Genomic DNA, 57,671 nt, shown 5'->3' with positions numbered 1-57,671 from the left:
GCTGGACGATGCCGATATCGATGAAGCGGTACGTCAGGGCGCGCAAGCTCGCCTCAGCAACTGCGGCCAGGTGTGTACCGCTGCCAAACGCTTTATTCTGCACGAGAAAATTGCCGATACGTTTATGGCCAAATTCAGCGCGGCTCTGCAATCGGCCACGCCGGGCGATCCGCTCGACGAGAAGACCACGCTTGGTCCGCTCTCTTCTAAAGATGCGCGCGATCGTTTAGTGAAGCAGGTTGATGAAGCGGTAAAAAATGGCGCGCGCGTGGAATTTGGTGGACGTGCCATTGATGGCGTCGGCTGCTATTACCAGCCAACGGTGCTTACCGGTCTAACGCCAGATAATCCAGCTTACTATCAGGAGTTCTTCGGCCCGGTGGCGCAGGTGTATGTGGTGGCGGACGATCGTGCCGCTGTGGCGCTGGCGAATGATTCAAATTACGGCTTGGGCGGTTCGGTCTGGACCAAAGACATTGCGCGCGGCCGTAAGATGGCGTCGCAGATTGAAACCGGCATGGTGTTCATCAATTCGCAGAGCGATACCTCAGCAGAGCTGCCGTTTGGTGGCGTCAAACGTTCCGGTTACGGGCGAGAGCTGTCGGATTTGGGTATTAAAGAGTTCGCTAACCAAAAATTGGTTGTGGTTGCCGGTTAAGTTCACAGGCATAAAAAAACCCCGCTTCGGCGGGGTTTTGTTTTTTCAGCAAACTCAGTTGCTGGTCGCCGCTTTGGCCGGCTCTTCTGGCTTGGCTGGCGTGGCATCGGCTTGTGCTTTCTGTGCAGCTGCCGCATCGGCCTTAGCTTTGTCATCCGCTGCTTTCTGGGCAGTGGCTTTCTCGGCTTTGGCTTTCTCGGCTTTGGCTTTCTCGTCAGCCGCTTTCGCGTCTGCAGCCTTCTGTGCTGCGGCTTTATCTGCTGCTGCTTTGTCTGCAGCCGCTTTATCGGCAGCGGCCTGATCGGCTTTCTGCTTGGCATCATCTGCGGCCGGTGCGGCCGCCGCTGGTGCTGGCTGTTCTGCCGGAGCTGGTGCAGCAGCAGGCTGCAGTGGCGTACCTTGCAGAGCGCCATTCAGCGCGCCGGTGAATTGATCCCAGCTGCAGTAGCCGTTGGCATCCGTTTCACAGCCTGCCAGTTGCAGCGTGACGCGCTTCGGCGGATTTTTCAGGCTCAGCACATCGGCATCGCGCAGCTGATCGGCCGTTTGATAGACGTACTCAATTTTCAACAAATCTTTGTTGTTCTTCACATCGTGCCAGCGTTCGAATACCACCTGGCCGCCAATTGGCGTTTTCTCATCGTTGCCCGGCAACTCATAAGGCTTAACCTGCAGTGCGCTGAGTAACGATGCGATGTTGGAATCATGACCGACCATCAACGTCACTTTTGGCGCGTTGGCTTTGTCCTGATCGACTAACTGGCTGCGGATGTAATCCACCAGCGGTGCGGCCACTTCGCGCGCCACTTCAGGAGAGGCGAACAGCGCATCCTGATAACCGTTTTTGATCGACGCCAGCTCTTTCCACTGCTCAGGCGTTTTTATCTGGCCCCAGGCAACCTGATCGGCCGGGAAACCTTCGTAATATTGCAGCGTAAACGCATCCACCAGCGAGTTGCCGATTTTAAGCGGACCGCTTACGTTTGGCTCTTTACCGTTATCCGCGCTGAAGGTGTTATCGCCGCTGCTTAAATCACACTGCTTTTTGCCGTTACAGGCTGGAGCAGATTTGTAATCGACGATTTTTTCCAGATGCTGGAAGGCAGGCTTCAGTGCCAGCTTTTCATTGGCGGCGGTCATAGCAGCCAACGCTTTCTTGTTGAATTCATCGCTGCCGTCGGTGACGACCGGATTGAAGATAGGATCCATAGTGCCCATCGCATCCTGATGCGTTACCGCGATATCACAGCCAGGGAAAGCGCCAGTGATAAAGTACTGCGCGGTCGCCACGGTGCGCTGCAGGCTGTTGGCGTAGACAAAGATGTTGCTGCTGTCCGGGCAAGTACCGTTCTGGACTAAGCCCTGCTGTGCCAGCCACTGACGGGTGTAATTACCCATGTAGACTTCCAGCACGCCACCTTTAGTGGTGAGCTCACCGCCCGCGACATCCCACTGCGGCCAGCTCTTCTTGGTGGATTGTTCCAGTACGCTGCCGTTATTGGCGAGCGGCGCACGCAGGTTATGACGGCTTAACATCAGCACCTGCTGGAGTTGCATATCTCCATCCGCAGCATATGCGGAAATGCCCATCGGGAGCGCAGCGATGACTGACAACGCGCAAAGACTCAGTTTCTTGATCATTGTGCCTATTCCATAATTCATCAGTGAAACACTCTGGCTTTCAAACGATTAGCCCGCCAAAGAGCGAATTACCGCACAGTGTAACTCAGCTTGCATCGGAAAATCGCCAGATGTTTGCAAAAAACCGTGCATGGAATATAGCAGTAAACGCGCGTGGCGTTGGACAATGGCAGCAGATTGAAAAGCAACGCGATGTTTTTCGGAATCTGTGAACGCAGAAAAGCAAAAAGCCCGCATTTCTGCGGGCTTCTTTAATATGGCGGAGGAACAGAGATTCGAACTCTGGGATGGTTTCCCATCGACGGTTTTCAAGACCGTTGCCTTAAGCCACTCGGCCATCCCTCCGGGGATTTTTTGTTGCGTCATCACTCAGCAAGAGTGATGGCGGAGGAGGAGAGATTCGAACTCTCGGATGGTTTCCCATCGACGGTTTTCAAGACCGTTGCCTTAAGCCACTCGGCCACCCCTCCGCAATGAGGCGCACTATAAACATCCCCCATAACGATGTAAAGCCTGCAATGAATCGTTCGGCTGAAAAACAGCCAAATTCTATTTTTTCGGCGTCAATTTCGCCATTCTGCTCAGCGAAACAGCAATTTATCGCGTAAAGATGGGTAAAACGCCTTTTATGTCTTTCAGGCGCTGCGTATCCTCGTGCCATATTTGGTGTTTCTCTCTTTAAGGAGCGCGTGATGGAAAGAGTTTTTAGCTCGTCGCAGCAATCGTTAGTCAGCACCCACAAGGTACTGCGCAATACTTATCTGTTACTTGGCTTTACGCTGGCCTTCTCGGCGGTTACCGCAACACTGAGCACCGTGTTTGCGTTGCCTTCGCCGGGTCTGATTCTAATGCTGGTGGGCTTTTATGGTTTGATGTTCCTGACGCATAAACTGGCTAACAGCCCGGCAGGAATTCTTGCCGCCTTCGCCTTTACCGGTTTCCTCGGTTACTGCCTTGGCCCAATCCTCAGTTCGTTCCTTACTGCGGGCATGGGTGATGTGATCGCCATGGCATTAGGCGGCACCGCATTGGTGTTCTTCGGTTGTTCGGCTTATGTGCTGACCACGCGCCGTGATATGTCATTCCTGAGCGGCATGATGATGGCCGGCTTTGTGGTGCTGCTGGTGGCGGTAGTTGCTAACATCTTCCTGCAACTGCCTGCGCTGCATCTTGCTATTAGCGCCCTGTTCATCCTTTTCTCTGCCGGTGCCATCCTGTGGGAAACCAGCAACATCATTCATGGCGGTGAAACCAACTATATTCGCGCCACCGTGAGTCTGTATGTCTCGCTGTATAACATCTTTGTTAGCCTGTTGAGCCTGCTGGGCTTCGCTAACCGCGATTAAGATGCCGTAACCGTTATCAAACCCCGCTTCGGCGGGGTTTTTGCTTTTTATGGCCGGGCGAATTTACAATGTGCCGATTAACGCAATGAGGAATGACTGTGAATTTTGCCGGTAAAGAGATTGCCACCGATGCGGAAGGCTATTTGAAAAATAGCGCGGACTGGAGCGAACCGCTGGCCGCCGCCATTGCGGAGCAAGAGGCGATCGTGATGAGTGAAGCGCATTGGGAAGTGGTGCACTTTGTACGCGCGTTTTATCAGGAATTTAATACCTCGCCGGCGGTGCGCATGCTGGTGAAAGCCATGGCGCAAAAGTATGGCGAGGAGAAAGGCAACAGCCGCTATCTGTTCCGCCTCTTCCCGGAAGGTCCGGCGAAGCAAGCAACCAAAATTGCCGGATTGCCAAAACCAGCCAAGTGCCTGTAATCAGCCGGTGGTGAATCGCGTAGGCATTTCCCTGGGCTGATGCGGCTCCACCAGCACTTTATCCACGCGCGCGCTACGCGGCCCACCTGCTTTTAGCCAACTGATCAATGCATCGACCTGCTGCGCTTCACCGGATGCCAGCACTTCAACGCTGCCGTCCGCAAGATTGTGCGCATAACCGCTTAGATTCAACTCTCTGGCCTGCGCTTGCGTGTGGTAGCGAAATCCCACGCCCTGCACGATGCCATGCACCCAAATTTTGCAGCATGTGGTTGCCATTGCGTTCTCCCATCACCTTGCGTTGCAATTTGCCGCCATCCGCCGGAAAATGGCGCCTCATTTTTTCAGGTAAGCATAGCAAACTATGACCGTTCGATTGATTCTCGCAAAGGGACGTGAAAAATCCCTGCTCCGCCGCCATCCGTGGGTGTTCTCTGGTGCCGTTGCACGTATGGAAGGTAAAGCCCAGTCTGGTGAAACCATTGATGTCTGTGACAGCAATGGCAAATGGCTGGCTCGCGCCGCGTATTCTCCGCAATCACAAATTCGCGCACGCGTCTGGAGCTGGCAACAGGATGAGTCAATCGACATCACCTTCTTCGTGCGCCGCTTTGAGCAAGCGCAGTTGTGGCGTGACTGGCTGGCTAAACGTGACGGGCTGGACAGCTATCGCCTGATTGCCGGTGAATCCGATGGCATGCCGGGCGTCACCATCGATCGCTTCGGCAACTTCCTGGTGCTGCAGCTGTTATCTGCGGGTGCCGAGTATCAACGTCCAGCCATCGTATCAGCCTTGCAACAGTGCTTCCCGGATTGCGCTATTTACGATCGCTCAGACGTCGCGGTGCGTAAAAAAGAGGGACTGGAGCTGGCACAAGGCCCGGTTTCGGGTGAACTGCCGCCACCGCTGCTGCCGATTACCGAACACGGCATGAAGCTGTTGGTGGATATTCAGGGCGGCCATAAAACCGGTTATTACCTTGATCAGCGTGACAGCCGTTTTGCCACGCGTGGCTACTCAGAGAATGCACGCGTGCTGAACTGCTTCTCTTACACCGGTGGATTTGCGGTTTCGGCCTTGATGGGCGGCTGCCGTGAAGTGATCAGCGTTGATACTTCGCAAGACGCGCTCGACGTGGCGAAACAGAACGTTGAGCTCAATAGTCTGGATGTGTCGCGCGCCCAGTTCGTGCGTGACGATGTGTTCAAACTGCTGCGTCGTTATCGCGACAGCGGCGAGAAGTTCGACCTGATCGTGATGGATCCGCCGAAATTCGTTGAGAACAAGAACCAGTTGATGGGCGCGTGTCGCGGCTATAAAGACATCAACATGCTGGCCATTCAGCTGTTGAATCCCGGCGGCGTGTTACTGACCTTCTCCTGTTCTGGCCTAATGCCGACCGATTTGTTCCAGAAAATCATCGCGGATGCCGCCGTTGATGCCGGTCGTGATGTACAATTTATAGAGCAGTTCCGTCAGGCAGCCGACCATCCAGTGATCGCCAGCTATCCTGAAGGGCTTTATCTGAAAGGTTTTGCCTGCCGCGTGCTGTGACTTGAAAACGCTGTCCCTGCCTCCATATTGGTTACAGGGCAGTCTTTTGGGAGGTCACAATGATTACGACTAAATTTGGAATTGGACAGCAGGTCCGACATCGTCTCTCCGGGGTGCTCGGCGTTATCGTGGATGTCGATCCGGAGTTTTCGCTTGATGAGCCAGAAGTTGATGATGTCGCTGCCAGCGAAACGCTGCGCGCCGCGCCCTGGTATCATGTGGTGATGGAAGATGAAGAAGGCGATCAGGTGCATACCTACGTGGCGGAAGTTCAGCTGGCGGGAGAAACCTCCTTTGAACATCCCGAACAACCTTCAATGGATGAGCTGGCCGCGTCAATTCGGCAGCAGCTGCAGGCACCTAGCCTGCGACATTAATGACAACGGCGACTCAGGTCGCCGTTTTTGTTTAACGCGTGATACCCAGCCGCGGAATTTCAATCTTTGGACAACGATCCATTATCACGGTCATACCCGCATCTTGCGCCAGCACCGCCGCCTGCTCATTAATTACGCCCAACTGTAACCACAATGTATCCGCCCCAATGGCAATCGCTTCCTGTGCTACGCCCCACGCCGCTTCGGCATTGCGAAACACATCCACCATATCCACTTTTCCGGGAACATCCGCCAGCGTGGCATAGGCCGTTTGGCCAAGAAGTTGTTGACCTGCCAGTTTAGGGCTCACTGGAATCACGTCGTATCCCTGATCGAGCAAGTATTTCATCACGCCATAGCTTGGGCGATCGGGACGATCGCTGGCGCCCACTAATGCGATACGTTTGGTTTTAGTCAGCACATCGCGAATCGTTTGATCATTCATCTTTTTTCTCCTGGTTCATTCGCTTAAGTGTAGATGGCATTGCGCATTAGGCTGCAACTGCCAGGCACGAGAACTTTGCGCAGCAGCACGAATAAATATGTAAAAATGTAAATTTACTGCCATAATGTAATACTTTGCTACACATAATCGATTTACCCCCTTCTGCCGGGAGTTGAAATGAAGCTGTCTTTAACTGCTACGGGTTTACTGCTGTTGCTCGTATCAGCCTCATGCCAGGCCATCACTCTCAAGCTCGATCCCGAGATCGAACTGCTGGTGCTGGACGGGCGTAAAATCTCTGGCTCGCTGCTGAAAGGTGCTGGCAGCCTTGAGCTGGAGCGTGGGCAGCATCAGTTTCTGTTTCGTGTGGAAAAACCGGGCGCTGACGCCGCGCACTTTCAATCCGTGCCGATGATTGTCACTTTTAACGCCAACGCCCATTCGGTGGCGATTCGCTTGCCCGCGCTCAATAATCGTCGCGAACGCACTACCTTCGACAAAACGCTCAACTTCCAGCTGATTGATGAACGCGGCATGGAGATCACCAGCCTGCGCGACCATTTGCCGAAGGAAAGTGATAACGATTTCGAAAAGGCGATGGTGAATTATAATCGTGATGCCCACGCCGCTTCGGTTCCGCGTTTTGCCTTACATTCGCTGAGTGCCGGCGAGGCACAGCTGAATATGGATTACGCCTGGCAGGACGTTAGCGATCTCCCCTCTTTGCAAGGCTGGTTCAAGCGTTTTGATGCCGCCACACGTCTGCGTTTTATTAGCTGGATGAAAACCTTACGCACAAGTTGATAGTGATGAAACGCCAGGGGTAAACTCCTGCATTAACACATAATGCATGAGAAGAAACAGGAAGCCCTATGGAGCAGACCGTTCGTACCCTTCAGGTTCAGAAACATATCGCCCTCGTTGCACACGATCACTGCAAAGCCTCGCTGCTTGAATGGGTGCAAATCAACCAAAGCACGCTGCAAAAGCATGTGCTTTACGCTACCGGCACCACCGGCAATCTGATTAATCGTCATACTGGATTAGACGTTAACGCCATGCTGAGCGGCCCGATGGGCGGCGATCAGCAAGTGGGCGCGTTGATTTCGGAAGGCAAAATTGATGTGCTGATTTTCTTCTGGGACCCGCTGAATGCGGTGCCGCACGATCCGGATGTCAAAGCGCTGCTGCGCCTCGCCACAGTATGGAATATCCCGGTGGCCAATAACCGCACCACTGCAGATTTTATTATTCAGTCACCGAAGTTTGCCCAGCAGATTGAAATTCAGATTCCAGACTATCAGCGTTATCTCGCCGAACGTCTGAAACCCTAATCATCAGGCCTTACGGCTTTGCGGCACACCTAACTCGCGCAGGTGTTCGACAAATACCGAAGGCCGATCTTTATCAAACATTAGCCATACCTGCTGGCGCGCGCGCGTCATCGCCACATACGCCAGCCGGCGCTCCTCCGCATCCGGGAAATCTTCCGGCTGCGGCAGCAAACCCTCTTCCATGATGGATTCACGCGCTTCTGCCGGAAAACCGTCGCGTCCCTGATGCAGCCCCAACACAATGACGAAATCCGCCTGTTGGCCTTTGCTGGCATGAATGGTCATGAAATCCAGCTTTAACTTTGGCCAGCGCGTTTTGGCTTTATCGAGGATTGCGGGGCGCAAATGGTGGTAACGCGCCAGCAGCAGCACGCGCTCATCGGGTTTGGCATAGCCGCTCAGTTTATCGAACAGCGCTTCCAGTTGCTCCTGCGGCAGCAAAGTCACCGATTTTTTATTGCCCTTGCTCAAGCTATTTAGCGGCTTGCGCAGCTGATGCGGGTTTTGCTGTACGAAGCGATTGGCAATCTCACCAATGCGATCGTTAAAGCGATAAGTGGTATCCAGCACGCAGCGATCGCCATCACCGAAATAGTGATGGAACGCGGTGGTCAGGCTCATTTCGGCACCGCTGAAGCGATAGATTGCCTGCCAGTCATCGCCCACCGCGTAAAGGCTCGTTCGCTTGTTTTGCTGACGCAGCGCCGTCAGCAGCGCGGCTCGCTGCGGTGAGATATCCTGGAATTCATCGACCAAAATATGCTTCCACGGACTGATAAAGCGTCCTTTCTCCAGAATGGCAATCGCCTGATGAATCAGCCCGGAGAAATCGACCGCGCCTTCCTCTTTCAGCGCGCTTTTCCACGCTTTAAGTAGTGGCGCCATCAGTTTGACGCGTTTGCTGAAGTTATCGCGCTGCGCTTCTGCCACATCCGCGATCATTGCCGCCTGCGCGCCGCCGTGCATGCGCATCAAACCCAGCCAGCGCTCCATGCGCGATGCGATACGCTGCGCCAGTTTGTCATCCTTCCAAAACGGACCTTCGGGGATTTCCCACTCCAACTCATCCTGCAACCACTGACGCCAGCCGCTGGCCTGCGCTTTTTTGCTGTTGCACTGCTCACGCCAGGTCTCAATTAGCAGCTGTCGCCGCGCCTTGCTGTCGCTCTCCAGTTTGCTGATTACCGGTTGTTTGTTACTGCCTTCGCGGATGATATGCAGCGCCAGCGCATGGAAGGTACGCGCCTGAATCGCGCTCTCGCCAAGACGCGTTTGAATGCGGTCATTCATCTCTTCTGCCGCCTGACGACCAAACGCCAGCAGCAGAATTTGATCCGGTTGCGCCAGTTTGCGTTTCAGCAGCCAACCCGCGCGCGCCACCAGCACCGAGGTTTTGCCGCTGCCAGCACCTGCCAGCACCAGCAGCGCATCTTCGCCATTTACTACAGCTTCACATTGCGATGGATTGAGCGGCGTGGTTTCAACCTTGGAGAAGAATTCGTGATAATCGCTGAGGATCTTGCTGGTCCATTCACGATTGCGTTGGCGAATGGCCGTTTCACCCTGATCCAGCCATTGCTGGCAGAATTCCCAGCGTTCACGGCAGTTTTCAAACTCGGCAATACGCGCGAGGGGCAACGGCAAGGCAGAAAACTGGCGCGTAATGCTCTCTTTCACCGCGCTCAGCTCACTGCGTTTCAACCAGCGATCCTGCTGTGTAAAGGCGAGGATTTCCTGCTCCAGCGCGGCGAGCACCTCGGCGCTCACCTCGCTCATCTCCTGGCTCCACTGCTGCCAGGCGTGCTGCAAGTAATGGAAAAAGCGCTGCGTTTCCTGCCATTCGGTGCCATGCAGGCGCACCACTTTCTCATCTGGCAGCAGAAACTCCAGTTCGCCCCACACCATGCCGCGCTTGCAGGCAATGTTGAGCAACTGGTTAAACGGAATCAGATATTCATGGCGATCGCCACTGACTTCCACGCCGGCGGCCAGCAAGCGCACCCGATTATAGGGATGCTGTGCCAGACGTTTACCCATTGATGTTGCTTTCAGTTCCATGTCCGCACCGTCATGTGGAATTCGATATCGCGCAGTTTACCTGTCAGACTCTTGGCGCTCCAGCCTTAAAAAGAGCTAAACTTGGCGCCACATATTGCGGATTGCAAAAGGAAAAACACGTTTATGCGTACCGTACTTAATATTCTTAATTTCATTCTCGGCGGCTTCTTCACCACCCTCAGCTGGCTGTTCGCCACATTGGTGAGCATCGTACTGATTTTCACGTTGCCATTGACGCGCTCCTGCTGGGAAATCACCAAGCTGTCTCTGCTGCCCTTTGGCAACGAAGCGGTGCATGTCGATGTGCTTCGCCCCGACAGCAAAAGCCATGTGATGAATACTGGCGGCACCTTCCTCAACATCTTCTGGCTGATTCTGTTTGGCTGGTGGTTGTGCCTGGCGCATATCTCGGCCGGTATCGTGCAGTGTCTGACTATCATCGGCATTCCAGTTGGCATCGCCAACTTCAAAATCGCCGCAATTGCGCTGTGGCCGGTGGGCCGTCGCGTGGTCTCTGTTGAAGAAGCCCAGGCCGCGCGTGAAGCCAATGCGCGTCGCCGTTACTGAGGCCGTTCAATGATTCATGACGCCTTGCCAGGCTGGCGACGTTATCTGTTTAACAGCAGCCTGCGCTATTTGCTGCGCATCTTCTTTGCCTTAACCGGATGCGCGGCGGTGCCGTGGTGGCTGCACCAAATCGAGTGGACCATTCCGCTGACGCTGGGTGTAGTCGCTGCGGCGCTGGCGGATCTCGACGATCGCTGGATTGGGCGTGTGCGCAATCTGTTGATCACGCTGGTGTGTTTCTGTATTGCTTCGGTGTCGGTGGAACTGTTGTTCCCCCATCCTTGGGCATTCGGTTTGGGCCTGGCGCTTTCCAGCTGGGGCTTTATTTTGCTCGGTGCGTTGGGACAGCGTTATGCCACCATCGCCTTCGGTGCGCTGCTGATTGCGGTTTACACCATGCTGGGCATCGGCTTATTCCCACAATGGTGGATGCAGCCCGCGCTGCTATTGAACGGTGCCCTTTGGTACAACTTACTGACCTTTATCGGTCATTTGATGTTCCCGGTGCGCCCGGTACAGGAGCAGCTGGCAGGCAGTTTTTCCCAGCTGGCGCGTTATCTCGAAGCCAAAGCGAACCTGTTTGATCCCGATGGCGGCGATCAGGATGACGCCACGCTGGTTGCCACAGCGATGGTTAACAGTCAGTTGGTGGCACAGCTGAATCTCACCAAAAGTACGATTCAAAGCCGTTTGCGTGGTGATCGCGGTTCACGCAGCACGCGCCGCAGCCTGCACTACTATTTTGTCGCGCAGGATATCCATGAGCGCGCCAGCTCCTCGCATCTGCAATACCATCTGCTGCGTGATAACTGGCGTTACAACGAAGTGCTGTTCCGTTTCCAGCGCCTGATGAATATGCAAGCGCGTGCCTGTAGGCAGCTGGCGGAGACCATTTTGCTGCGTCAGTCGTGGCATCACGACAGCCATTTTGAACGCACCTTCGAACGTCTGGAAACCGCACTGCAACGTCTTCAGCAGAATGAGCCGCAGGATCCACACATTCACGCGCTGTTTTGGCTGCTGCGTAATCTGCGTGCTATTGATGCGCAACTGGCGTCGATTGAATCAGAACAGATGCTGGCCGAACCGCCCCCACAGAGCGATCACCATCTATCACGGGAAGGACTCAGCGGCTGGGCGGATATCCGTTTGCGCCTCAGTCGCCATCTTAGTCCGCAATCTGCCCTGTTCCGCCATGCGGTGCGTATGTCGCTGGTGCTGTGCGTTGGCTACGCCTTCATTAAAATCACCGGCGTCGATCGCGGTTACTGGATCTTGTTGACCAGCCTGTTTGTCTGCCAGCCCAACTACAACGCCACTCGACGACGCCTCGCATTGCGTATTGGTGGCACCTTAGCCGGCATCGCTATCGGCCTGCCGGTCTTGTGGCTGGTGCCCTCGATTGAAGGTCAGTTGGTGCTGATTGTACTGAGCGGCGTGCTGTTCTTCGCCTTCCGCCAGATTCAGTATGCTCAAGCCACCTTGTTTATCACTTTGCTGGTTCTGCTGTGCTTCAATTTGCTCGGCGAAGGTTTTGAAGTGGCGCTACCGCGCGTGGTGGACACCTTACTGGGCTGCGGTCTGGCGTGGCTGGCCGTGGCCTTTGTCTGGCCAGACTGGCGTTTTCGCAAAATCACTGCCGTTGCCGATCGTACACTGGATGCGAACTGCCGCTATCTGGATGCGATTATGGAGCAATACCATCAAGGCAAGGACAATCGTCTCGCTTATCGTGTGGCACGTCGCGATGCGCATAACGCCGATGCCGAGCTAGCGTCAGTGGTGTCAAACATCAGTGGTGAACTCAAGCTACAACAACCGCTACGTGAGAATGCGTTTCGACTGCTGTGCCTGAACCACTCCTTCCTCAGCTATATCTCCGCATTGGGAGCGCACCGCGAACATCTCGCGGATAGCACCTTGCTTACCTTACTGGATGACGCCGTCTGCTTCATTGAAGATGTGCTGCAGATCGACCGGGTTACGGATGCTCAAGCCACTGAGATGCAGCAGACGCTAATGCAGCGCATGAGCGAGATGAAAAACAGCCCGGATACACGCGCACCACTAGTGATTCAGCAATTGGGCTTGTTAGTCGCGCTGCTGCCTGAAATCGCCCGTCTACGCCGTACCCTCGTCAACGATTAAAGCGGTTGATGCTCCGCCGCGTGCTGGCGGAGCATTTTTAGATACCAGGTATAAAGCTCTTGCCTGATTGCGCTGGGTAACGCTGCTTCATGATGTCCTGATATTGCACCTTCCAGCGCCAACAGCGTTTTTAACCCAATGTGCTTATTCACCGCCCGCAGTTTCAGCCAGCTTTGTCGCGACCCTGTTTCACACAGCAATTGCACCGAACTGATCCCTACCTTATGCAGCATCAACTCTAATCGGAGGCTTAAATTCGGCAGATCTTTCAGACGCAGCGAGACAAGTCTGGTAGCCGCTTCATCCTGTGCGGCACGCAGAGAACATGCTGACAGCTGCAATAACTGTTCAGGGTTTTGCCACAATTGCGTATCCACTTTGAAGTAGCTCAGTGTCACCGGCACGCCACGCTTACGGTACACCAGCGGTTCCAGTGAACGCTGTGCGTTATAGACGTGAAGCGCCTCGCTGGCTCGAAGATAGAGTGCATCCTCATTGATATACGCAAAAATTACCTTCTCAACAGTCAGTGCATAACCACCAAATTGCGTGCGCGATTCAATTTTACCTAATGCTGCCAACTGCGCTTTCGATTGCTCAACTACCGGGTTATATCTCTTCATAACGCCCCCTTCAATGGATTCCATGCGCGGGAAATTTCCTATAAAAGCTCGCAGATTCATCTGGTTAGAAGATAAAAAAAACGATTTAGCTGTTCAATGAATAAAAGCAGGCGGGCGGTATCTTGTGCAGAAATTGCGAGGCGTTTTCAGAAATTGAGGTTGATCTTTATCCAGGAAGCTATTACTGTACATCCATACAGTTCATTACTGAGTGATTAAATTATGCGTACTCATTTCTCTGGCTCTGCTGACCGTTCAAATCGTTTCGCTTCATCCAGCTTAGCGCAACCTTCGCTGGGTGGAATCACTGAACTGCGTTCCAGCGAACAACCTGGAATGATGCAACTTATGCTGTTGCCGGTACTAAAACAGCTTAGTGAGCAATCACGCTGGCAGCTGTGGCTCACTCCAGCGCATAAGCTGAATCGTAACTGGATGCAGCAGTCGGGATTGCCGTTAGAAAAGAGTATGCATATCACCGAATCTGAGCGTTTTAACACCGTGGAAAGTATGGTGAAAGCATTACGTACGGGTAATTACAGCGTCGTTCTTGCCTGGATTCCGTACGAATTGAGTGATGAAGAGCGATTAGAATTGGAACAAGCAGCGGCGGAAGGTGAAGCACTCGGTCTGATTTTGCGTCCGCAGGGACGTCAATATGCCCCTTCCAGACAACCTAACTCAGCAAAAATTCCGTCTGAATTGTTTCATTAAGTAAATTCCAGGAATTTTCTCAGCATTTTTTTTGCATAAGTTGCATCTAAGCTACTGATTCTTTTCCCGCCAGCTATGACAATGGCTTAGACGCTTTTTTGTTTTCTAATACCGAAGATTTAGCCAGGTGATTTGTTAAAATGTGTGTATAAATCGCTGTTTTTTTGCTGCCCGGCGTCACATCATACTTGTAAGTTTCCAATCTCGTTGTAGACTTTAGCTCGCCAGGGTGCTCAATAACCTCCGTTTTTTCGGTAGAGTCAAAAGCGAGCGTTTAGACCCGGCGAAGGATTAACACAAAGAGCAACCTTTTTGCTCATTGCCTATTTGGATGATAACGAGGCGCAAAAATGAAAAAGACAGCTATCGCAATTGCAGTGGCACTGGCTGGCTTCGCTACCGTAGCGCAGGCCGCACCTAAAGATAACACCTGGTACACCGGTGCTAAACTGGGCTGGTCTCAGTATCACGATACTGGTTACTACGGTAACGGTTACGAGAACAACGACGGTCCAACTCACGAATCTCAGCTGGGTGCTGGTGCATTCGCTGGTTACCAAGCTAACCCGTACCTGGGCTTCGAGCTGGGCTACGACTGGTTGGGCCGTATGCCTAACAAAGGCAACGTGACCAATGGCGCGTTCAAAGCACAAGGCGTTCAGCTGGCTGCTAAACTGAGCTACCCAATCACCGAAGACTTCGATGTCTACACCCGTCTGGGTGGCATGGTATGGCGTGCAGACTCTACTCAGAACACCGATGGCGTTCGTCACAGCGACCACGATACCGGCGTTTCTCCGCTGGCTGCTGTTGGTGTTGAATACGCACTGACCAAAAACTGGGCGACGCGCCTGGACTATCAGTGGGTTAACAACATCGGTGACGCAGGTACCGTTGGTGCGCGTCCAGACAACAGCATGCTGAGCGTCGGCGTTTCTTACCGTTTCGGTCAGGAAGAAGATGCAGCGCCAGTTGTAGCTCCGGCTCCAGCTCCAGCGCCAGTTGTTGAAACCAAGCGTTTCACTCTGAAGTCTGACGTTCTGTTCACCTTCAACAAGGCAACTCTGAAGCCTGAAGGTCAGCAGGCTCTGGATCAGCTGTACAGCCAGCTGAGCTCAATGGATCCGAAAGACGGTTCTGTTGTAGTACTGGGCTTCACCGATCGCATCGGTTCAGAGCAGTACAACCAGAAACTGTCTGAGAAACGTGCTCAGTCTGTAGTTGATTACCTGGTATCTAAAGGTATCCCTTCTAACAAGATCTCTGCACGCGGTATGGGCAAATCTAACCCAGTTACTGGCAACACCTGTGACAGCGTGAAAGGCCGTAATGCCCTGATCGACTGCCTGGCGCCAGACCGTCGCGTTGAAATCGACGTGAAAGGTATCAAAGACGTTGTAACTCAGCCACAGGCTTAAGTTATCACGCAGTAAAAAACCCCGCTAAGGCGGGGTTTTTTTATGGCTAAATGTAATGAGAACGAAAAGAATTCTACTCTTTTTCCGAGCCACCATTCCCAAGGATCGCCTGCAGATCTTGCTTCAGCGTAGACATCTGGCTGGCATACTTCTCTTTGCGTTCGGCATCTTCAATCAACTGGACGATGGTTTCTGATAGCGTATTACTGCGACGCTGCGCCAATCCCGCTAGTCGCTGCCACACCAGATATTCCAGATCGATCGATTTCTTACGCGTATGTTGATGCTCGGCATTAAAGTGACGCTTACGGCGCGCACGTATCGTCTGCTTGAGACGATTCTCCAAATCAGGATGAATGTGCTGAGCGATCCACTCGTTAACCTCAACCGGGCTATTTTCCATCGATAGCAGCGTATCAACCGCAGCTTGCGCCGCGCTAAGCTCAAGATGACGGGTGATCAGTTCACCCTCCCGATGCTTTTTCACCAGGTATTTCCACTTCCATCCACTTTCAAGATTTTCGAGTTGCTGGTATTTCATCGGAATCTCATCGTGATCACGTAACAAACTAAGAATAACAGCTTTTTTCCTGGATGCAGCAAGGAAAAACATGTTGCAGCCGTCACAATCCGGGCCGGAACTCCGCCGTGATTAACCGGGTTGATTCCTGTATAATCGCGCTTTTCCTAAATCAGACTAATGCGAATATTTTGACCAGCACTCAAATTACGTGGCAAGCCCTGCAGCCGGATAGCAACCGCTACCAATCCATTTTCTCGAACGTCTCACTGGAAGATTGCGATAGTCTTGCCGCGGTTCAGCCGCGTCTGCTGAATGCGCTGGCGCATTTGCATCATCAAACCCTGGGTTTTCCACTGCTGTTATTGCGCAGTCAGGAAAATAGCGATTACCTGGCCTGCATCGCCGATGCAGCGCAGCGTTTCCAGCCGGATGAGATTGCTCTCTACGGTGGTGACTATCATGTGATGGGCGACAACGTTAGCCTACTCGCGCCCACCGATATCAATCGTCCGTTTACCAGCCAGGGCGGCGTGCATTTCGCCGACTGGATTGAAGCTGAGCAACTGTTCGGTTGCGTACGTCAATATAAAGACCGTGTGCAGCCTGAACCAGGCTTACTGCATCGCGCCAATGGCGGCACGTTAATACTTGCGGTCAATACTTTGCTGGCACAGCCGCTGTTGTGGCTACGTCTGCGTAAGTGCATTGAGCAAGGTCGCTTCGATTGGTATTCACAGGATGAGCGTCAACCGCTGCCCGTCGCCATTCCCTCGCTACCGCTGCAACTGCGTCTGGTACTGTGTGGCGATCGTGATGCACTGGCCGCCTTCCAGGAAATGGACGTCGAAGTTCATGAGATGGCGCTGTATAGCGAATTTGAAGAGAGCTTACAGATTCTCGACGAAGACGACATGACGTCATGGTGCCAATGGACGCTGACCCAAGCTGAACAGGCCGGATTAGCGCAGCCTGAAGCGGATTTCTGGCCATTGTTGATCACCGAAGCGGCACGCATGACCGGTGATCAAGACACCTTACCGCTCTGCCCACGCTGGCTTCGTCGTCAGCTGCAGGAAACGGCGCTGCATGGCGACAGCATCAATGCCGAAGCGCTGAAAGAAGCACTGGAAGCACGCCAGTGGCGTGAAGGCTTCCTCGCCGATCGCATGCGCGATGAAATCCTGCTTAATCAGATCATGATTGAGACTGAAGGCGAAGTGGTCGGCCAAATCAATGGCCTTTCGGTGGTTGAGTTCCCTGGTCATCCGCGTCCGTGGGGCGAACCTTCACGCATTACCTGTGTGGTTCATCCGGGCGATGGCGAGTTCACCGATGTGGAGCGTAAAGCCGAATTGGGTGGCAACATTCATGCGAAAGGCATGATGATTATGCAAGCCTACCTGATTGCCGAGCTGGAACTGGAGCAACAGCTGCCCTTCTCGGCTTCGCTGGTGTTTGAACAATCCTATTCTGAAGTAGATGGCGACAGCGCCTCGCTGGCCGAGCTGTGTGCGTTAATCAGTGCACTGGCTAACCAGCCGGTTAACCAGCAGATTGCGGTGACCGGTTCAGTCGATCAGTTTGGTAACGTGCAGCCCGTCGGCGGCCTGAATGAAAAAATTGAAGGCTTCTTCCACATCTGCAACTCACGTGAACTGACCGGTAAGCAAGGTGTGATTTTCCCTGCCAGTAACGCGCGCCATCTCAGTTTGAATCAGGACGTAGTGGAAGCGGTTAAAGCCGGACAATTCCATCTTTGGGCCATTGAGAGCGTAGATGAAGCGCTGCCGCTGCTAACCGGCGTTGCCTGGCAGAGTGAAAGCGGCGAATCATTGCTTAGCACCATTCAGGAACGCATTACCCAGTTGAATCAGCAGGAAGCTCGCCTGCGTCCATGGCCATTACGTTGGCTCAACTGGTTCAACCACAGTTGATAAGATTGCTCAGCGTACAACTGTTCGCTAATATTCGGGCTTCACTAAAAGAAGGCATATTGAGAACATGGTAGATAAACGCGAATCCTATAGTAAAGAAGACCTGGTTGCCTCGGGTCGCGGCGAACTGTTTGGCGAAAATGGACCGCCGCTTCCATCCAACAACATGTTGATGATGGACCGCGTGGTCAAAATGACCGAAGACGGCGGTAAATTCGATAAAGGTTTCGTAGAAGCCGAACTGGATATCCGCCCTGACCTGTGGTTCTTTGACTGCCACTTCATTGGCGATCCGGTGATGCCGGGTTGTCTCGGCCTTGATGCGATGTGGCAGCTGGTTGGTTTCTACCTCGGCTGGCTAGGCGCAGAAGGTAAAGGCCGCGCATTGGGCGTGGGTGAAGTGAAGTTCACTGGACAAGTCCTGCCTACCGCGAAGAAAGTGACCTACAAAATTCACTTCAAGCGTGTGATCAACCGTAAACTGGTGATGGGCGTGGCAGATGGTGAAGTCTTCGTTGACGGGAACCTGATTTACTCTGCGACTGATTTGAAAGTGGGTCTGTTCAAAGACACTTCCGCTTTCTAGTCCTTCCAAACGAAAACCTCCGCACGCAGCGGAGGTTTCTTCCATAATGATAGACATCCAGCAGTGCTAGGCCACCGCTGACCTGTCCTCCATGGCTTGACGCCAACCTCCCAACCAGTGAGACCGTGCATCGATCAATTGATAAGGGCATATCTCTTTTGAACGCCCTGTAATCCCGGCTTGGTAGCCTCGTGAATGTGCTCGTTCCAGGCGGTCTCTCTTCTGTCTCTTCATGCCTCGTTTCCCTCATTTTTCAGGTCTGGTGGAATCTGGGTGGAAAGAAAGAGTGGCGATATAATGTTCAACCACAGTAATGTTCTAACCCGATGCAGAAGAAAGGTCAATGCGCAAAATTCACGCCAATGTCATGTTTTTGACGTTAAAGTGCCATGTAGAATTGTCAGTGGAATGTCTATCTGGCTGATTAGGCAATAAAAAAAGCCCCTGATTTGACTGCGATCACACTACAGCAAATCAAGGACTTAGCATAAGCATCGAACAAATCTTAATTTAGCGAAACGACACTATTTGCGATTTGTTGCGCCGTTTGCTGCCAGCCGAGAGCCAGAGTACGCACCAACGCATCATAGCCATCTTCAGTTTGCGGCAGCGTCAGATTAAAGCCATGTTTGATTAGGCGCCCTTGATGCTGCAGTAACCATTCGCCACTCACCACCACTTGCCCATCGTAACGTCCCTGGAAACCGGTGACATTGACGGAAAGCGTATCGTGGCTATCGCCCAGCGGAGCACCAGCAACCAAACGACCAGGCAGCGCTTTGCTGAGATTACTGATCAGCGTTTGCTGCAGCTGTTGATCGAGCGGACTGGCCCACAGGTTATTGGCCGCAATCACGTACTTCACATCGCTGGTCTGATACACCAGGCCATTGCCCGCCATATAATCCGGCACTGTCACCTGCTCGACCCAAATCATCGGCTGTCCAGTGCCAGCGGCACTTTCAACGCGCGCCACATTATTGCCTGCCGGCAGCTGATAATAGGTATTTTCAATGGTGCTGCTGCAGCCTGCCAGCAGCAACAGCGCCCCGATAATTAGCCCTTTTTTCACTGTTTCGCCCTCTTTGGCTGTGGATCCTGGCCCGGCTTGGCTTCAAACACCAGCGCGTTACTTTTGCTATTCAGCGTTTTCAGCACCGGCTGCAGTTCACGTAAAACCTGATCAAGCCGCTGCATATCGCCCACCAGCTTGCTGTAAGCCGGCGAACCTGGCTGCAGCCCTTTCATACTACGATTCAGTTCGCGCAGGGTTTGCTGCATATCTGAAGGCAGCGTTTTCATCGCCGGATTCGCCGTGACCTGATTGAGGTTATCCAGCGTCTTCTGTAGTTGCTGCAGCGTGCGCTGACTCTCTTTCAAGGTACCGGTGGCTTCGTTCAGCACAGGATTGAGTGGCAAGCCGTTAATCTTATCCAGCGCCGCCATCAATTTCTGCTGAATCTGCGCCAGGCCGCCGCTGACGGTCGGAATCACTTCCAGGCCTGCCACTTCGTTCGGGCCTTTATACGCCGGTGCGTTGTCGTAGAAATCAAGATCGATAAACAGCGCGCCAGACAGCAGGTTACCGGTCTTCAGCGTCGCACGCAGACCGCGTTTTTTGCCTTCCTGCAGATGCTGCTCAAGATTGAAATCCCCGCCCAGACGATTAACAAAACGGTCCGGCTCAATGCGGATCAGCACTGGCACACGATAGTCAGTATTCAGCGCCTGGTTCACGCCTGGAATCATGTAAGGCACTTGTGAAACCGTACCCAGACGAATGCCACGGAACTCAACCGGTGCGCCAACCTGCAAGCCACGAATCGAATCGGTGAAGAACAGCAGGAAATCGGTGTGAGCGCTGTAGAGCGAATCCTGGATGCTGCGCTGATCGTCGTAAAGATGGTATTCCGCTTTGTTCTCCGCAGCACGGCCCAACTCAGCGCCGTCCGGCACGTCAAAACTGACGCCGCCGCTGAACAGCGTGGTGAGCGATCCCATCTCTACGCGCATGCCGGATGCCGACATATCTACCGCAATGCCGCTGTCTTTCCAGAAGCGCACGTTGGTGGTAATGAGGCGATCATAAGGCGCCGAGATAAACAGCTGGTAAGCCATCATGCGTTTATCGGTATCAAAGGTGCTGGTTTCTACCGAGCCGACACGATAACCACGGAACAGCACCGGATCGCCCGGATTCAACTGCCCTGCTTTCTTACTGTCAAGCGTGACACGAATGCCTTTGGCATCCGGCGGCGCTAACGGCGGCGCATCCAGCAGTTGGTATCTCTCTGGCTTATCGCCCTTCGCGCCCGGCTGCAGTTCAATGTATGCACCCGACAACAAGGTACCTAAACCGGAAATACCTTCGCGGCCAATTTGCGGTTTGACCACCCAGAATGCGCTATCGCCCTGCAGCAGTTTTTCCATGCCGGAGTTGAGACGCGCTTTAATCTCTACGTGATGCAGATCGTCGGTCAGAACCGCGCTTTCCACCACGCCGACGTTAACGCTGCGGCTTTTAATGGTGGTTTTACCGGCTTCAATGCCTTCCGCATTCTCGGTAATCAGCGTGACTTCCGGGCCCTGATGGCTGAAGTGATAAAAAAGAATCCATCCGCCGATTAACAGCGTGACGATGGGTACAATCCAGACCGGTGACCAGCGTTTAATCTGGTCGACCTTAGCAGTCCCGTGATGGTTGTCCGTCAAGACGCGGCTCCTTACGTTCAGTTTCTCGTTGTCGATCCCACAGCAGGCGCGGATCAAAGGTCATGGCGGCGAACATCGTGAGAATCACCACCATGGCAAACAGCAGCGCACCCGGCGCAGGATACACACTCATCAGCCTTCCCATCCGCACCAGCGCAGAGAGAACGGCGATGACAAACACATCAATCATTGACCAGCGGCCAACGAACTCAACCACCTCATAAATCACGTGCATCTTTTCATCATCGCGCCCGCCGCGTCCGCTGCCGTGCCAACACAGCCAGGCGATCGCGAGCATTTTCAGCGAAGGCACCATGATACTGGCGATGAATATCACCAGCGCTACCGGCCACGAACCGTCGCTCCACAGCAAAATCACCCCGGCCATAATGTTCGAAGGATATTGCGAACCGAGCGTTTCGGTCACCATGATCGGCATGATATTGGAGGGAATGTAGAGCATCACCGAGGTGATCAGCAGCGCCAGCGTCCATTGCAGACTGTTCTTGCGGCGCGCATGCGCCTTCACACCACAACGCGGACACGACAGTTGGTCGGCGGGCAGAATAGCAGTACAACAAGGACAACTACGCAAACCCTGTTTTAAGCCGCTAATACCGGCCAGCGGCACTTTCGGCAGCGGCGGTAACGGATCGATACGTTGCCACACCCAGCGGCGATCAACGCATTGAAACGCCCGCAGATGCAGCACGCAGAACAGACACCACGGCCAGAAGCTGCTGCCGAGGCCAATTTCACCGTACGCCATCAGCTTGACGAAACTGACCAGCACGCCAGCCATAAAGATTTCCGCCATGCCCCAACTACGCAGCTGAAACAGCACGCGCGCCAACCCAAGCCGCAGGTTATGCGGCATGCGAACGTTATTGACCAGCAGGATAATGGTGATCATGCAGAAGGCTGGAATGCCCTGCACAAACAGCAGAAACAGCGTTGCCAGGCTGCGGTAATCTTCACGATCCATCACCTGCGGAATTTCGAGCAGCGATATCTGGCTGCTCAATCCCGCGACGTGCATATTGATGAAAGGAAACAGATTGGCCAGCACCAGCATAAACAGCGCCGAAAGGGCGTAGCCGGTCGGACGTCGACGCGGCTCCTGCCAGTTGGCTTGCAGCGTGGTGTGACAACGCGGGCAACGCGCACGGCTGCCGACCGGTACAGCGGGCAGCTTTACTGTTAAATCACACTGTGGACAAAGACTCCACTGATGCGCTTGATCCGCTGCACACATGCTGACTCCTTCCGATTACGCGCCGTTTTTCAGCGCTTCCAGCTCTTCCCAACGTTCAAACGCCACTTCCAGTTCCTGTTCGGTTTGCGCTAACGCATCCAGAACCGGCTGGGTTTTATCGTGTGGCTGGCTGAAGAAGTCCGGATGACTCATTTTAGCCTGCAACTCACCGATACGGGTTTCCAGCTGTTCCAGTTTTTGCGGCAGCTGTTCCAGCTCACGTGCCAGGTTATAGCTTAGCTTGTTGGCCGGACGTTTGGCGGCGTCACTTTTGTCTGCGGTTTTCGCCGGTGCAGCCGATTTGGCTTGAGTGGCTTTGCCCTGCTTATAAGCGGCACGCTGCTGCTGTGCATCGTGATAGCCACCAACAAAGGTACCGATTTCGCCGTTGCCTTCAAAGATCCAGCACTCGGTCACGGTATTGTCGACGAATTGACGATCGTGGCTCACCAGCATCACGGTGCCCTGATAACCATCCACCAGCTCTTCCAACAGCTCCAGCGTTTCAACGTCGAGGTCGTTGGTTGGTTCATCGAGAATCAGCAGGTTGCTTGGCTTGAGGAACAGACGCGCCAGCAGCAGGCGGTTACGCTCACCGCCGGACAAAGCGCGCACCGGCGTCATGGCGCGTTTCGGATGGAACAGGAAGTCCTGCAGGTAACCGAGCACGTGGCGCGGTTTGCCGTTAACCATCACTTCCTGCTTACCTTCGGCGAGGTTATCCATCACGGTACGATCCGGATCCAGCTCGGCGCGGTGCTGATCGAAGTAAGCGATTTCCAGTTTAGTACCGCAGTGCACGCGGCCGCTGTCGGCTTTCAGCTGATCCAGCATCAAACGCAGCAAGGTGGTTTTACCGCAACCGTTCGGGCCGATCAGGGCGATTTTGTCGCCGCGCTGTACCTGAGTAGAGAAGTCTTTCACCAGGGTTTTGCCACCCACGCTGTAATTGACATCTTCCATCTCAAACACGATTTTGCCGGAACGTGCCGCTTCGCCGACCTGCATATTGGCTTTGCCCATCACTTCACGGCGTGCAGAGCGCTCGTTACGCAGCGCTTTCAAGGCACGTACGCGGCCTTCGTTACGCGTGCGGCGCGCTTTGATGCCCTGACGGATCCACACTTCTTCCTGTGCCAGCTTGCGGTCAAACTCGGCGTTCTGCATCTCTTCGACGCGCAACGCTTCTTCTTTACCGGTCAGGAACAGATCGTAGTTGCCCGGCCAGGAAACCAGCTTGCCGCGATCGAGATCGACAATACGCGTTGCCATGTTGCGGATAAATGAACGGTCATGCGAGATGAACACGATGCTGCCGCTAAAGGTCTTGAGGAACGTTTCCAGCCAGTCGATGGTTTCGATATCGAGGTGGTTCGTCGGTTCGTCAAGCATCAGCACACGCGGGTTGCTCACCAGCGCGCGGCCCAATGCCGCTTTACGTAGCCAGCCGCCGGAAAGCGAGGACAACTCGGTGTCCGCATCGAGACCAATCTGCAGCAGCACGTCGTTGATACGGCTATCAAGCTGCCACAGGTTTTGGTGATCAAGAATGGTTTGCAGACGGCCCATCTCGTTGAGGTTTTTCTCGCTTGGATCTTCCATCACCAGATGGGAAATCGCGTGATAAGCCTTGAGATGTTCAGCCTGCTCGGCCACGCCTTCGGCAACGAAGTCGTAAACCGAACCGGTAATGTTGCGTGGCGGGTCCTGTTGCAGACGCGCCACCACCAAATCCTGCTCATAAATGATGCGGCCATCATCCAGCGGCTGTTCGCCGTTGATGATTTTCATCAGCGTCGATTTACCGGCGCCGTTACGGCCAACCAGACAGACGCGTTCGCCCTCTTCGATATGCAGTTCGGTGTTATCCAACAGCGGCGCATCGCTGAACGAGAGGTAAGCGCCATGGATACTGATCAGTGACATAAAACTTATTCCTTACCGGCGTGGCTAACCAGCCAGCAGTTGTGAATTTGACGGTTGCGCGCGAAATCCTGCGACAGCGTTTTTTGGGTAATTTCCTGCGCCTGCAGACCCAGACGTTCTAAGCCGTCGAGATCCATTTTGAAGCCGCGCTTATTGTTGGAGAACATAATGGTGCCACCGCGACGCAGCAGACGTTTCAGGTTCTGCATCAGCATCATGTGATCGCGCTGCACGTCGAAATCGTCTTCCATGCGCTTTGAGTTAGAGAACGTCGGTGGATCAATAAAGATCAAATCGAACTGCTCATCACTCTCGCGCAGCCAGCTCAGGCAATCCGCATGCATCAGGCGGTGCTGACGGCCGGTTAAACCGTTGAGACGCAGGTTGCGCTCGGCCCACTCGAGATAGGTACGCGACATATCTACGGTGGTGGTGGTTTTCGCGCCACCCAAACCGGCGTGCACGCTGGCGGTGCCGGTATAGGCAAACAGGTTGAGGAAATCTTTGCCTGCGCTCATTTTGCCCAGCATCTGGCGCGCGATACGGTGATCGAGGAACAAACCAGTATCCAGATAATCGGTGAGATTCACCAGCAGGCGCGCATCAAATTCCTGCACTTCGAAGAAATCGCCCTTCTCGCCCAGCTTTTGATACTGGCTTTTGCCTTTCTGGCGCTCGCGGGTCTTCATTACCAGACGATTCGCCGGGATCTCCAGCACGCTCAGCGTGGCGCTGATCACATCGAACAGACGCTGACGCGCTTTGTTGGCGTCCACGGTTTTCGGCGGCGCATACTCCTGAATCACCACCCAATCAGCGTAACGATCGACCGCCACGTTGTACTCAGGCAGATCGGCGTCATACAGACGATAGCAGTCGATATTCGACTGACGCGCCCATTTATCCAGCTTCTTCAGATTCTTGCGCAGACGGTTAGCAAAATCTTCCGCGATCTGCGCGCCGCCTTCTGCGCTGGTCGCAGCCAACTGATAGTTTTTCTGCACGCACTCAAGCGGGCCGTTTTTGGCTTTAAACTGGCGATCGGCACGCAGTTGCAAGCAGCTCAGCAGCTCTGGCGAGGCGCTGAACAGCGAAAGATTCCAGCCGCCGAAATTCTGCTTCATGATGCGGCCCAGCTGGCTGTGCAGCGCAATCAGCGCTGGCTCGCTTTCCAGACGTTCACCGTACGGCGGGTTGCTCAATACCGTGCCGGTAATCTCTTTGCCCGCCAGCGGATTCTTCAGCTTGATCACATCCTGCTGCGCGAAGGTGAACAGCTCGAACACGCCGGCACGACGGGCGTTGGCGCGCGCTGATTCCAGCACGCGGCTGTCATTATCGTAGCCATAGAAACGGGCGGTCGCCGCAGCGGTGCCGACGCGTGCGCGCTCTTTCGCGGCAGCATGAACCTCCTGCCACACCGCCTGATTGTGTTTCTTCCAGCGATTGAAGCCCCAATGGGTACGCAACAGGCCAGGCGCGCGATCGCAGGCGATCAACGCCGCTTCCAGCAGCAGCGTACCGGAACCACACATCGGATCGACCAGCGGCGTGCTGCTCTGCCATCCGGAACGCATCACAATCGCCGCCGCTAAGGTTTCTTTTAACGGCGCGGCGCCGGTTTGCTGGCGATAGCCGCGCTGATGCAGTGAATCACCGCTTAGATCCAGCGCGATGCTGACGCGATCTTTGTTCAGCCACGCATTGATGCGGATGCCCGGCTGTTCACGATCAACGTTCGGACGTTCCAGGTTCTGACGGGTAAAGCTGTCCACGATGGCATCTTTGATACGCAGCGCACCGAACTGGCTGTTGCGGATCACCTCGTTGGTGCCGCTAAAATGGATGGCAAAACTGGTGTTGCTGTCGAACATCTCGGTCCATGGAATACTTTGCGCACCCACGTAAAGATCGAGATCGCTCCAGACGCCAAATTCTCCCAGCGGCAGCAAAATGCGCGAAGCCAGACGGCTCCACAGCAGGCTTTGGTACATTACATGGTCGTCGGCCTGAAAGTGGACGCCGCCCTGCACCACCTGCAAATCCTGCGCACCCAGCGCGTCTAGCTCACTTTTCAACAGCTCTTCGAGCCCACGCGCCGTACTGGCAAACAGAGAATTCATATCGTCACTTTTTACTCTTGCTTAAATTGCTGCGCATTATAGCGAATCAGCGTGCTATGTCATAAAGTTAGCTTCTTTTAAACTTATGACCCTATTTCTGGAGTGGTGATGATTACGCTTTCACGCCTTTACATCCATCCCGTTAAATCTATGCGCGGTCTGCAACTGTCACATGCGCAGGTGCTGGAAAGCGGTCTGGGCTTTGATCGCATCTTTATGGTGACCGAACTGGACGGCACGTTTGTGACCGCGCGCCAGTTTCCGGAAATGGTGCGTTTCACACCTGCGCTGCTGCCTGATGGCCTGTTTTTACAAGCACCGGATGGATCGCAGGCGCTGATCCGCTTCAATGATTTTACCGCTGAGCAGTCACCTACCGAAGTATGGGGCAACCATTTCACCGCGCGTATTGCACCGGAAACGATTAATAGCTGGTTGAGCACCTTCTTCCCGCGTCCGGTGCAACTGCGCTGGACCGGCGCGGAACCGACGCGCCGCGTGAAGCGTTTTGATCACGTGCCGCTGAGCTTTGCCGACGGTTTTCCCTACCTGCTGGTCAATATGGCCTCATTGCAGGATCTGCAACAGCGCTGTCCGGCCAGCGTGCGCGTTGAGCAGTTCCGCCCCAATCTGGTGGTGAGCGGCGCGGCCGCGTGGGAAGAAGATAGCTGGAAGCGTCTGCAAATTGGCGAGATCACTTTTGAAATGCCGAAGCCTTGCAGCCGCTGCGTGTTTACCACTGTCGGCACCGAAACCGGTCGTAAACATCCTAATGGCGAACCGCTCACCACCTTGCAGGGTTTCCGCAGCGCGCAGGATGGTAGCGGCGATATCGATTTCGGCCTGAATTTGATTGCGCTCAACAGCGGCATTATTCGCGTCGGCGATGCAGTGACCATTTTAGAGAAGCAAACGCCGCGCGCTTACGGTACCGGCGCCGTGGTCGAAACGCTGGCGCCGGTCGCCAGCAGTCACAGCGCAGTAACTATCGATTATCAGGGTGCGCGCTTTAGCGGCGACAATCAGCAAGTGTTGCTGGAACAACTGGAGATGCAGGGTTTCCGCATTCCCTACTCGTGCCGCGCCGGACTCTGTGGCAGCTGCAAAGTAACGTTGGTCGCGGGTGAAGTGAAAGCACTGAAGAAAAGCGCGGTGCGCGCAGATGGCACGATCTTAAGCTGCAGCTGTATTCCGGCAGGCGATATCGAACTGGCGTAAGCCGATTACACCGCCCGCGCAAAGTGGGCGGTTTGTTCCTGCTGCTGTGGACGTAAACGATCGTTCATGATCTTGATCGCATCACCCAACTGCATACCTTTACCCGCCACGGTTAACGCATTTTGCGCTAATAAGCACAGCGCCGCATTTTCACCGCTTTCAACCACAAACAGTTGTGCCTGCTCGCCGCTATCGGCTAGCGTCACCGCCACCATATCGCCCGCAGCCGGCTGCCAGCTGTGCGCGTGATTAGTAAAGTGCCAGCTTTTAGGCATCAAGGGTTTGAGAAAACGGCTGGCCACCAGCGCGTTTAAAACTAATTCGGCACGCTGATCGCCTTTTAATCCACTCTGACGGCAACGTTCTTCAAAAGTAAAATAGAGCGCGGCGTCATCAACGCAAAAGCCGCTGATATTAAATGCATCAGGCGTCAGCATTTTGCGCGAGAAGCGCGAGCGAAATAACATGCCGTCGGCTAAATCCAGCATCATGCGGTCATGCTCTGCGTCGAAATACCAACGCCAGTTGTCATCAGGTTTGATTTTCATGATCTGCCCTGTGGTTTATCGCTGCGCTAAATGGCGCTTAATTAAAAAAATAAATCTGAGAAAAAGCTGAAAAATGCACCAGCAGGACAAAATATAAACGAGCCGAAGGGATAAATAAACCCCTCGGCGCAGTAAAGTGGGAAATGTCTTAGAGGTGGGTCACGATATCTTTAATTAAGCCTGGGCCTTTATAAATAAATCCGGAGTATATCTGCACTAATGTTGCACCCGCGGCAATTTTCTCGCGCGCTGAAACCAGCGAATCAATACCGCCGACGCCAATAATAGGTAAGCGGCCCTGCAGCTCTTGCGCCAGGCGGCGAATCACTTCGGTGCTGCGTGATTGCACCGGACGACCACTTAATCCACCTGCTTCTTCGGCATATTTAAGGCCGGTCACCAGCGAACGATCGAGCGTGGTATTGGTGGCAATCACACCATCAATATTGTGGCGCAGCAAACTGTCGGCAACCTGGATCAATTCTTCTTCGGTAAGATCCGGCGCGATCTTTACCGCCACCGGCACATATTTAAGGTGCCGTTCTTGCAGCTCTTGCTGTTTTAATTTGATGGCAGAGAGAAGATCGTCCAGCGCTTCACCATATTGCAGCGTACGTAATCCTGGCGTGTTCGGTGAGGAAATATTGATGGCAATATAACCGGCGTGGGCATATACCTTTTCCATGCAGATCAGATAATCGTCTTTACCATTCTCAACCGGCGTATCTTTATTTTTGCCAATATTGATGCCGAGAATGCCTTTAAAGCGCGACTTTTTGACGTTGGCGATCAGATGATCAACGCCGTGATTATTAAACCCCATGCGGTTAATAATCCCTTCCGCAGGCACTAAGCGGAACATACGCGGCTTATCATTTCCCGGTTGCGCTAGCGGCGTTACCGTTCCCACTTCGACAAAACCAAAGCCCATCGCGCCGAAGGCATCAATGCACTCGGCATTTTTGTCGAGGCCAGCCGCTAAGCCGAGCGCGTTCGGGAAGGTTAATCCCATGCAGGTGACCGGACGGGATGGCAGCGACTGGCGAATCAGCCCTTCCAGCGGAGTGCCGCTGATAAAACGCAGTTGTTGAAAGGTGAGTTCGTGCGCACGCTCAGGATCAAGCTTAAACAGCGCCGGCCGGACGATAGGATATAACATGCACTCTCCTCAATGACGGAAACCAGGGAAGTCGGGGTGCACGGGAAAATGTGCGCCAGAATGGTAAGGTGCTCTGGCGCAAAAGTAAATTGTTCTACTGCATCACAATTTGATCGTTATCAGCGTCGTGCAGAATAGCGGCCAAGCTGTTCACGACACGCCTGCAGGCCACTGTAAATCGTCGGGCAGTACCACATCAGCTTCAAACGCGCGCTGTGCTGCAACACATTGCGTACCAGCTGATTCACCTGTGGCTGCCAATCTGTCGGGATCACCATGTTATTTTTACGGATCTGCGCCAGACAGCTGTGCATCACCGTTTGGTAATAGCTGTCCAGCAAGGACGCATCCACCGACAATTGCTGGTCACGCAGGAACTGTTCGCTGCTTTCACGCGCAATAAAGTAGTTTTTCACGTAGGAAAAATCGCGCGTGCTCTGTGACAACGAGGTCAGCATAAAGCGCTTGTAGTAATAGCTTTGGCTGGTGCAATAAATGTTACGCGCCTGCAGATAGAGCGCGAACATGTACGGGGCATCTTCATGGTTTTGGATCGGCAGAAACTGCAGCGCCAGTTGATCAATTAAGCGACGCGAAATGATGCTGCTCCACACCACGCGGTGCGCCGACTGATGCTGCATCAGCGTACGCAAGCTGGTGCTGCCGCCGGGCAATAATCCACTGACGTGACGCTGATGAATGGTTTGATAGTGACGCTGCGCGGCGGGCAGATCGAAGAACATTTTTGCGCCAAAGCAGAACAGGTCAATATCCTCATGGCGCGCCTGCACGCGACGGAAGTCGGCGAACAAATCGGTGGAGACAAAATCATCCGCATCCATGAAGTAAACAAAATCGCCGGTTGCGACTGACAGTCCTTTCATACGCGCGGCACTGACGCCACCGCGCTCACCGCTCAGCAGCATCACCTGCGGATGCTGAGCCGCAAACGCCGTTAGCCAGGCCACGCTGCTATCGCTGGAGCCATCATCGATAACAATGATCTGTTCCGGCGGCGATGACTGCCGCAACAAAGAACTCATCGCTTCTGGCAGCCAGGGCGCGCAATTCCAGTTCGGAATGATGACCGAAACCGTAGGGATACGGTGAGATGACATCATGCTCATCCTCTTTCCTCAACGTTAAACAACGGAATTCTGAGACGCTTCAACACCACGCTGTGCAGCAGGCAGCAGACACCAAGATTGAACGCGCCAATCAAGCCGAGCCACAGCAGGTTGATCCAGCGATTTTGATTCCACTCGATCGGCAAGAAAGTGCTCAACCAGGCGATGGCGGCGGATACCGCCCAAATCAGCATTACGTCGCGGGTTAACCAGGTGAAATGAATGCCAGGCGCGAAACGGCGATGCACCAGCCAAGCCCAACCCACCAGATAGAAGATGTTTTGCCCCAGCCACAACCAACCGGTGCCCAACGCGCCGTAGTGAATAGCGCACCAGATGTTGAGCGGCACCAGCAGCACGGCAAAGCAGGTGAAGCCTTTCATGTGCAGCTTGAGGTTGCCGTTGATGTATTGAAGGTGATAGAGCAAGCCACAGATGGCCTGAATGCCGCTGCCCAACGCGTACAGGCTAAGAACAAACGACATCTCATCAACAATCTGACTCTTCTGCGTCCATGCCCACAGCAGCGGGCCGGCGTAACAGGCAATAGTAATGCTGAGCGGCGCCATAAAGATCGCCACCGCCTGCGTGGTGTAGCGATAGAGTTTCAGCGACTCCGCATCGCCCTCTTTACGGGTTTTCATGCCGGTCATGCGTGGCACAATCGCCTGCATTATCGGGCTGCTGAGCAACAGAATGCCGGTCGCAGCCGTCGCCACCACGGTAAACGAACCGTATTCGCTTAGCGGCAGCGTCTTGGAAAGTACCAATCGGTCGATTTGCGAAATAAAGGTCCACACCGCACTGGAGAATGCCGCGCTGAGGGCAAAACGAATAAAGGGTTTCAGTACCTCTTTCAGATCGCCGCGCTTCTCTTTGCGTGCCGCCTTTGGAATCAGCTGGCAGGATTTGTAGATACAGCAGGCCGCTTCGGCAATCGACACCAGCAACTGCCAGATGAAGAACGCCAATACCGGATTAGAGAAGAACTGAATCACCAGCACTGCGCCGAAGGTGCGCAAGGTGGTGATGACCAGGTTGACGCCGTTCAGCCAGACTTGATGTTCGAAGCCGACAATTACGCTGCGATACGGACTGGTGCGCCAGCGAATCGCGGCGGTAATCACCATAATCGCCACGGCAATCACCACATCGCCCGCCGGAAGATGACGTGCATCCAACCAATGCGTGGCAATCCACGGCGTTGCCAGCCAACCCAACACCACCAGCACAATAGTGGAGAACAGGAAGAATTTGGTCAGCGTGGCAAACAGCGCCGGGAACCAGACGAACTCCGCCTGATTGGCACGATAGCGCGCCGCTTCCCGCATTAAGGTAGTAGAAACTCCGGCATCGAGTAATTGCAGCCAGGTTAATAAGATCGAAAAGAAGCCCACTAAACCGTAGGCTTCCATTCCTAAGTGTTGAATATAAAGTGGTACAACCAAAATACCTGACAGCGTCAGATAGATTTGACCAACATAGTTGGCAATCGCGTTACGTTTTATAGACATAGGTGTTTTGGCATCTGGGGATTATCTCAGTGGCCTTAAGCGTGACATAAAAGTATTCACGCGCACACCGGAGTTATTCTTAAAATTAACCTTGGTGCTAAGCGCCCAGCCTTTTTCTCATTTTCATCATGGAGAAATAGATGTCAGGTTGTTTCAACATAAGTTTTTCCATTGCACCCTTGGCCGGGAAGTTTTCCGCAAAGTAGGTTAATGCATGGCGGGTATTATCTGAGAATTTCGCCGCGCCACTTAACTCGTACTGGACTAATTGTAATAAGCCGCTGCGTAAATAACTTTCCCGATAGCGGTTTCGCTCCGGAATATAGTGTGACAAACGCGTGAGTTTTTCATAATCAGTAATAAATTGCTGATAAGTTAAGCGCGGCGAGGCATCGGCTTTGGTGGTCAGCGAGGCTTCGCTGGCGTAGTCGAGCACCCACGCCGTTTGCGTATGCAGTAATCCAGCGAGCATCACATCCTGAATACGCGTCAGCGGCGCACCCACGCGGGCCAGGCCAGCACGCAAGATCACCGCGAAGCCGCCCTGCTGCCACCAGCGTTGCTCATGCAGTTGCTGAAACAGCTGCAGAGACGAGTGTAAACCGTTCGCCAGCTCGCGCTTCGCCAGTGAGATAATAAAGCAGTTCAGCTCTGGACGCTGGTTACTGAGCTTCGCCACGTCCTGCAGCAGGCTGGCCGGCAAGGCGCTGCGCTCCGCGCTGAACAGCAGGAAGTCATCTTCTGCAGGCGTGCTGTGCGGGAAGGTTGGCAGCAATGAAGAAGTAAGATGCGCGCCCGCGGCATCGGGTTGCAGCCAATAACACACCAGCTCTTCTTCTGCTTTAGGTGAGGGTGAGATGCGATTGAAGGTGGCAGGCACGACCTGCTGCTCAGTTAAATCCTGAGCAAATGAAGAACTACCCATATTTATCTCCCTAAGAATAAATTGGCTTGCCGCAACGGCAGTTCACGCCACAAAACGCGGGCGTAAATAAATAAGTGAAATATCGTTATCGTGTTCTAGCGGAAATTAGCTCAACCAATTATAAACAGGCCGGGGATTGTAATTCCAACCACTATTAGCATTAACACGTAACTTAAGAGATTCATTGTTTAGCGCGACTGCATGAAGTGTGAAGTTGATCTACGCAAAGTTGCATTAGTTGTAACCAGCGAGATGAATGGCACGTATTTTATTAACCTTTATTCGCGTTTCGACATAAATTTCGCGAAATAAAAACCACGGTATATTAGGAAACAATCAAAGCTTGCTAAGTTTAATCCGATTCATAAAAAAATGAATAGTGGTGAATTGCTGGTTTTTCCCCATATCTTTCAATAGTAACCGGCGCATTTATCCGGTATCCACGTGGTCTGTGTAAATATATTTCTCCGGTTACTCCTCTGTTTTACCCATGCATTACGACCCTTAATCATTAAACTCCGTCCAATGGGCCTCAGGATTTATATAACCGCCTACTTCCTGCACCGCTTTTCAGATTATGCCTAAGCACCCATCGGCAGCTTTTTTATCCTTCCTTTATATGTCGCTGGCTATCCCATTTTGCGACTTAGGATTACCAGATAAATCATTTAAGCCTCGCTGCCTGCTCTGACAGTATTGAACACATCAGTTCTGAATATCAGATAATCAATAACTTTCAGTTATAAGGAGTGACCATGCGGGTTATTACGCTGGCGGGCAGCCCTCGCTACCCTTCACGCTCTACTGCGCTGCTGAGCCTTTGCCAGCACGCGCTGGAAGCACGCGGTGTCGAAGTGATTCCGTGGAATATTCACAACTTCCAGCCTGAAGATTTGCTCTATGCACGCTTCGATTCACCTGCCTTAGCCGCGTTGAAAGCTGATTTGGCGCTGGCAGATGGCGTGATTGTCGCCACGCCTATTTATAAGGCTTCGTTTTCCGGCGCACTGAAAACTCTGCTCGATCTGCTGCCAGAGCGCGCGCTGGAGCACAAAGTGGTGCTGCCACTGGCAAGCGGCGGCAGCGCGTCACATCTGCTGGCGGTGGATTACGCGCTGAAGCCGGTGCTGAATGCGCTGAAGGCGCAGGAAGTGTTGCATGGCGTGTTCGCCACTGACGGCCAGATTACTGATTACGATCGCCAGCCGCTGCTCGATCCGCTGCTATCGCAACGCATTGATGAAGCGCTGGATACCTTCTGGCACGCGCTGCATCGTCGCCACCAACCTTACGCACAAGCGGTATAAAGGAAGAGAGATGAAAAGGATATTGACGGGTTTACTCATGCCAGCCGTAGCGGCACTGCTCACCTTGAGCGTGAGCGCCCTGGCCGCCGACGCACCCGAACAGTTGCGTATCGGATATCAGAAAGGTTCGGTGAGCATGGTTTTGGCGAAAACCCACAAGCTGCTGGAGCAGCGCTTCCCGCATACCAATATCAAGTGGGTGGAATTCCCGGCGGGCCCGCAGATGCTCGAGGCGCTTAATGTCGATAGCATCGATTTGGGCAGCACCGGCGATATCCCGCCGCTGTTTGCCCAAGCTGCGGGTGCCGACCTGCTGTACGTCGGCTCGGAGCCACCCAAGCCGCAGGCCGAAGTAATTCTGGTGCCGAAAGATAGCCCGATTCACAGCGTGGCCGAACTGAAAGGCCACAAAGTGGCGTTCCAGAAAGGCTCCAGCTCGCACAACTTGCTGTTGCGTGCGCTGGAACAGGCCGGATTGAGTTTTAAAGATATTCAGCCAACCTATCTGACGCCCGCCGATGCGCGCGCCGCGTTCCAGCAAGGTGACGTTGATGCCTGGGCGATTTGGGATCCTTACTACTCCGCCGCGCTGCTGCAAGGCAACGTGCGCGTGCTGGCCGATGGCAGCAAACTCAATCAAACCGGCTCCTTCTATTTAGCCACGCGCAAATACACCGAAGCGAACGGCGCCTTCGTGCAGCAGGTTCTGAATACCTTCAGCGACGCCGATGCATTAACGCGCAGTCAGCGCGACCAGAGTATCGATCTGCTGGCAAACGCCATGGGCTTACCGAAACCGGTAATTGCCAGCTATCTCGACCATCGTCCACCCACCACCATTACGCCGGTCAGCGCCCATACCGCGCAGGCCCAACAGCAAACGGCCGATCTGTTTTATGCCAATCATCTGATGCCGGTAAAAGTGAATATCGCAGACCGCATCTGGCATCCACAATCCGCCCAGCCCAAAGGAAATTAATCATGAGCGTATCCGTATTTTGGTTTCTCCCGACGCACGGCGATGGTCACTATCTTGGCACAGCGGAAGGTTCGCGCCCGGTTGATCATGGTTACCTGCAACAGATTGCGCAGGCGGCGGATCGCCTCGGCTTCGGCGGCGTGCTGATCCCCACCGGCCGCTCCTGTGAAGATGCCTGGCTGGTGGCAGCATCACTGATTCCGGTGACGCAGCGTCTGCGTTTCCTCGTTGCACTGCGTCCGGGCGTGATTTCACCGACGCAAGCGGCGCGTCAGGCCGCCACGCTGGATCGTCTGTCGAATGGTCGCGCGCTGTTTAATCTGGTCACCGGCGGCGATCCGGAAGAGTTGGCCGGCGATGGCGTATTTCTCGATCACCGCGAACGCTATGAAGAATCCGCCGAGTTTACCCGCGTCTGGCGTCGGGTTAGCGAAGGCGAAACGGTCGATTACGAAGGCAAGCATGTGAAAGTACGCGGTGCGCGTCTGATGTTTAAAGCGGTGCAGGAACCGCGTCCGCCGCTGTGGTTTGGCGGATCGTCGGATGCCGCGCAGGATCTGGCCGCCGAGCAGGTTGATGTTTATCTCACCTGGGGCGAACCGCCCGCGTTAGTCAAAGAGAAGATTGAGCAAGTGCGCGCCAAAGCGGCAGCGCAAGGCCGCACCGTGCGCTTCGGAATTCGTCTGCATGTGATTGTGCGTGAAACCAATGAAGAAGCGTGGCAAGCGGCGAATCGCCTGATTGCTCACCTTGACGATGCCACCATTGCCAAAGCGCAGGCCGCGTTTGCGCGCACTGATTCAGTGGGCCAGCAGCGCATGGCGGCACTGCACGGTGGACGTCGCGACAAGCTGGAAATCAGCCCGAATCTGTGGGCCGGTGTCGGTCTGGTACGCGGCGGCGCGGGAACCGCGTTAGTGGGCGATGGCCCAACCGTGGCGGCGCGCATGCAGGAGTATCAGGATCTCGGCATCGAGACATTTATTCTCTCCGGCTATCCGCATCTGGAAGAGGCTTATCGCGTTGGCGAGTTGCTGTTCCCGCACCTCGATTTAGCGATTCCGGAAGTGCCGAAACCGCGTGTGGTGCAAGCGCACGGTGAAGCGGTGGCCAACGATTTCACGCCGCAAAAAGTGTCGCAGAGCTAAAGGAGCGGATCATGGCGAACGTTAAAAAACAGCTAACGAATGCTGTACTGCCCTGGGTTTTACCGGTGGTGCTGATTGCGGTGTGGCAACTGGCATCGCAAGTGGGTTGGCTGTCGACGCGTATTTTGCCGTCGCCAGAAAACATCCTCATCACCTTCTGGAAGCTGACGGTGAGCGGTGAACTGTGGCAAAACCTGACGATCAGCAGCTGGCGTGCCGCCATCGGTTTCTCCATTGGCGGCTCGATTGGTTTGATTCTGGGATTGATAACCGGCACCTCGCGCGTGGGTGAACGCTTGCTGGATACCTCGGTGCAAATGCTGCGTAACGTGCCGCATCTGGCGCTGATTCCGCTGGTGATTCTGTGGTTTGGCATCGACGAATCCGCCAAGATTTTCCTCGTGGCGCTCGGCACCTTGTTCCCGATTTACCTCAACACTTATCACGGCATTCGTAACATTGATCGGGGTTTAGTTGAGATGGCGCGCAGCTACGGCTTGTCTGGCTGGAGCCTGTTCATTCAGGTGATTCTGCCAGGTGCGCTGCCTTCTATTATGGTTGGCGTACGTTTTGCCCTTGGCCTGATGTGGCTGACGCTGATTGTCGCCGAAACCATTTCCGCTAACTCTGGCATTGGTTATCTGGCGATGAACGCCCGTGAATTCCTGCAAACCGACGTGGTGGTGGTGGCCATCATTCTCTATGCCCTGCTCGGCAAACTGGCCGACGTTGCAGCACAACTGCTGGAGCGCGTCTGGCTGCGCTGGCATCCAGCCTACCAATTGAAGGAGAACGCATGAGCAACGCAACCCTAAATCCGGCGCGTTTAAATCGCGGTACGCCGGTTGGTGTGAATGGCGTCAGCAAGCAATATGGCGATCGCACCATCCTGAATAATATCGATCTGCATATTCCGTCCGGGCAGTTTGTCGCCGTCGTCGGCCGCAGCGGCTGCGGGAAAAGTACCTTGCTGCGTCTGCTGGCGGGACTCGAATCAACCACGCGCGGTTCCTTGCTGGCGGGCAATGCGCCGTTATCCGAGGCACGCGAAGATACGCGTTTGATGTTCCAGGATTCACGCTTACTGCCGTGGAAAAAGGTGATTGATAACGTTGGGCTGGGACTGAAAGGCCGCGAATGGCGTGCGGCCGCGCTGGACGCGCTGGAAGCAGTGGGATTGGCGGACCGCGCCAACGAGTGGCCTGCTGCATTGTCCGGCGGACAGAAACAGCGCGTGGCGTTGGCACGTGCGCTGATTCACCGTCCAGGTTTGCTGCTGCTCGATGAGCCACTCGGTGCGCTGGATGCGTTGACGCGCATCGAAATGCAGGGATTGATTGAGTCGCTGTGGCAGCAGCATAACTTCACTGTGCTACTGGTGACGCACGATGTCAGCGAAGCGGTGGCGATTGCCGATCGCGTGCTGCTCATCGAGGAAGGACAGATTGGCCTGGATTTGCTCGTCGATTTGCCACGACCACGCCGTCGTGGATCAGCGCGGCTAGCAGAGCTGGAAGCGGAAGTACTGGATCGGGTGATGAAACGCGGTTTGTCGGAACAGCCGTTGAAGTTTGCGCAGCAGAGTTAGTGATAGAGGTCGCCATAAATGGCGACCCTACGGTTACTTTTACGCGTTCAACGCCTTGGTGATCTTTTCGTACAGATCGCCAGAAAGCTTATCCAGCCCTTTCAACGTTTCCAGCGCCTTACGCATCAGCGCCTGACGATCGGCATCGTAGCGTTTCAGGCGAATCAGCGGCTCGATCATCCGTGCAGCCACTTGCGGGTTGCGCGTGTTCAGATCGGTCAACATCTCCACCAGGAACTGATAACCGCTGCCATCTTTGGCGTGGAATGCCGCTGGATTGCCTGAGGCAAACGCACCAATCAATGAACGGATACGGTTCGGGTTGCCCATGGTGAACGAACGATGATTCAGCAGCTCACGCACGTTGCTCAGCACATCCGCCGCTGGGCTGGTGGCTTGCAGCACAAACCATTTATCCATCACCAAACCATCCTGATGCCAGCGCTCATCATAGGCCGCCAGCAGCGAATCGCGGCATGGCAGGTTCGCCGCTACCGCTGCCGCCAGCGCCGCTAATGCGTCGGTCATGTTGTTCGCCTGCTGATATTGCGCCTGCACCAGCTTGTCGGCCTGTGCCGCATCGGCAAACGCCAGATAGCCGAGGCAGACGTTTTTCAGCGTGCGCTTGCCAATCTCCGCATGCTCAATTTTGTATTCGCCGCTTTGGTTGGCCAGATAGAGCGCGAAGAATTCGTCACTCAACTCTTTAGCCAGCGTACGTACCAGCGCATCGCGTACTGCCGAGATCGCCAGCGGATCGATGACATCAAACAGTTCGGCGATTTCATTCTCAGACGGCAGCGACAGAATCAACGCTTTCAACGCTGGATCGCCCTGCTCATCCAGCAATACCGCGCGGAACGCGTCAGCCACATGCAGCGGCAGCGACAGCGGCTGACCCTGCTGATGGCGCGCCACGTTGAGGCGAATGTAGGTCGCCAGCAGGCTTTGCGCCGCATCCCAGCGCGCGAAGTCGTTGCGCGCGTGGCGCATCAGGAAGGTAAGTTGCGCATCGCTCCATTTGTAGTCGAGCTTCACTGGCGCAGAGAATTCACGCAGCAGCGACGGCACCGGCTGGAAATAAACGTTATCGAAAATAAAGGTCTGGAACTCTTCGGTAACGTTCAGCACGTGATGCACCGGATGACCGTTATGCTGCAGCGGAATCACCTTGCCTTCGTTATCGTACAGTTCGATATCCAGCGGAATGTGCAGCGGCAGCTTCTCTTTCTGCTCGGCGGTGGCCGGCGTGCGCTGGGTGACGTGTAGTGTGTACTGTTCCAGTTCTGGGTTGTAGTCATCGCGCACCGTCAGAATTGGCGTGCCCGCCTGGCTGTACCAGCGGCGGAACTGCGACAGATCGACATTCGACGCATCTTCCATCGCCTGCACGAAATCATCACAGGTCGCCGCGCTGCCATCATGACGCTCGAAATAGAGTTGCATGCCCTTCTGGAAGTTCTCTTCGCCCAGCAAGGTGTGCATCATGCGGATCACTTCTGAACCTTTCTCATACACCGTTAAGGTATAGAAGTTGTTCATTTCGATCACCTGATCCGGACGGATCGGATGCGCCATTGGGCTGGCATCTTCCGCGAACTGCGCACCGCGCATCACGCGTACGTTATCGATACGGTTCACCGCGCGCGAACCGAGATCGGAGCTGAACTCCTGATCGCGGAACACCGTCAAACCCTCTTTCAGGCTGAGCTGGAACCAGTCGCGGCAGGTCACGCGGTTGCCGGTCCAGTTGTGGAAATATTCGTGACCGATAACGGCTTCAATACCGAGGTAATCTTTGTCGGTGGCGGTTTCAGCTTTCGCCAGCACATATTTGGAGTTGAAGACGTTGAGGCCTTTGTTCTCCATCGCGCCCATATTGAAGAAATCCACCGCGACGATCATAAAGATGTCGAGGTCGTACTCGAGGTTAAAGCGCTCTTCATCCCACTTCATGCTGGCTTTCAGCGAGGTCATTGCCCAATCGGCACGATCGAGGTTGCCGCGATCGACAAAGATCTCCAGCGCCACATCACGGCCTGAACGGGTAGTAAAGCTATCGCGTAACACGTCGAAATCACCGGCCACCAGCGCAAACAGGTAGCACGGTTTCGGGAACGGATCTTGCCACTTCACCCAATGGCGGCCATCTTCATGGCGGCCGCTCTCCAGCTTGTTGCCGTTGGAGAGCAAATAAGGATAACGCGCGGCATCGGCAATAATGGTGGTGGTGAAGCGCGCCAGCACGTCCGGGCGATCGAGATACCACGTAATGTGGCGGAAACCTTCGGCTTCACATTGGGTACAGAGCGCCTCGCCGGATTGGTATAACCCTTCAAGCGCGGTGTTTTTATCCGGATGAATGTCATTAATGATGGTCAGAGTGAAGTTGTCCGGAAGCTGGCTGATGAACAACGCGCCCTCTTCTTCGCGGTAATGCGACCACGGATTGCCATCCACCGCCAGCGATACCAGTGTGAGATCTTCGCCATCCAGACGCAGTTCCGCACCCGGCGCACCCAGACGCTTCAGCTGACTGACCGCCGTAACGCGCGTCGAAGCTGCATCCAAATCAAAAGTCAGGTCGATATCGGTAATGGTGTAATCCGGCGCACGATAGTCGTGGCGATATTTAATTTGCGGCTGTTGCGTCATGAGTCCTTCTCGCATCGTTAAATCGTTAATATGTTGACCCGTCAAAGTCTAAGCGGGTTGTGCCTCGGTTGCCACGGTCAATGCGTGCGTTCGTTGAAAAGGCTACAATTCATTAACAATGGCACAAATGACCCTCGACCTGCCACCCGCAATTATGGTGTGATCGCGGTCATTACTGTTTTATACTCCTGCGTCTTTATGACTTTGTTGAACACCGGGCTCTGCTCCGCGGAAGAGGATGCTGAAACGCACCATGACTGGACATGCTTCCCCGATTTTGACCACGCTGCTTGATACCGATGCGTACAAGCTTCATATGCAGCAGGCCGTCTATCATCGCTATTATGATGTCCCGGTTACGGCGGAATTTCGCTGCCGTGGCGACGAACTGCTCGGTATTTATGCGGACGAGATCCGCGCACAAATTGAAACCCTGCAAACGCTCGCCCTGAGCGACGATGAGTATCACTATCTCAGCGGGCTGCCTTTCTTCCAAAGCGACTACCTTAACTGGCTGCGCCAGTTCCGCCTCGATCCGTCACAAGTCAACGTGCGTAATAACAACGGCCATCTGACGATTCAGATCAGCGGGCCGTGGCGTGAAGTGATTTTGTGGGAAGTGCCGCTGCTGGCGCTGATCAGTGAGGTGGTGCATCGCCATCGCACGCCGCAGATGGGTGTGGATCAGGCGGTTGCGCACTTGCAGCACAAGCTTACGGATTTCCGTCAGCAGGTCGGCGATTTGGATATGTCACGCTTCCAGCTGATGGATTTTGGTACGCGTCGGCGCTACTCCAAAGCGGTGCAGGAAGCGATTGTCGCTACGCTCAAAGCGGAATTTCCGTGGCTGGTTGGCACCAGCAACTACGATTTGGCGCGCCGCCTGCAGCTTAATCCGGTAGGTACTCAAGCGCACGAATGGTTCCAGGCGCACCAGCAAATCAGTCCGGTATTGGCGAACAGCCAACGTGCGGCGCTGCAATCCTGGCTGGACGAGTATGACGACCAGTTAGGTATCGCCCTGACCGACTGCATCACCATGGATGCCTTCCTGCGCGACTTTGGTCCAGGCTTTGCTCATCGTTATCAAGGCCTGCGCCATGACTCTGGCGATCCGGTGGAATGGGGTGAAAAAGCCATTGCGCACTATCAGCGTCTGGATATCGATCCAAAAAGCAAAACGCTGGTGTTCTCGGATAACCTCAATCTGGACAAAGCACTGGCACTCTATCGTCACTTTGGCCAACGTGCCAACGTGGTGTTCGGTATCGGAACGCGCTTGTCATGCGATATTCCGGGCGTTACGCCGCTGAATATCGTGATCAAACTGGTGAGCTGCAATGGCAAACCGGTGGCAAAACTCTCCGACAGTCCCGGCAAAACCATTTGCCAGGATAAAGCCTTCGTGCGCGCCTTGCGCAAAGCCTTCGATCTGCCGCTGGTTAAAAGAGCCAGCTGATTCTTATTGCAGGGTGCTTGCACCCTGCTTTCACGCAACAAATCTCCGATTAACCCGGCAATTTTGCTTGTTTCCTGTCGGCTCGCAAGTAACATAGCAAAACCCTGAAAAAGGGCTTTTATCCACCTTCTTTTATATATAGAGAGAACTTTATGAGCGTTGTGCCTGTAGCGGATGTACTGCACGGCCGTGTCACGGTTGACAGTGAAGTCACCGTACGTGGTTGGGTGCGTACCCGAAGAGATTCCAAAGCTGGTCTTTCCTTTATCGCCGTTTACGACGGTTCCTGCTTTAATCCCGTTCAGGCCGTCGTCAATAATTCTCTGAATAATTATCAGGATGAAGTGCTGCGTCTGACTACCGGTTGCTCGGTGATCATTACCGGCAAAGTGGTCGAATCGCCAGGCGAAGGCCAGGCCTTCGAGATGCAGGCAACCAAGGTTGAAGTTACCGGTTGGGTTGACGATCCGGATACCTATCCGATGGCGGCGAAACGTCACAGCATCGAATACCTGCGTGAAGTGGCGCATCTGCGTCCGCGTACCAACCTGGTCGGTGCGGTGGCGCGCGTGCGTCATACGCTGGCGCAGGCGTTGCATCGCTTCTTCCACGAAAACGGCTATTTCTGGGTGTCGACTCCGCTGATCACTGCTTCGGATACCGAAGGTGCTGGCGAGATGTTCCGCGTTTCGACGCTGGATCTGGAAAACCTGCCGCGCGATCCGCAGGGCAAAATCGATTTCGATAAAGACTTCTTCGGTAAAGAAGCGTTCCTGACCGTATCCGGCCAGCTCAATGCCGAAACTTACGCCTGTGCGCTGTCAAAGGTCTATACCTTTGGTCCAACGTTCCGTGCCGAGAACTCCAACACCAGCCGCCACCTGGCGGAATTCTGGATGCTGGAGCCGGAAATTGCTTTCGCAACGCTGGATGATGCCGCAGCTCTGGCTGAATCTATGCTGAAATACGTGTTCCAGGCCGTTCTCAACGAGCGTGCTGATGACATGGCGTTCTTTGCTGAGCGTGTGGACAAGGATGCGGTTGCGCGTCTGGAGCGTTTCGTAACTACCGACTTTGCTCAGGTGGATTACACCGATGCGGTTGAAATTCTGCTGAAAAGCGGCCAGACCTTCGAGAACCCGGTTTCATGGGGCGTGGATCTGTCATCCGAGCACGAGCGTTACCTCGCAGAGCAGCACTTCAAAGCGCCAGTGGTAGTGAAAAACTATCCGAAAGACATCAAAGCTTTCTATATGCGTATGAACGAAGATGGTAAAACCGTGGCGGCGATGGATGTTCTTGCGCCGGGGATCGGCGAAATCATCGGTGGTTCACAGCGTGAAGAGCGTCTGGATGTGCTGGATGCGCGTCTGGCGGAAATGGGCCTCAATAAAGAAGATTATTGGTGGTATCGTGACCTGCGTCGTTACGGCACCGTGCCACATGCTGGCTTTGGATTAGGTTTCGAACGATTAATCGCCTATGTCACCGGCGTACAAAATGTAAGGGATGTTATCCCCTTCCCACGTACGCCACGCAATGCGAATTTCTAAATTTAGCGATTAATTATAAGTAATTCATATATATAAAGAGGTCGGCCTAGCCGGCCTTTTTTTATTTTTGTAAATTTAGAGTTCTCTCACAAAGTTCCCAATATTTTACATTTTGTAATACATATTTTCCTTTTGATACCTAATCGAGAGATTTGAATCATTTTCGGGCTAGAATTAGCAACCCTGTGATGGAAAGATGCGTGCAGACACAGGAGACATCAAACTTCTTTCAAGGTTCTGTAAAGATTTCTTGGCAGCAGTGGCAGATGTCCAAATAACTCCAATGAGGGTAATAAAAAATGATGAAGCGCAACATTCTTGCAGTGGTTATCCCTGCTCTGTTAGCTGCCGGCGCAGCAAACGCAGCAGAAATCTATAATAAAGACGGCAACAAGCTGGACCTGTACGGTAAAGCTGTTGGTCTGCACTATTTCTCGGATGACGCTGGCAGCGACGGCGACCAGACTTATGTTCGCTTCGGCTTCAAGGGTGAAACCCAGATTAATGACCAACTGACCGGTTACGGCCAGTGGGAATACAACATTCAGGCTAACAACTCTGAAGGTTCTGATGCACAAGACGGCAACAAAACCCGTCTGGGCTTCGCAGGTCTGAAATTTGGCGATGCGGGTTCAATCGACTACGGTCGTAACTACGGCGTTGTATATGACGCAATTGGCTGGACTGACGTTCTGCCAGAATTCGGTGGCGACTCAGGTTACTCAGACAACTTCATGAACGGTCGTAGCACCGGCCTGCTGACCTACCGTAACACCAACTTCTTCGGTCTGGTTGACGGTTGGAACTTCGCAGCACAGTACCAGGGCAAAAACGATCGCTCTGATATCCGCCGTGCAAACGGTGACGGCTATGGCCTGTCAACCTCTTACACCTCACCAATCGGTGTTGGTGTAGCTGCAGCTTATAGCAGCAGCGACCGTACTAACCTGCAGTCTGCTGGTTCAGTAGTAGATAGCAATGGTGATGTAGTAGCGACTAACATCGGTGCAGGTAAGCGTGCTGAAAACTGGGCTACCGCTCTGAAATATGACGCAAACAACGTATACCTGGCTGCAATGTACGGTGAAACCCGTAACTCAACGCCAATCTCAGGTGCGCAAGCTACCTTGGCTGATGGTACTCAAACTACCGTTTCTGGCTTCGCTAACAAAGCTCAGAACTTCGAAGTTGTAGCACAGTATCAGTTCGACTTCGGTCTGCGTCCGTCCATCGCCTATGTTCAGTCTAAAGGCAAAGACATCGAAGGCGTTGGCGATGCTGACCTGGTTAAATACATTGAAGTGGGCGCAACCTACTACTTCAACAAAAACATGGCTACCTACGTTGATTATAAAATCAACCAGTTGAACGATGACAACCCACTGGGTCTGGCTACCGACGACGTTGTTGCACTGGGTCTGGTATACCAGTTCTAATCACCCGATTAGATTTGCGTAATACCTAAAAAACGGAGCCTTCGGGCTCCGTTTTGCATTTCAGTGATCGGCTTCGCAATTAGCTTTTCTACTTTATCCTGCTGACATATTTCTTTTTTATATCAGCGGTTGGCAAGCGTGCCGACTGACGTTAACCTGATAGCTCATTTCGCTAAAGTTCACCCAAACGGAACTGACTCATGTTTGAATCGATCTCTGCCGCACCCGCCGATCCCATTCTGGGACTGGCTGACCTTTTTCGTGCCGATGACCGGCCGAATAAAATCAATCTTGGCATTGGTGTTTATAAAGATGAAACCGGTAAAACGCCGGTCCTCACCAGTGTCAAAAAAGCTGAGCAGTATTTGCTGGAAAATGAAACCACCAAGAACTACCTGAGCATTGATGGTCTGGCGGATTTCGCACGTTGCACGCAGGAGTTACTGTTCGGCAAAGAGAGCGCGCTGATTTCTTCAGGTCGCGCCTGCACCGCACAAACGCCAGGCGGCACCGGCGCCCTGCGCGTTGCGGCAGATTTTCTGGCAAACCAGACCAGCGTGAAGCGTGTTTGGGTGAGCAACCCAAGCTGGCCGAACCATAACAATGTGTTCAACGCTGCTGGCCTCGAAGTGTGTGATTACGATTACTACGATGCAGCCAGCCATAGCCTGGATTTCGACGCGATGGTTGCATCACTGCAGGAAGCCAAAGCGGGCGATGTAGTGTTATTCCACGGCTGCTGCCACAACCCAACCGGCGTTGATCCTTCTGCAGAGCAATGGCAGCAGCTGGCGCAGCTGTCTCTAGAAAAAGGCTGGCTGCCGCTGTTTGATTTCGCCTATCAGGGCTTTGCTCGCGGTCTGGATGAAGATGCGGAAGGGTTGCGTATTTTTGCCGCTTCACATCAGGAACTGATCGTTGCCAGTTCTTATTCGAAGAACTTCGGTTTGTATAACGAGCGTGTTGGTGCATTGACGCTGGTTGCTGCCAGCAGCGACGTGGCAAAAACCGCGTTTAGCCAGGTGAAATATACGATTCGCGCCAACTACTCAAACCCGCCGTCACACGGCGCGGCAGTAGTCGCCACCATCCTCAGCAACGACGCGCTGCGTACCATCTGGATTCAGGAGCTGACCGATATGCGTCAGCGCATCCAGCGCATGCGTCAGCTATTTGTGAACACGTTGGCAGAGAAAGGTGCTAATCAGGACTTTAGCTTCATCATCAAGCAGAACGGCATGTTCTCGTTTAGCGGCCTGACCAAAGATCAGGTGATACGTCTGCGTGAAGAGTTTGGTGTGTATGCTGTGAACTCTGGTCGCGTTAACGTGGCAGGCATGACGCCTGACAACATGTCGGCGCTGTGTGAAGCGATTGTCGCGGTTTTATAAATCAGGCGGCAAATAACGACAAATGGGCCGAAATGGCCCATTTTTTATTCTTGCAGGAACGGATTGCTGAGGCGCTCACGACCTAGCGTTGAGATAGGCCCGTGACCCGGTACGAAGGTCACATCATCGCCTAGCGGCAGCAGCTTAGCTTTAATCGCATCGATTAGGTCGCTGTGGCTGCCCTGCGGAAAATCGGTGCGTCCGACGCCACCGTTGAAAATCACATCCCCTGAGATTAGCAGACGTCCAGCACGATCAAAGAACACGATGTGTCCCGGCGTATGGCCCGGACAAAGCAGTACTTCCAGCACGACATTTCCAACCTGAACAGTTTCACCCTCTTCCAACCAGCGATCGGGCATCAGCGGCGCGCATTCAGGTAATCCAAACATGCGGCTCTGTGTAGGCAGATTGTCTAACCAGAAAGCATCAAGCGGATGCGGACCGACAATCGGCACCTGATAATGTGCCGCAAGTTCCGCAGCGGCACCAACGTGATCAAGATGTCCATGTGTGAGCAGGATTTGTGACGGCGTTAAACCACGTTCTGCCAGCACGGCTTTGATGGTTTCTGCATCGCCGCCGGGATCGACCAATGCGGCTTGTTGGGTTTCGTCATCCCAAATAACTGAACAGTTTTGGGAAAAAGCCGTAACCGGAATAATTTGGTAATTCATAGCGCTCCATGACCGACACACGCAGCGCTGCCGGTATCAGGACCAGTGCCTTGCAGGCCCGGTATCTATGTGTACGAAGTTGCTGCGCGGGTAATATCCTACACCACCGGCGCGCATAGATAACGCCGCTTTGCGAACATTGCTCAACGAAATTCCCTCAATGTGGAAATCCATCGCTTGTCCTTTGGTGTGATAGCTTTTTTTCGCCACGCCCGGACCCGATTCACGCAGCATGGTGTTGGTGGCTAAGGTGCGGTAACCCGAGATCAACTGCACCGGCTTACGCGTATCGAGCAACGTTTGCAGGCGGTAAAGCTGATCAAAAAGATGGGGATCGATGTTCTTCACCTGATTGGCGCGGTAATCACGGAAAAAGTGATTTAAGCGGGCTAACTCATCCTTGTCATAACGCTTACCGTTAAAAAACTCCGTTTTGAGGGTTTCGCCGGTGTGAAGGTTACTAAGTGTCAATACTCGAGGGCGGGCGGTGGAAAGCGAAGCCAGAGCGGAGCCAGGAAGCAGTGATAATCCTGCTGCTGCGCCTCCAATCAAGAGTAATCGACGACGTTGAGAATCAATATTAGCCATGAAGCGAGGTTACCTAGTCTAAAGCGGATAAAATATGTGCGAAAAATACACAAGGCCGAACATTAACGTCCGCCTAAGACTCAGTCAACCCAGAATATGTTGCAGAAGACCAAAACCAGCTCAAAATCAAATTTTCGAGACTGGTCTTGGTTAAATTCATGTGAAGAGAAAACAGCCAAATCAAGTACTAGAGTAACAATTGGCCGGCTTTATACAGCACCTGACTGCCGGAACGCGCAGGGTTATCATAATTGTAAATATCTGTACGATATTGCGGAAGTCCATCATCTGCAACCCAGGCTGTGAGGTAGTAAAGGTTCACTGGTATACGATGGCGAATCGGCACATAACGGGTATTCCCCTCTTTCAATGTGTCCGAAATACGGCCGTCATTCCAGCCCACATCCTGCAATAGCAGATCGGCCAATTCCGAGGCTTTATTGACGCGCACACAACCCGAACTGAGCGCACGAATATCACGCTGGAACAGATTATGGTTAGGCGTATCGTGCAGATAGATAGCATCCGAACTCGGCATATTAAATTTGTAGCGACCCAGCGAGTTAGTCGCGCCTGGCGCCTGACGAATGCGATACGGGAAGCTCGCCGCCGACACCATATGCCAGTCAATCATTGAAGGATCGATCACTTCCGCATCCGCGCTCCAACCCGACAGCAGCGTATAACCGTGTTTATACAGATAGCTCGGATCTTGCTTCACCTTCGGCACAATATCCTGGCGCACCAGCGTGGTTGGCACATTCCAAGGTGGATTCAGCACCACATTATTTAGCGCGCTGCGCATCAGCGGCGTTTTGCGGTCGGGACGGCCCACAATCACGCGTGATGATAAAATGGTAGCGCCATTGTTGTAGTAGGTCAGCGAATAGTTGGGAATGTTTACCATGATGCCGTTATGCATATCATCTGGCAGCAGACGCAGACGCTGAATATTGAGCGCCAGCAGCGAGGCGCGCATCTGCGGCGGCACATTCAGCCATTCACGTGTACGCGGACCAATTGCGCCATCATCGGCTAAGCCTTGCCAGTGCTGGAAGCGTTTCACACCTTCCACCAGTGCAGCGTCATAGACGTTGGGGCCGGTTGCCGCTGGATTGGCAGCCACATTATTGGCGACTTCAGGCGTAGCAGCGAGTGCCGGAGCCGCATCAATATCATCAAAGTTCGCCGCAGATGGGCTCACCGCCACCGGCTGATTGCTCTGACTCACCGGAACCGGCGCCGTGGGTACCGCATCTTCCGCCGGCGTTGGTGTAGTGCTGTGGCTGGCGGTCAACATACCGGTGCGTTGCAGAATCTCACGCAGTGCAGGCACATCATTGCTGATTTGTCCTGGGCGCAGCGTAGCGGTATCACGCAGCTGTGGCCACGGATGATGATCGTTTAGCAACGTTTTCAATGCATTATGCATCGGTAGATATTGCGGATGCTGCGGTTGCAGTGACACCACGAAAGTACGGCTGCCACCACCATTCACCGCATTCTGCCACTGATTGATGGCCGCCAGCGATGGCATGGTCAGCTTGTACGGCACGTTGCTGTAAAGCCAGGTTTCACCCTGCGTCGGCACATTGGCAACAAATTGCAGATAGCCAAGCATTGCATCACTGAGCACGATATCGCGCGCCAGGCCTTTAATGTTCGGATTGGTTAGCCGCTCCACCCAGCGAGTGAACTGCGGCTGCACGCCTGAGAGCGCCACTTCCGCAAGCTGCTGCTGGAAAGCCTGCACCGCTTGCTGGTCCTGCCACAGCGGTGCCATGTCACGCGACGCATAAATGCCGGCCAAGCCTGGCAGGTAGAAGGGTTGTTCAGTGGCGCTAAACGCCTGCTGAATCTGTTGCTGACTGGCAGCAACCGACATCGAACTGTGATGCGTCGAGTTGGGTAGCGTGGAGGTGATGGCCGCATGGCTGACAGCCAGCGGCGATAATACCAGTGACAAACCGAGTGCTACTGCAGCACGACTCATTTTGCGCTTATTGTTTAGCAACATCCCTGCCCCCTTCTCACCAATGACATAGCGCCCTGTGATCGCCATGTACAGCCATACTCTTAATGTTGAGTATACGAATAAAAAACGGCATCTGCCTCTAAGTGCCGATGCCGCATACAGATTAAACGTAGTGCTGTTTTTTAACCAGATTAAGCGCTATGAATTCTCATATTCAAGACCGACCTTAGGACTTTGATCCTTGCTCGGTGCAGGATCCGCCGAGAAGCCGCGCAGACCAACCACATGCACGTGTTCGGTGTTATTGAACATTTTACGCACCAGTTTGTAAGTGGTGCCTTTTTCCGGGCTGATATTCTCTGGTGCCGCGATGATCAGCTGCATCTCCAGACGTTCACATAGCTCAAACAGCGTGGCGATTGAACGGGCATCCAGACGTGCCGCTTCATCGAGGAACAGCAGACGACACGGCGAGATATCTTTGCCGCGCAGACGACGTGATTCCTCTTCCCAGCTCTGCACTACCATCACCAGAATCGACATCCCGGTACCGATCGCTTCACCGGTCGAAAGCGCGCCACTCTCTGCACGCAACCAGCCATCAGAGCCACGATTCACTTCCACTTCCATCTCAAGATAGTTGCGGTAGTCGAGCAGCTCTTCACCAATGGTTTGCGGCGTACGCTGGCCCATATCGATCTGCGGATTCAAGCGCTGATAGAGTTTCGCCAGCGCTTCCGAGAAGGTTAAGCGGTTGCTGGTAAACAGATCCTGATGCTGTTCATGCTCTTCCGACAGCGTATCCAGCAGCGTTGAGTGCGCTTCACGCACGTTAACGTTGAGGCGCACGCTGCGCACCTGACCAAAGCTCACAGCTTGCAAGCCCTGGTTCAGCTGGCGGATACGGTTCTGCTCGCGCTGAATGGTTTTGCGAATGATGTTCGCCGCGCTGCGTGAGCTGATTGCCAGCGTCTGTTCACGCGCCGTCAGCTCTTCGGTCAGACGATTCAGCTCGATTTCCATCTGCTCGATGGCTTCAACTGGATCGTCGGTACGAATGATGTCCTGACGAATACGTTCGCGCAGATGCTGATAGACCGCGATAAAGAACTGAATCTTACGTTCCGGACGTTTCGGGTCTTCCGACATGCGCAGCACATCGCGCAGATGCTCGTTATCCGCTACCGCCAGACGCAGCGCACCCAGCGCCTTATCCGACATCGAACGCAGCTCATCGCCGCTGAGATAGGCCAGCTCGCGACGATGCAGACGACGCTCAACGCCGTTCTCTTTAACCAGACGCAACACCGTGCACCAGCCGGCTTTCGCGCTGACAACCTGCTCACGAATCTGATGATAATCGCGTTCTAGCTTGCGCAGTTTCTTCTGCAGGCTGTCCATTTCGGCTTCACAGAAGGTGATCTGTTTTTCCAGCTGGTTGCGACGCGCACGGTTGTGGCTCAACGCGCTGTACAACTCGTCACGACGAATGCGCGCGCGCTCTTCTGCGCTGGCATCGGCATGCACACCGATGTCCTGCATCTCTTGCTGCAACTCTTTCAGCATGTCGCGTTTGGCATCGTAAGAACTTTTCAGCGAAGCCAGCACCTGCGAATACTGCGTCAGCTGCGCCTGATGTCCACGCAGACGTTCACGTGCGCGGCTGCGCTCACCTTCCGCCTGTTCCAGACGCTGACGCAACTGTTCATTGAGATCGCTGTTGCCGCCCAACATGCCAGCCGAACTTTCATAGCTGAAGTGCGCACGACGCTGCACCACTTCGGTCAGGGCAAAGGCCTGCTGACGCGCATCGCGCTGCTGCTGCTGTGCCTGCTGATAGTCACGTTGCAGCTGATCGTGCTGCTGCGGATCGCTTTGCAGTACAGAAATCAGCGGCTCCAGCTTGCTGAGTTTATTGCCGTGTTGATGCAGGAAGCGCGCGGCTTCCTGCGCTTCTTCGACGCGCTCGCGGATCTCTTCACAGCGATCGCCAAGCGTATCGTCGAGCAGCAGATTAACGCGTGGCAACAGGCGGTTAAGCTGGCTGACGCCCTCTTTTGCCTGCTCAAACTGCGCGCGTTGCTGCTGATTGTCATTTTCATGCTGCGCCAGCGCCCGCTCCAGCTCGCCACGGCGGCTGTTAAGCTGACGAATCTGCGCTTCCGGATCTTCATCAAACGCCACTGCTAAATGGCTGCCGATAAAGCGGCTGAAGGATTGATGTAGACGCTGGGTTTTCTGCACATCAAACGACAGCGTGGCATAACGCTCAGCCAGCTGTTCACGTTCGTTGTTCAGCAACTCAAGCTGGTTTTCACGCGCCGCGCGACCAAACAGCGGCACTTTCGGGAAGCGGGAGTAGCGCCACTGACGTTCAGCCACTTTCACTACCACCGCTTTTTCCAGCTCTTCGACGCTAAATACGCTGTCGTCAAAGGCTTGCGGATCGCCTTCAATCAGATAGAGATCTTCCGGGCACTCGTCTAAACCGTCGAGCAAGTCGCGCACCAGCGACAGATCCGGCACCACGATGGCGTGGCGCGATGGACCGTATAACGCCGAGAAGTACGGCGCGTCATCCAGCGTAACGTCATCATAAATTTCCGACAGCAGCACGCCGCCAAAACGTTCCGCCAGCTGCGTCAGGCGCGCATCTTCCGCGCCGCCCGGCTGGCTCAGACGTTCAATCTGCTGTTCAACTTCACGCTTACGCGCGGCCAGCTCGTCGCGTTCAACCGTGGTTTCACGCTCGCGCTCCAGCAGTTGCTGCATAAATTCAGTGATCTGCTGGCTGCTGGTCAGCTCCTGACCGGTTTGCTCGCTCAGCTGCGTCAGAATTTCCTGCGCCGCCAGCCAGTGTGGCGCACGCGCAGTCAACGCGGTGATGCGTTCACGCAGCTGCTCCAGCTCCTGACGCATCAACATGCGGCGTTCACCGGCATCGGCGACGCTACTATTCAGCTGTTCAATCTGTGCTTCGAGTTCACGCTGCAAGCCATCCAGCGCATCCGCATCGTATTGCTGGCCCTGACGTTTGCAGAAATCCGCCAGCAGACGCTCTGCATCATGCTGCTCACGCAGACGGGTTTCTAATTCATTGAGACGCAGACGCAGCGAGGAGAGTTGTTCAGCATGATGGCGCTGATTGCCGGCGTCACGCAGTAATTCGCGCCCCACTTGCCACGCATCCTGACGACCGACGTCACCGGCGATGTTGGTGACTAACGCTAACGCTTGCTCAAATTGGCTGTGCGCCGCTTCGGCGACGCTCAGCTTCTGTTCGAGACGCAGCAGGCGCTCGGTGGCTTCCTCTTCACGCGCCTGGAAGGTTTCCTGCCATTCAGCGGCGTTATCGATAGATAAATCGGGCAGTTGACACTGCGTGCGTGCTTTCTCCAGCGCCTGCAAGGCTTGCTGATACTGAATGGCACGCGTCTGCTGCACGTCGAGCGCCTGCTGGAAGTCGGCAAGCTGGCTTTTCAGCTCATCCACTTCCACTTCGGCTGCTTCGGCGCGTGCTTCATTCTCTTCCTGCACTTCGCGCGCTTCGGCTACAACTTCATTCTGCTCTTCGAGGCGATAGGTCAGCTCTTCCAGATCGGCATCGTAACGCTCGATTTTCTCCTGCTGGCGCATGGCGGTTTGCACCAGATTCAGGTGGTCGCTGGCGCCCTGATAATCGCTTTCCAGATCGCTCTCGGCGCCGTTGTGCTCGGACAACTCGCGCGCCATTTCAATGTGGCGATACTGCTCGGAAATCAGCTGATTGCGGCTGGTAAACAGCTCATTACGCAGCTGCAGCGCGCCGTCGAGGTGAATGCGGCGCTCGTTGGCGTGGCGCATGTAGTCGGCGGAAACATAGCTGGTAGCTTCCGAAATCAGATGCTTAAACAGGTCGCGATCCGATTGGGTGACGCGAATCGCTTCCAGCGTCATACGGTTTTCCCGCAGCGCGGCTTCCATATCCTGGAAGGCTTTACGCACGCCGCCGTTTTCTGGCAGCAGGTAATCGCGCAGCGAGCGGGTGATGGCGCTGGAGATACCGCCGTACAGTGAGGCTTCGATCAGACGATAGAACTTGCTGCGATCGCTGGCGTTACGCAGACGACGCGGCACCACGCCGAGCTCGAACAGCACCGCATGATAATCGGTGACCGAGTTGTACTGTTTGAACTGCACGCCTTCCTGCGCTTCCACGCGCTCCTTCACTTCCGTCAGCGGCAATACGCGCGCCTGACGGTTGTTAAGGATTTCGGTCAGCATATCGGTGGCCTGTGAATCGCTCGGCAAGCCGTGAATACTGAATGGCTTGATATCGACCTTTTTATCGCGTCCCGCTACCTGCTGCAGACGTACGCCAACAATCACGCGTTGATGGCGTGAGTTGACCACATCAAGCACCGAATAACAGACGCCAGCGCGCAGCTTGCCGTGCAGGCCTTTATCACGCGAACCTGAAGTTGCACCGGCTTCGGTGGTGTTACGGAAGTGCAGCAAGGTTAAGTCAGGGATCATCGCCGTAACGAAGGCGGCCATGGTGGTGGATTTACCCGCACCGTTACCGCCCGAAAGCGTGGTGACCAGTTCATCAAGATCAAAAGTACGGGCAAAGAAGCCGTTCCAGTTGATCAGCGTTAGCGAACGAAATTTACCGCGTTCAATCATGCTTGTTCATCCTCCGCGTTATCACTCGCGTCGCTTTCAGCGTCAATATCGTTATCTGCTTCATCGTTTTCTGCCGCAGCCGGCGCGCTTTCCAGCGTCATCGCTTCACCGTCACGAATCAGGCGCAGCTGCGCTTCACGCGCATCGTCACCGCTGCGCACGTCGGCGCCAAAGCGGAACACCGATTCGGTGATGCGGAATTTGCTGCTGTCGTTGCCCATAAACCACACCATGCCAAGACGGCGCAGGCGGCTCAGCGACGCACGCATTTTTTCCTGCAACTTGGCGCGGTCAAGATCGGAACCGGTGGAACGCTGATTTACCAGCTTGAGCAATTTGCTCTCATCGGCCAGCGACAGCAGTTCGTCATACAGCTCTTGTTGGGTAAAAATCCCCTCATTTGCCAGACGTTCCGGGCTGAGGTAGAGGTAGCAAAGAATTTTGCCCACCATCATGTCCAGCTCGGACAGCACCGAGCGCGGAATCAAGGTGGTTGAACGCGGACGCAGATAGAAGAAGCCTTCCGGCGCACGGATCAGCTCAACGTTGTAGCGCGCGTAAAACTCTTCGAGATATTCCTGGTAATCCATCAGGAAGGCGTGATTATCCAGCTCTTCAATGCCAATGTGGCGACCCGCGCGTAACTGGCTATCGAGCGCCGGGAAAATCGGGTTTGCCAGAGCCAATGCCAGTTTGACTGGCATCACTTGTTCAATATTTGTCGATGACATGTGCCTGCACCTTGGCTCCGTAATCATTAATGGCCTGCCATTGCGCAGGCAGACCGGCTAAATCAGCTTCGGCCACGCCGAGTCGCACCGCTTGATCGATGACGATACGCGCCAGATCAAAGTGGCGCGCGCGCGGATACTGCGACAGATAGTCGCGCATCACCGTGGCAAGATGGAGCGGCTTCTGCTCCTGCTTATAAATTTGCAGCGCCTCTTCGATCATCGCGGCCAGCTGCTCGCGAATCTCATTAAACTCTTCGTATTCCATTTCCGGCGGCAGCTCGCCCATCACCTCGTCATTACGCAGCGTCATCTCTTCATCGCGCATATCGTAGAGACGATCGGCATTGGCGTAGGTCAGCGCCCACGGCTGATCGAAATAGTTTTGCACCGACAGGCGTAAACGCTGCGCAAACACGCGGTTCTTATCCATGTCGATGGCGGTACGAATAAACTTGTGTACGTGGCGGTCGTAGCCGATCCACAGATCGATAGCCTGCTGGCCCCAGCTGATAATGCGATCGAGCTTGTTTTGCAGGTCAAACACCAGCTTATCGACAAAGCCCAGATCCGGGCTGCTTAGCGTCGCATCCTGAATGCGCAGTAAATTGGCCTGCAGCTTATCGCCCGCCGCTTCCAGCGTATCCTGCAGTTCACGTAGCGTACCGGAGGTTTCCGACAGCAACATTTCACAGCTGGAGATCGCTGCGCGCCAGTCTTTGTTGAGCAGATCGGCAATATCGGTTTTCACCGCTTGCTGCTGCTCATCCATCAGACGTTGCGTCATGTCGATGCTATCGAAGATTTCCGCCACCGAATATTTCAGTGGTGCAAACACGTTGCGATGCCAGTGGAATTCGTCACCGTCTTCTTCGGCGGCGTCTGCGGCACGTTTTAACTCTTGTGCCACAATCGACAACTGCATCGACAGGCGCAGCGTGGAGAACTCGCGCTGACGGATGTAATAGTCGGTAATGCCGATGGCGAGCGGCGTCAGACGATAGATGGCGTGGCCTTCCGTCAGCTCGCTGGTAAAGCGATTAAGCAAGCGCTGACGCACCATGTCATTGATGGCGTTGTTGGCACGGACCTGCACGGTTTCGTGAGTTTGTTCGAATGCTTTGCTAACGTGACGAAACGCGTCAATCAGCTCGCCTTCACTCATCTCGCCGTCCATGCGCTCACCGTTTAAGGTGGCGATGGCCAGCAGAAAGGCCAGACGTTCTACCGGCAGCGCAAGCGAAAAATCGTTCTTGCGCGCCCATGCCACCAATTCGGGGACCGTCTGGGAAAATTCGCTCATAGTTGATCCTTCTAACTGGGTTTGCGCGCGGTCACGTGGATATAGCGCCCTAAACTTAAAAAGGGCTCCTGGCGACAGAAACGCCGTTCCATCTCAATGATTTCCTCAACGCTCTTCCCTGCGCCGGGTTGCGGCTTCATGTAATCACAGAAGACGCGAATGCCCGCACGCCGTTCAATTTCAAATCCACAGTTTGTCAGCCAGCGCGTCACATCATCGGGATCGCGCGGGAAATCGGGCGACAGCGTGCGCTTTTTACGTTTGCTCATATTGGCGCGCATATAACCGAAATTGCCGAGCGTCAGGGTGCGGAAGGTTAAGCCGTGCGCGTTATAAAACATCAACGACAGCACGCCGCCGGGCTTGAGCGTGTGCCACAGCGCTTGCAGCACCTCTTCCGGATGCGCGACCCATTCCAACACCGCGTGAAACAATACCAGATCAACCTGCGTATCCAAATGTTCGCCCACCTGCTGGGCGCTAATTTGTTTGAATTGCATGTTGTGGCTCACACCTGCGGCGAGCGCATGGGCTTCCGCCAGCTTCAGCATCTCAGCAGAGAGATCGCACAGCACTACCTGATGACCGCGTGCCGCCAAGCCGCTTGAGACTTGTCCCACGCCGCCGCCGGCATCCAGCACCTTCAAGGATCCGGCAGGCAGTGTCGGTAACAGGGCTTCCAGCTCGTCCCAGACAATCGCCTGGCGCACTTGCCCTTTGCGCGTGCCATAAATGTTCTGTGAGAATTTGTCCGCCAGATCGTCAAAGTTACGATCCTGCATGATGATGGCTCCGCTTTGCTGCATTCAACTTGTGCTATTTTGTCACAGGCTCAACAAGAATGAACCTTTCATGCCGCAGTAACCGTCTGGCAGCTGTTTTTTTGGACAAAAGAGGCCATATTCGATGTTTTTCGCATTTAAAAAAGTCATTGGCGGGATGTTGCTCCCCTTGCCGCTGCTGTTATTGCTGATGGCGGCAGGACTTTTGCTGCTCTGGTTCAGCCGCTGGCAAAAAAGCGGCAAAATCCTTATCTCTTGCAGTTGGCTGCTACTGCTGGTGTTAAGCCTGCAGCCGGTTGCCGATCGCCTGCTGTCACCGCTGGAAAATCATTATCCCACCTGGAACGGTAACGAGCCGGTCGATTATATCGTGGTGCTTGGCGGCGGCTATACCTTCAATCCGAATTGGGCGCCGAGTTCAAATTTAATCAGTAATAGCTTGCCGCGCGTGGCCGAAGGCGTGCGTCAGTGGCGGCGCTATCCGCAGGCGAAAATGATTTTTACAGGCGCAGCAGCCGGCGAAAACCCACGCAGCAGCGCCAGCGTGGCGGCTGAAGTGGCAGAAAGCCTGGGCG

Annotated in this window: 49 protein-coding genes and 2 tRNA genes (2 of these 51 running past the window's edge); 24 read left to right on the top strand and 27 right to left on the bottom strand. The window is 54.2% G+C overall.

The window, feature by feature from the left end; genetic code table 11:
* Positions 1-658: the end of an NAD-dependent succinate-semialdehyde dehydrogenase gene (locus VIJ98_RS07015; protein ID WP_008109425.1), read on the top strand. It extends 716 nt beyond the left edge of the window; the window shows 658 of its 1,374 coding nt (coding positions 717-1,374); the start codon falls outside the window, past its left edge; its stop codon occupies positions 656-658.
* Between the two features lie 54 nt (positions 659-712).
* On the opposite strand, the gene agp is transcribed toward VIJ98_RS07015, so the two are convergent.
* The 3 genes from agp to VIJ98_RS07000 all read right to left on the bottom strand — a co-directional run bounded on the left by agp (position 713) and on the right by VIJ98_RS07000 (position 2,769).
* The gene (gene agp, locus VIJ98_RS07010) at positions 713-2,299 is read right to left on the bottom strand and encodes a bifunctional glucose-1-phosphatase/inositol phosphatase (RefSeq protein ID WP_323272983.1); all 1,587 of its coding nucleotides are present in this window, start codon (positions 2,297-2,299) and stop codon (positions 713-715) included.
* A 257-nt stretch (positions 2,300-2,556) separates the two neighbouring features.
* Positions 2,557-2,644: transfer RNA gene (locus VIJ98_RS07005), tRNA-Ser, on the bottom strand.
* A gap of 37 nt (positions 2,645-2,681) precedes the next feature.
* Positions 2,682-2,769: transfer RNA gene (locus VIJ98_RS07000), tRNA-Ser, on the bottom strand.
* Positions 2,770-2,991: 222 nt separating this feature from the next.
* Here VIJ98_RS07000 and yccA point away from each other — a divergent pair.
* Both yccA and tusE read left to right on the top strand, forming a co-directional pair.
* Complete coding sequence (gene yccA, locus VIJ98_RS06995; protein ID WP_008101414.1) at positions 2,992-3,645, top strand: FtsH protease modulator YccA; 654 nt, start codon at positions 2,992-2,994, stop codon at positions 3,643-3,645.
* 98 nt (positions 3,646-3,743) lie between these two features.
* Positions 3,744-4,070, top strand: a complete 327-nt coding sequence (gene tusE / locus VIJ98_RS06990; RefSeq protein ID WP_061717573.1) for a sulfurtransferase TusE — start codon at positions 3,744-3,746, stop codon at positions 4,068-4,070.
* Here the strand turns inward: tusE and yccX are convergent, their stop codons facing one another.
* Positions 4,071-4,349, bottom strand: a complete 279-nt coding sequence (gene yccX / locus VIJ98_RS06985; protein ID WP_154152944.1) for an acylphosphatase — start codon at positions 4,347-4,349, stop codon at positions 4,071-4,073.
* Between the two features lie 85 nt (positions 4,350-4,434).
* Here yccX and rlmI point away from each other — a divergent pair, with 85 nt between their 5' ends.
* Both rlmI and hspQ read left to right on the top strand, forming a co-directional pair.
* Entirely contained in the window at positions 4,435-5,625 is a 1,191-nt protein-coding gene (gene rlmI / locus VIJ98_RS06980) for a 23S rRNA (cytosine(1962)-C(5))-methyltransferase RlmI (RefSeq protein ID WP_323272980.1), read from the top strand.
* Positions 5,626-5,684: 59 nt separating this feature from the next.
* Positions 5,685-6,002: a heat shock protein HspQ gene (hspQ, locus tag VIJ98_RS06975; protein WP_008101422.1), complete on the top strand. Its 318-nt coding sequence runs from the start codon at positions 5,685-5,687 to the stop codon at positions 6,000-6,002.
* Positions 6,003-6,033: 31 nt separating this feature from the next.
* Here the strand turns inward: hspQ and VIJ98_RS06970 are convergent, their stop codons facing one another.
* Positions 6,034-6,447, bottom strand: a complete 414-nt coding sequence (locus VIJ98_RS06970; protein ID WP_323272977.1) for a CoA-binding protein — start codon at positions 6,445-6,447, stop codon at positions 6,034-6,036.
* Positions 6,448-6,624: 177 nt separating this feature from the next.
* On the opposite strand from VIJ98_RS06970, the gene VIJ98_RS06965 reads away from it, so the two are divergent.
* Positions 6,625-7,251: a DUF2057 family protein gene (locus tag VIJ98_RS06965; RefSeq protein WP_154152953.1), complete on the top strand. Its 627-nt coding sequence runs from the start codon at positions 6,625-6,627 to the stop codon at positions 7,249-7,251.
* A gap of 68 nt (positions 7,252-7,319) precedes the next feature.
* Positions 7,320-7,781, top strand: a complete 462-nt coding sequence (locus VIJ98_RS06960; protein ID WP_008101429.1) for a methylglyoxal synthase — start codon at positions 7,320-7,322, stop codon at positions 7,779-7,781.
* A 3-nt stretch (positions 7,782-7,784) separates the two neighbouring features.
* Here VIJ98_RS06960 and helD read toward each other — a convergent pair whose 3' ends face one another.
* A complete protein-coding gene (gene helD / locus VIJ98_RS06955; protein ID WP_323272974.1) occupies positions 7,785-9,839 on the bottom strand; it encodes a DNA helicase IV in 2,055 nt (684 codons plus the stop codon).
* Positions 9,840-9,962: 123 nt separating this feature from the next.
* On the opposite strand from helD, the gene VIJ98_RS06950 reads away from it, so the two are divergent.
* Together VIJ98_RS06950 and yccS are read left to right on the top strand one after the other, a co-directional pair.
* Entirely contained in the window at positions 9,963-10,406 is a 444-nt protein-coding gene (locus VIJ98_RS06950) for a YccF domain-containing protein (RefSeq protein ID WP_008101434.1), read from the top strand.
* Positions 10,407-10,415: 9 nt separating this feature from the next.
* A complete protein-coding gene (gene yccS / locus VIJ98_RS06945; RefSeq protein ID WP_323272972.1) occupies positions 10,416-12,554 on the top strand; it encodes a YccS family putative transporter in 2,139 nt (712 codons plus the stop codon).
* Here the strand turns inward: yccS and VIJ98_RS06940 are convergent.
* Entirely contained in the window at positions 12,551-13,177 is a 627-nt protein-coding gene (locus tag VIJ98_RS06940; RefSeq protein ID WP_061717085.1) for a TfoX/Sxy family DNA transformation protein, read from the bottom strand. The genes yccS and VIJ98_RS06940 overlap by 4 nt on opposite strands.
* A 222-nt stretch (positions 13,178-13,399) precedes the next feature.
* On the opposite strand from VIJ98_RS06940, the gene sulA reads away from it, so the two are divergent.
* Together sulA and ompA are read left to right on the top strand one after the other, a co-directional pair.
* Entirely contained in the window at positions 13,400-13,891 is a 492-nt protein-coding gene (sulA, locus tag VIJ98_RS06935; RefSeq protein WP_008101440.1) for an SOS-induced cell division inhibitor SulA, read from the top strand.
* 350 nt (positions 13,892-14,241) lie between these two features.
* Complete coding sequence (ompA, locus tag VIJ98_RS06930; RefSeq protein WP_154152961.1) at positions 14,242-15,309, top strand: porin OmpA; 1,068 nt, start codon at positions 14,242-14,244, stop codon at positions 15,307-15,309.
* Positions 15,310-15,382: 73 nt separating this feature from the next.
* On the opposite strand, the gene matP is transcribed toward ompA, so the two are convergent.
* Positions 15,383-15,850, bottom strand: coding sequence for a macrodomain Ter protein MatP (gene matP, locus VIJ98_RS06925; protein ID WP_008101445.1), 468 nt, complete (start codon positions 15,848-15,850; stop codon positions 15,383-15,385).
* Positions 15,851-15,903: 53 nt separating this feature from the next.
* Between matP and VIJ98_RS06920 the strand changes: the two genes are divergently transcribed.
* Positions 15,904-17,766, top strand: coding sequence for an AAA family ATPase (locus tag VIJ98_RS06920; protein ID WP_154152964.1), 1,863 nt, complete (start codon positions 15,904-15,906; stop codon positions 17,764-17,766).
* Positions 17,767-17,833: 67 nt separating this feature from the next.
* Positions 17,834-18,352, top strand: a complete 519-nt coding sequence (gene fabA, locus VIJ98_RS06915) for a bifunctional 3-hydroxydecanoyl-ACP dehydratase/trans-2-decenoyl-ACP isomerase (protein ID WP_007887361.1) — start codon at positions 17,834-17,836, stop codon at positions 18,350-18,352.
* A 66-nt stretch (positions 18,353-18,418) separates the two neighbouring features.
* On the opposite strand, the gene rmf is transcribed toward fabA, so the two are convergent.
* The 6 genes from rmf to rlmKL form a co-directional block, all read right to left on the bottom strand.
* Entirely contained in the window at positions 18,419-18,586 is a 168-nt protein-coding gene (gene rmf / locus VIJ98_RS06910) for a ribosome modulation factor (protein WP_071531634.1), read from the bottom strand.
* A gap of 271 nt (positions 18,587-18,857) precedes the next feature.
* The gene (gene pqiC, locus VIJ98_RS06905; RefSeq protein WP_008101448.1) at positions 18,858-19,424 is read right to left on the bottom strand and encodes a membrane integrity-associated transporter subunit PqiC; all 567 of its coding nucleotides are present in this window, start codon (positions 19,422-19,424) and stop codon (positions 18,858-18,860) included.
* A complete protein-coding gene (pqiB, locus tag VIJ98_RS06900) occupies positions 19,421-21,064 on the bottom strand; it encodes an intermembrane transport protein PqiB (protein WP_008101450.1) in 1,644 nt (547 codons plus the stop codon). The genes pqiC and pqiB overlap by 4 nt, the downstream gene beginning before the upstream one ends.
* Positions 21,036-22,319, bottom strand: coding sequence for a membrane integrity-associated transporter subunit PqiA (gene pqiA, locus VIJ98_RS06895; RefSeq protein WP_323272963.1), 1,284 nt, complete (start codon positions 22,317-22,319; stop codon positions 21,036-21,038). The genes pqiB and pqiA overlap by 29 nt, the downstream gene beginning before the upstream one ends.
* Before the next feature lie 15 nt (positions 22,320-22,334).
* Positions 22,335-24,245, bottom strand: coding sequence for an ABC transporter ATP-binding protein (locus VIJ98_RS06890; protein ID WP_061717097.1), 1,911 nt, complete (start codon positions 24,243-24,245; stop codon positions 22,335-22,337).
* A 5-nt stretch (positions 24,246-24,250) separates the two neighbouring features.
* Positions 24,251-26,368, bottom strand: a complete 2,118-nt coding sequence (rlmKL, locus tag VIJ98_RS06885) for a bifunctional 23S rRNA (guanine(2069)-N(7))-methyltransferase RlmK/23S rRNA (guanine(2445)-N(2))-methyltransferase RlmL (protein WP_008101457.1) — start codon at positions 26,366-26,368, stop codon at positions 24,251-24,253.
* 108 nt (positions 26,369-26,476) lie between these two features.
* On the opposite strand from rlmKL, the gene VIJ98_RS06880 reads away from it, so the two are divergent.
* Positions 26,477-27,586 carry an MOSC N-terminal beta barrel domain-containing protein gene (locus VIJ98_RS06880; protein ID WP_323272959.1) on the top strand — a complete coding sequence of 370 codons (1,110 nt, stop codon included), beginning with the start codon at positions 26,477-26,479 and terminating at the stop codon, positions 27,584-27,586.
* 5 nt (positions 27,587-27,591) lie between these two features.
* Here the strand turns inward: VIJ98_RS06880 and VIJ98_RS06875 are convergent, their stop codons facing one another.
* The 5 genes from VIJ98_RS06875 to VIJ98_RS06855 form a co-directional block, all read right to left on the bottom strand.
* Positions 27,592-28,134 (bottom strand): cell division protein ZapC, encoded by a 543-nt coding sequence (locus tag VIJ98_RS06875; RefSeq protein ID WP_312664670.1) that lies wholly within the window; start codon positions 28,132-28,134, stop codon positions 27,592-27,594.
* Between the two features lie 148 nt (positions 28,135-28,282).
* Positions 28,283-29,293 (bottom strand): quinone-dependent dihydroorotate dehydrogenase, encoded by a 1,011-nt coding sequence (pyrD, locus tag VIJ98_RS06870; protein ID WP_154192141.1) that lies wholly within the window; start codon positions 29,291-29,293, stop codon positions 28,283-28,285.
* A gap of 119 nt (positions 29,294-29,412) precedes the next feature.
* Positions 29,413-30,414 (bottom strand): glycosyltransferase, encoded by a 1,002-nt coding sequence (locus tag VIJ98_RS06865; protein WP_323272955.1) that lies wholly within the window; start codon positions 30,412-30,414, stop codon positions 29,413-29,415.
* 2 nt (positions 30,415-30,416) lie between these two features.
* A complete protein-coding gene (locus VIJ98_RS06860; protein WP_154152979.1) occupies positions 30,417-31,934 on the bottom strand; it encodes a lipopolysaccharide biosynthesis protein in 1,518 nt (505 codons plus the stop codon).
* Between the two features lie 97 nt (positions 31,935-32,031).
* Positions 32,032-32,859, bottom strand: coding sequence for a hypothetical protein (locus tag VIJ98_RS06855; protein WP_323272951.1), 828 nt, complete (start codon positions 32,857-32,859; stop codon positions 32,032-32,034).
* A gap of 755 nt (positions 32,860-33,614) precedes the next feature.
* Here VIJ98_RS06855 and ssuE point away from each other — a divergent pair.
* From ssuE to ssuB, 5 genes are read left to right on the top strand one after another with little or no spacing between them, the layout of a single operon-like run.
* On the top strand, positions 33,615-34,166 hold the full coding sequence (ssuE, locus tag VIJ98_RS06850; protein WP_008102350.1) for an NADPH-dependent FMN reductase: 552 nt from the start codon (positions 33,615-33,617) through the stop codon (positions 34,164-34,166).
* Between the two features lie 10 nt (positions 34,167-34,176).
* Positions 34,177-35,145, top strand: a complete 969-nt coding sequence (locus VIJ98_RS06845; protein ID WP_323272949.1) for a sulfonate ABC transporter substrate-binding protein — start codon at positions 34,177-34,179, stop codon at positions 35,143-35,145.
* Between the two features lie 2 nt (positions 35,146-35,147).
* Positions 35,148-36,293: an FMNH2-dependent alkanesulfonate monooxygenase gene (gene ssuD, locus VIJ98_RS06840; protein ID WP_323272947.1), complete on the top strand. Its 1,146-nt coding sequence runs from the start codon at positions 35,148-35,150 to the stop codon at positions 36,291-36,293.
* A gap of 11 nt (positions 36,294-36,304) precedes the next feature.
* Positions 36,305-37,093, top strand: a complete 789-nt coding sequence (gene ssuC / locus VIJ98_RS06835; protein ID WP_323272945.1) for an aliphatic sulfonate ABC transporter permease SsuC — start codon at positions 36,305-36,307, stop codon at positions 37,091-37,093.
* Complete coding sequence (gene ssuB / locus VIJ98_RS06830) at positions 37,090-37,881, top strand: aliphatic sulfonates ABC transporter ATP-binding protein (protein ID WP_323272943.1); 792 nt, start codon at positions 37,090-37,092, stop codon at positions 37,879-37,881. Before ssuC ends, ssuB begins: the two co-directional genes overlap by 4 nt.
* A gap of 39 nt (positions 37,882-37,920) precedes the next feature.
* Here ssuB and pepN read toward each other — a convergent pair whose 3' ends face one another.
* Positions 37,921-40,536, bottom strand: a complete 2,616-nt coding sequence (gene pepN, locus VIJ98_RS06825) for an aminopeptidase N (RefSeq protein ID WP_323272941.1) — start codon at positions 40,534-40,536, stop codon at positions 37,921-37,923.
* 253 nt (positions 40,537-40,789) lie between these two features.
* On the opposite strand from pepN, the gene pncB reads away from it, so the two are divergent.
* The 4 genes from pncB (at position 40,790) to VIJ98_RS06805 (ending at position 46,375) form a co-directional block, all read left to right on the top strand.
* Positions 40,790-41,995, top strand: coding sequence for a nicotinate phosphoribosyltransferase (gene pncB / locus VIJ98_RS06820; protein ID WP_036647933.1), 1,206 nt, complete (start codon positions 40,790-40,792; stop codon positions 41,993-41,995).
* Positions 41,996-42,147: 152 nt separating this feature from the next.
* The gene (gene asnS / locus VIJ98_RS06815) at positions 42,148-43,548 is read left to right on the top strand and encodes an asparagine--tRNA ligase (RefSeq protein ID WP_323272938.1); all 1,401 of its coding nucleotides are present in this window, start codon (positions 42,148-42,150) and stop codon (positions 43,546-43,548) included.
* 299 nt (positions 43,549-43,847) lie between these two features.
* A complete protein-coding gene (gene ompF, locus VIJ98_RS06810; protein ID WP_308713823.1) occupies positions 43,848-44,984 on the top strand; it encodes a porin OmpF in 1,137 nt (378 codons plus the stop codon).
* Between the two features lie 200 nt (positions 44,985-45,184).
* Positions 45,185-46,375 (top strand): amino acid aminotransferase, encoded by a 1,191-nt coding sequence (locus tag VIJ98_RS06805; RefSeq protein ID WP_323272936.1) that lies wholly within the window; start codon positions 45,185-45,187, stop codon positions 46,373-46,375.
* 44 nt (positions 46,376-46,419) lie between these two features.
* On the opposite strand, the gene VIJ98_RS06800 is transcribed toward VIJ98_RS06805, so the two are convergent.
* The 7 genes from VIJ98_RS06800 to cmoM all read right to left on the bottom strand — a co-directional run bounded on the left by VIJ98_RS06800 (position 46,420) and on the right by cmoM (position 57,096).
* On the bottom strand, positions 46,420-47,052 hold the full coding sequence (locus VIJ98_RS06800; protein ID WP_323272934.1) for an MBL fold metallo-hydrolase: 633 nt from the start codon (positions 47,050-47,052) through the stop codon (positions 46,420-46,422).
* Positions 47,053-47,088: 36 nt separating this feature from the next.
* The gene (locus VIJ98_RS06795) at positions 47,089-47,640 is read right to left on the bottom strand and encodes a YcbK family protein (RefSeq protein ID WP_008102370.1); all 552 of its coding nucleotides are present in this window, start codon (positions 47,638-47,640) and stop codon (positions 47,089-47,091) included.
* 187 nt (positions 47,641-47,827) lie between these two features.
* Positions 47,828-49,657, bottom strand: a complete 1,830-nt coding sequence (gene ldtD / locus VIJ98_RS06790; protein WP_036647897.1) for a L,D-transpeptidase — start codon at positions 49,655-49,657, stop codon at positions 47,828-47,830.
* Between the two features lie 156 nt (positions 49,658-49,813).
* Positions 49,814-54,280 (bottom strand): chromosome partition protein MukB, encoded by a 4,467-nt coding sequence (gene mukB / locus VIJ98_RS06785; protein ID WP_323272931.1) that lies wholly within the window; start codon positions 54,278-54,280, stop codon positions 49,814-49,816.
* Positions 54,277-55,011, bottom strand: a complete 735-nt coding sequence (gene mukE, locus VIJ98_RS06780) for a chromosome partition protein MukE (protein ID WP_097094359.1) — start codon at positions 55,009-55,011, stop codon at positions 54,277-54,279. The genes mukB and mukE overlap by 4 nt, the downstream gene beginning before the upstream one ends.
* The gene (mukF, locus tag VIJ98_RS06775; protein ID WP_007887410.1) at positions 54,992-56,314 is read right to left on the bottom strand and encodes a chromosome partition protein MukF; all 1,323 of its coding nucleotides are present in this window, start codon (positions 56,312-56,314) and stop codon (positions 54,992-54,994) included. Before mukF ends, mukE begins: the two co-directional genes overlap by 20 nt.
* A gap of 11 nt (positions 56,315-56,325) precedes the next feature.
* The gene (gene cmoM, locus VIJ98_RS06770) at positions 56,326-57,096 is read right to left on the bottom strand and encodes a tRNA uridine 5-oxyacetic acid(34) methyltransferase CmoM (RefSeq protein ID WP_258144866.1); all 771 of its coding nucleotides are present in this window, start codon (positions 57,094-57,096) and stop codon (positions 56,326-56,328) included.
* 124 nt (positions 57,097-57,220) lie between these two features.
* Here cmoM and elyC point away from each other — a divergent pair, with 124 nt between their 5' ends.
* Positions 57,221-57,671, top strand: partial view of an envelope biogenesis factor ElyC gene (gene elyC, locus VIJ98_RS06765; protein WP_061723608.1) — the 5' portion only. 335 nt of this gene lie beyond the right edge of the window; only the first 451 of its 786 coding nucleotides appear in the window; the start codon lies at positions 57,221-57,223; the stop codon falls past the right edge of the window.

Origin of the sequence: Pantoea sp. S18 (assembly GCF_045689705.1) — a bacterium.
Taxonomy (GTDB): domain Bacteria; phylum Pseudomonadota; class Gammaproteobacteria; order Enterobacterales; family Enterobacteriaceae; genus Pantoea; species Pantoea symbiotica.
This window is presented reverse-complemented; position numbering and strand designations above follow the sequence as displayed.

Excerpts from the sequence above, each read along its gene's own strand:
- agp (WP_323272983.1), bottom strand. The coding sequence starts at position 2,299 with ATGATCAAGAAACTGAGTCTTTGCGCGTTGTCAGTCATCGCTGCGCTC.
- yccA (WP_008101414.1), top strand. The coding sequence starts at position 2,992 with ATGGAAAGAGTTTTTAGCTCGTCGCAGCAATCGTTAGTCAGCACCCAC.
- yccX (WP_154152944.1), bottom strand. The coding sequence starts at position 4,349 with ATGGCAACCACATGCTGCAAAATTTGGGTGCATGGCATCGTGCAGGGC.
- rlmI (WP_323272980.1), top strand. The coding sequence starts at position 4,435 with ATGACCGTTCGATTGATTCTCGCAAAGGGACGTGAAAAATCCCTGCTC.
- hspQ (WP_008101422.1), top strand. The coding sequence starts at position 5,685 with ATGATTACGACTAAATTTGGAATTGGACAGCAGGTCCGACATCGTCTC.
- VIJ98_RS06970 (WP_323272977.1), bottom strand. The coding sequence starts at position 6,447 with ATGAATGATCAAACGATTCGCGATGTGCTGACTAAAACCAAACGTATC.
- VIJ98_RS06965 (WP_154152953.1), top strand. The coding sequence starts at position 6,625 with ATGAAGCTGTCTTTAACTGCTACGGGTTTACTGCTGTTGCTCGTATCA.
- VIJ98_RS06960 (WP_008101429.1), top strand. The coding sequence starts at position 7,320 with ATGGAGCAGACCGTTCGTACCCTTCAGGTTCAGAAACATATCGCCCTC.
- helD (WP_323272974.1), bottom strand. The coding sequence starts at position 9,839 with ATGGAACTGAAAGCAACATCAATGGGTAAACGTCTGGCACAGCATCCC.
- VIJ98_RS06950 (WP_008101434.1), top strand. The coding sequence starts at position 9,963 with ATGCGTACCGTACTTAATATTCTTAATTTCATTCTCGGCGGCTTCTTC.
- yccS (WP_323272972.1), top strand. The coding sequence starts at position 10,416 with ATGATTCATGACGCCTTGCCAGGCTGGCGACGTTATCTGTTTAACAGC.
- VIJ98_RS06940 (WP_061717085.1), bottom strand. The coding sequence starts at position 13,177 with ATGAAGAGATATAACCCGGTAGTTGAGCAATCGAAAGCGCAGTTGGCA.
- sulA (WP_008101440.1), top strand. The coding sequence starts at position 13,400 with ATGCGTACTCATTTCTCTGGCTCTGCTGACCGTTCAAATCGTTTCGCT.
- ompA (WP_154152961.1), top strand. The coding sequence starts at position 14,242 with ATGAAAAAGACAGCTATCGCAATTGCAGTGGCACTGGCTGGCTTCGCT.
- matP (WP_008101445.1), bottom strand. The coding sequence starts at position 15,850 with ATGAAATACCAGCAACTCGAAAATCTTGAAAGTGGATGGAAGTGGAAA.
- VIJ98_RS06920 (WP_154152964.1), top strand. The coding sequence starts at position 15,904 with ATGCAGCAAGGAAAAACATGTTGCAGCCGTCACAATCCGGGCCGGAAC.
- fabA (WP_007887361.1), top strand. The coding sequence starts at position 17,834 with ATGGTAGATAAACGCGAATCCTATAGTAAAGAAGACCTGGTTGCCTCG.
- rmf (WP_071531634.1), bottom strand. The coding sequence starts at position 18,586 with ATGAAGAGACAGAAGAGAGACCGCCTGGAACGAGCACATTCACGAGGC.
- pqiA (WP_323272963.1), bottom strand. The coding sequence starts at position 22,319 with ATGTGTGCAGCGGATCAAGCGCATCAGTGGAGTCTTTGTCCACAGTGT.
- VIJ98_RS06890 (WP_061717097.1), bottom strand. The coding sequence starts at position 24,245 with ATGTCACTGATCAGTATCCATGGCGCTTACCTCTCGTTCAGCGATGCG.
- rlmKL (WP_008101457.1), bottom strand. The coding sequence starts at position 26,368 with ATGAATTCTCTGTTTGCCAGTACGGCGCGTGGGCTCGAAGAGCTGTTG.
- VIJ98_RS06880 (WP_323272959.1), top strand. The coding sequence starts at position 26,477 with ATGATTACGCTTTCACGCCTTTACATCCATCCCGTTAAATCTATGCGC.
- VIJ98_RS06875 (WP_312664670.1), bottom strand. The coding sequence starts at position 28,134 with ATGAAAATCAAACCTGATGACAACTGGCGTTGGTATTTCGACGCAGAG.
- pyrD (WP_154192141.1), bottom strand. The coding sequence starts at position 29,293 with ATGTTATATCCTATCGTCCGGCCGGCGCTGTTTAAGCTTGATCCTGAG.
- VIJ98_RS06865 (WP_323272955.1), bottom strand. The coding sequence starts at position 30,414 with ATGATGTCATCTCACCGTATCCCTACGGTTTCGGTCATCATTCCGAAC.
- VIJ98_RS06860 (WP_154152979.1), bottom strand. The coding sequence starts at position 31,934 with ATGTCTATAAAACGTAACGCGATTGCCAACTATGTTGGTCAAATCTAT.
- VIJ98_RS06855 (WP_323272951.1), bottom strand. The coding sequence starts at position 32,859 with ATGGGTAGTTCTTCATTTGCTCAGGATTTAACTGAGCAGCAGGTCGTG.
- ssuE (WP_008102350.1), top strand. The coding sequence starts at position 33,615 with ATGCGGGTTATTACGCTGGCGGGCAGCCCTCGCTACCCTTCACGCTCT.
- VIJ98_RS06845 (WP_323272949.1), top strand. The coding sequence starts at position 34,177 with ATGAAAAGGATATTGACGGGTTTACTCATGCCAGCCGTAGCGGCACTG.
- ssuD (WP_323272947.1), top strand. The coding sequence starts at position 35,148 with ATGAGCGTATCCGTATTTTGGTTTCTCCCGACGCACGGCGATGGTCAC.
- ssuC (WP_323272945.1), top strand. The coding sequence starts at position 36,305 with ATGGCGAACGTTAAAAAACAGCTAACGAATGCTGTACTGCCCTGGGTT.
- ssuB (WP_323272943.1), top strand. The coding sequence starts at position 37,090 with ATGAGCAACGCAACCCTAAATCCGGCGCGTTTAAATCGCGGTACGCCG.
- pepN (WP_323272941.1), bottom strand. The coding sequence starts at position 40,536 with ATGACGCAACAGCCGCAAATTAAATATCGCCACGACTATCGTGCGCCG.
- pncB (WP_036647933.1), top strand. The coding sequence starts at position 40,790 with ATGACTGGACATGCTTCCCCGATTTTGACCACGCTGCTTGATACCGAT.
- asnS (WP_323272938.1), top strand. The coding sequence starts at position 42,148 with ATGAGCGTTGTGCCTGTAGCGGATGTACTGCACGGCCGTGTCACGGTT.
- ompF (WP_308713823.1), top strand. The coding sequence starts at position 43,848 with ATGATGAAGCGCAACATTCTTGCAGTGGTTATCCCTGCTCTGTTAGCT.
- VIJ98_RS06805 (WP_323272936.1), top strand. The coding sequence starts at position 45,185 with ATGTTTGAATCGATCTCTGCCGCACCCGCCGATCCCATTCTGGGACTG.
- VIJ98_RS06800 (WP_323272934.1), bottom strand. The coding sequence starts at position 47,052 with ATGAATTACCAAATTATTCCGGTTACGGCTTTTTCCCAAAACTGTTCA.
- VIJ98_RS06795 (WP_008102370.1), bottom strand. The coding sequence starts at position 47,640 with ATGGCTAATATTGATTCTCAACGTCGTCGATTACTCTTGATTGGAGGC.
- ldtD (WP_036647897.1), bottom strand. The coding sequence starts at position 49,657 with ATGTTGCTAAACAATAAGCGCAAAATGAGTCGTGCTGCAGTAGCACTC.
- mukB (WP_323272931.1), bottom strand. The coding sequence starts at position 54,280 with ATGATTGAACGCGGTAAATTTCGTTCGCTAACGCTGATCAACTGGAAC.
- mukE (WP_097094359.1), bottom strand. The coding sequence starts at position 55,011 with ATGTCATCGACAAATATTGAACAAGTGATGCCAGTCAAACTGGCATTG.
- mukF (WP_007887410.1), bottom strand. The coding sequence starts at position 56,314 with ATGAGCGAATTTTCCCAGACGGTCCCCGAATTGGTGGCATGGGCGCGC.
- cmoM (WP_258144866.1), bottom strand. The coding sequence starts at position 57,096 with ATGCAGGATCGTAACTTTGACGATCTGGCGGACAAATTCTCACAGAAC.